Here is a 51,896-nt window from a genome sequence, read left to right on the forward strand (position 1 = left end):
GGGGGGGGGGGGGGGGGGGGCGGGGTGGGGGGGGGGCCCGCGCCGGCGCCCCCCACACCCCACCCCCGGTCGGGCCGCCGGGATTCCCTGGCGCGTGCGCTCGCGCGCCACTCGCCGAGGGGAACGCGGCGACCCGACCGTCGAAACGGTTGCCGTCCGGCCCCGTGGTCCGCGAGCCAAAACCAAATGCCCGGCCGTGCGCTGGGGCATGATGGGATGGCACGGAGACGATCGGAGCGAGACACAGGATCCGCGAGATGGCACAGCGCAGTTCCCTCTCGCAGCGACGCGCTGCACTGGAACAAGAGTGGTCCCGATGGATACCCGCCGGGACACCGCAGGGTGATTCCGCGCTGCGCAGCGAGGTGGCGCAATCATGGCTGCGGTCGCTGCGCACCGTCGATCCGTCCTGCGAGCACGCGCCACTCGCCGACGCCGACGTGACCGCGCGCTGGGCCGCATCTCCTTTGCGCACACCGGTATCCGAGTTGACCGATCAGTTGCGGGATATCACCGAGGGCGCGGGCTACGTCGCGGCGATCACCGACGAGACCGGAACCATCCTCTGGTCGCACGGTGGTCCGGTGATGCGCCGCCGCGCCGAACAGGTGAACTTCGCGCCGGGCGGTCGCTGGGACGAGGCGCACATGGGCACGAACGCGCTCTCGCTGGCGCTGCGCACCGAACAGCCGCACACGGTGTTCTCCGCCGAGCACTTGGTCGCCGCACTGCACGGCTGGGTCTGCTACTGCGCACCCATCCGTGGCGCGGACGGTCGCCAGCTCGGCGTACTCGACCTGTCCACCACCTGGGACCGCGCCCACCCGCTGGCCATGTCCACCGCCCGCACCCTGGTCACCGCCATCGAGACCAAGCTGCACCACCGGAGGGCCGCGCCCGGGGTCCGGCTGACCTGCCTCGGCGCGGCCCGCCTGATCCGGGACGGCGCACCCGTCCGGCTGCGCCCGAGACACCTGGAGCTACTGACGCTGTTGGCGCTCGAGCCCGAGGGCTTCACCCACGAACGCCTGCACTTCGCGGTGTACGGCGACCGGCCGGTCGGCTCGAGCACGCTCAAATCGGAGATGTCCTACCTGCGTCGCGCCACCGGCGGCGACATCACCAGCCGGGTCTATCGGCTGGTGAGCCCCCTGTCCTGTGACGCCGTGGACGTGCTCGCGGCGCTCGAAGCGGGCGACACCGCGACGGCGGTCGAGTTGTATCGCGGCCCCCTGCTGCCGGATTCGGACACGCCGGGCATCGTGCAGTGGCGCGAGTACCTGGAAGTCGGTGTGCGCACCGCGGTGCTGTCCAGCGGAAATGTCGAGCACGCGCTGCGCTACGGGGAGCGCGCACCGCACGACATCGAGATCCACGAACACGCGTTGCGCTTGCTTCCCGGGGGCGACGGACGCCGGGCGCTCGCGGTCGCCCGTTTGCACGGCGCGCTGCGCGACTGAGTTCGCGCGCCTCAACGTTTCGTCAACCCTCGCGGGGCATAGTGACCCGCATCACGGCCGATCCGCCGTGTGCATCACGTCCGCAACCAGCGAGGAGTCACCCGCCATGAGCTACGCGAAGCCGGGAACCGAGGGCAGCGTCGTCGAATTCGCCACGCGCTACGACAACTTCATCGGCGGTGAGTGGACCGCGCCGGTCGAAGGCCGCTACTTCGAGAACCCGTCCCCGGTGGATGGCCAGACGTTCTGCGAGGTCGCGCGGTCCTCGGCCGCCGACATCGACCTCGCCCTGGACGCCGCGCATCAGGCGGCCGACGCGTGGGGCGCGACGTCGACGACCGAACGGGCCAACATCCTCAACAAGATCGCCGACCGGATCGAGGACAACCTCGAGGCGCTGGCGGTGGCCGAGACGTGGGAGAACGGCAAACCGGTACGGGAGACGCTGGCCGCCGACCTGCCGCTGGCGGTCGACCACTTCCGCTACTTCGCCGGGGCGGTCCGCGCCCAGGAGGGCGGGATCAGCGAAATCGATGCCGACACCATCGCCTACCACTTCCACGAACCGCTCGGCGTCGTCGGCCAGATCATCCCCTGGAACTTCCCGATCCTCATGGCCACCTGGAAGCTCGCGCCCGCACTGGCCGCGGGCAACGCGGTGGTGCTCAAGCCCGCCGAGCAGACCCCGGCCTCGATCCTGAAGGTCGTCGAACTGATCGCCGATCTGCTGCCGCCGGGAGTCCTCAACGTGGTCAACGGCTTCGGCGTCGAAGCGGGCAAGCCGCTGGCGGCCAGCCCGCGCGTGGCCAAGGTCGCCTTCACCGGCGAGACCACCACCGGCAGGCTGATCATGCAGTACGCCAGCGAGAACATCATCCCGGTCACGCTCGAACTGGGCGGCAAGAGCCCCAACATCTTCCTGCCCGACATCATGGCCGACGACGACGCCTTCCTGGACAAGGCCGTGGAGGGCTTCGTGATGTTCGCGCTCAATCAGGGCGAGGTGTGCACTTGTCCGTCCCGCGCGCTGATCCACTCCTCGATCTACGACGAGTTCATCGCCCGGTGCATCGAACGGACCAAAGCCATCCGCAGCGGCAACCCGCTCGATGAGGCCACCATGATCGGCGCGCAGGCCAGCAACGACCAGTTCGAGAAGATCCTGTCCTACATCGACATCGGCCGCCAGGAAGGCGCCGAGGTGCTCACCGGCGGCGGCCCGCGCAAGGTCGACGAGTTCCCCGGCGGCTACTACGTCGAGCCCACGATCTTCTCCGGCCGCAACGACATGCGGATCTTCCAAGAAGAGATCTTCGGACCGGTCGTGTCGGTGACCACGTTCGACTCCGTGGACGAGGCGCTGAAGATCGCCAACGACACCCTTTACGGACTCGGCGCGGGCGTATGGACCCGCGACATCAACGCCGCCTACCGCCTGGGCCGCCAGATCAAGGCGGGCCGGGTGTGGACCAACTGCTACCACGCCTACCCCGCGCACGCGGCCTTCGGCGGCTACAAGAAGTCCGGCATCGGACGGGAGAACCACCGCATGATGCTCGACCACTACCAGCAGACGAAGAACCTGCTGGTCAGCTACTCGCCGGACAAGCTCGGATTCTTCTGATGCCGCAGCCGGTCCGCCGCGTCGAGTTCACCGGACCCGCGGAAGCGCTGCTGCGCCGACTGATCGAACAGCACGGTCCGGTGATGTTCCATCAGTCCGGCGGCTGCTGCGACGGCAGCGCACCGATGTGCTACCCGCGCGGCGAGTTCCGGGTCGGCGGGTCGGACCTGCTGCTCGGGTACCCGGCGGCGGACACCCCGTTCTGGATGAGCGCCGACCAGTACGACTACTGGCGGCACACCCATCTCACCGTGGATGTGGTGCCCGGCCGAGGTAGCGGGTTCTCCCTGGAAGCGCCCGAGGGCGTGCGCTTCCTGATCCGCTCGCGGCTGCTCACCGACGAGGAACTCGCCGTGCTCGAAGCCGAGCCGCCACCCACGGGGGCGGATCTGTCCCACTGAGATCGGAGCACGGGCTGCTCACCGATGCTCCGGTGAGCAGCTCTTTCCCGGTTCACAGGGCGGAAAAAAATTCCATGCGGGAATAGTCGGCAACCGGATACGGTCTTTCGAGGTGGTTAGACAGGCGAACGAGAGGGGCCGCGGGTGGCGACCGAGACCGCGACGGTGTCCGTGGGTTTCCGATCCGAGCGCGGTGCCATTCTCGGCTCGCTGATGCTGGCGACCGCGCTGGTCGCGCTCGACTCGACGGTCATCGCCACGGCGGTGCTCACCATCACCGACAGTCTCGGCGGCTTCGCGCAGTTCCCCTGGTTGTTCTCCATCTATCTGCTGGCGCAGGCGGTGACGGTGCCGATCTACGGCAAACTCGCCGACACCGTGGGCCGTAAACCGGTGATCCTGTTCGGTATCGCGATGTTCGCGCTGGGTTCGCTGCTGTGCGGCGTCGCGACCAGCATGCTCGGACTGATCGTCTTCCGCGCCGTCCAGGGTATCGGCGCGGGAGCGATCCAGCCGATGACGATGACGATCGCGGGCGACTTGTACACGCTGTCCGAGCGCGCCAAGGTCCAGGGCTATCTGGCCAGCGTGTGGGCTATCTCGAGTGTGGCGGGCCCGCTGCTGGGCGGCCTGTTCGCCGAGTACGTCAGCTGGCGCTGGATCTTCCTGATCAACCTTCCGCTCTCCGCGCTCGCCGGATGGATGCTGGTGCGTAATTTCGCCGAGAGCGCGCCCCGGCAGCGGCAGAGCGTCGACTATCCGGGCGCGGCACTGCTGACGTTCGGTGCGGGCGCGTTGATCCTCGGACTGCTCGAAGGCGGGCAAGCCTGGGCGTGGTCGTCTCCGTCGAGCATCGGGATCTTCGCGGGCGGCGCGGTCGTGCTCGTGCTGTTCGGGCTGGTGGAACGCGGAGCGCGGAATCCGATCCTGCCGCTGTGGGTGTTCACCCGGCGCGTCGTGATCGCGAGCAGCTTGGCGTCGGTGCTGGTCGGCGCCGTCGTGCTCGGCGCGACCTCCTATGTCCCCACCTTCACCCAGGGCGTGCTGGGCACCGGGGCGCTGGTCGCGGGTCTGACGGTGGGCGCACTCACGCTGGGGTGGCCGTTGGCGGCGTCCCAAGCGGGAAAGGTATACCTGCGCTTCGGCTTTCGCACCACTGCCTTGATCGGTAGCGGATTGGCCGCCCTCGGCGCCACCAGCACGTTGTTCATCACGCAGCATTCCACGCTGTGGCAGGTCGCGGCGTCCTGCTTCGTGATCGGCACCGGGATGGGACTGGTCGCCACCCCGACCTTGATCGCCGCGCAGACCAGCGCCGAATGGACCGAGCGGGGTGTGGTCACCTCGGCCAACATGTTCGCACGCTCGATCGGCAGTGCGGTGGGCGTCGCGGTGTTCGGCGCCATCGTGAACTCGCGCGTCGGCCACACCGATCATCCGGAGCCCGCCACACTGGCCTCGGCGGTGCATCTGGTCTTCGTCACGATCGCGGCGATGGCCGTCGTCATGCTCGTCGCCTCGGCCATGATGCCCCGGCGTTCGGCGAACGCCTGAGGCGAGGCAGCGGGTTTTCGGAAGCGTTCGCCACCGCACCCGGCGCAAGCTGGGCGTTCCAACCGAACGAGATTCTGGAGGTCGCAGTGGCGCAGGCCGTATGCGTGATAGTCGGCGTGTTCTTCCTGGGTATGGGTATCTACGCGCTCGCCGCGCCCGCCGCTCTGATCCAGCCGTTCGGCATCCGGCTCACCGAACCGAGCGCGCGCTACGAGGTGCGCGCCGTCTACGGCGGCTTCGGACTGGCGATGGCGGCCGTGCTCGCGGTGGCCGCCCTCGACCTCGCGGGGCTGCGCGGCGGGATCATGGTCGCGATCGGCGCGGCATTGGCGGGCATGGCCCTCGGCCGGGTGCTCTCGGCCGTCCTCGATGAGCGAACCGCGTTCTATCCCACCTGGTTCTACGGCGCGGTGGAGGCGATCGGCGCCGCGGCGCTCTTCCTCGCCGCCTAGCGGAAACCGTCCGTCAGCTGGTGTGCGTGACGTCGGTCGGCGTGCTGGAACTGCCGAGTTTGCGCAGCGCGAAGTATCCGGCCGACACCAGCACCGCCCACACCGCGCCGACGACGAGCGCCGTGCGCCCGCTGTCGGTGAACAACAGCAGCACGACCACCAAGCCGAGGAACGCCAGCGCGAGCACGGTGGTGTAGGGCGCGGCGGGCAGCCGGTAGTCGCTGGCGGGCAGTTCGCCGCGGGCGACCTTGACCCGGTAGAGCAGGTGGCAGACCAGGATGACGCCCCAGACGAAGATGATGCCGATGGTCGACACCGAGGTGATGTAGGCGAAGGCCTTGTCCGGGGAGATGGCATTGACGATGACGCCGATCACCATCGCCGCCGCCGACACGGAGATCCCCACATAAGGCACCGCGTTCGCGCTCAGTTTGTTCAGCCGGGCGGGCGCCTCGCCGTGCAGCGACAAGGTGCGCAGCATCCGGCCGGTGGAGTAGATCCCCGAGTTACACGACGACAGCGCCGCGGTGAGCAGCACGAAGTTGACGATGCCGGCCGCGCCCGGTATGCCGATCAGCTCGAAGACCTCCACGAACGGGCTCTTGCCCGCGTGGAAATTGCGCCAGCTGGACACCGACATGATCACAACGAGCGCACCGACATAGAACAGGCCGATCCGGAAGGGGAGCGTGTTGATCGCCTTGCGCAAAGTCTTACGCGGCTCGCGCGCCTCCCCGGCGGTGACCCCGACCAACTCCACGCCGACGTAGGCGAACAGCACGATCTGCAAAACGAGCAGCGACTGACCGATGCCGTTGGGGAACACGCCCCCGTCGGCCCACAGATTGGTGACGGTGGGGTTCGTCGCGTGCCCGAAGCCGAACAGCAGCACGCCGATGCCGAGCAGGATCATGCCGACGATCGCGGTGACCTTGATGGTGGAGAACCAGAACTCGCCCTCGCCGAACAGCCGCACCGAGATCAGATTCGCGCAGAACATCACCGCGAGCACGACCAGCGCGGTGACCCACGGCGCGATGTCGAACCAGTACTCCACGTACTTGCCCGCCACGGTGATCTCGGCCATGCAGGTGGCCACCCACACCGCCCAGTACGACCAGCCGGTGACGAAGCCGGCGAAGCGGCCGAGGAACTCGTGCGCGTACTCGGCGAAGCTCCCCGAGATCGGCCGGTAGGTCAGCAGTTCGCCGAGCGCCCGCATGATCACGAAGATGGCCAGGCCCGCCGCCAGGTAGGCCAGGATCAGGCCGGGCCCGGCCTGCTCGATCGCGCCGCCCGCGCCGTAGAACAGGCCCGTGCCGATCGCGCCGCCGATGGCGATCATCTGAATGGTGCGCGGGCTCAGGCCCCGGGCATAACCCTCCGAGTCGCCGGTGTCCGCCGGAACCGATGGTCCCGCGTCCTGGAGGTGACGGTCGGAGGCTGTCATACTGCGGTCCTTTCGCTGGGCAGCGATGCGACGATCCGGTCACCGGACCCGCGACGTCGGATCATCGCACGTCCGGTCCGGAGCACGTGGTCACGCTACCGCCCCGCCCGCGCGCGCGTCGTCTCCGGGCCGACCGCGGCGGTCGTGCGCGCTTACCGGACGGGCGTCCGGCATGCCATCATCGGATTCCCCGACGATGGGTTCCCGTCATGACCGAATCGCCGTCCCGGCGCCCGCGAACGCGCCGCTACGCGCTCCGCACCGCCGTCGTCCTGCTCGCTGTCGTCGCCGTCTTGGTCGGCGTGGCGTTCGCGACGACCGCGGTCCTGCACATCCCGGCCCCGCCGACGCTGCTGCGACTGCTGACCGACCCGCCCTCGACACAGGGCGAATTGTTCGACAGCCGCACGGTGGCCGCCTCCCCTACCCCGCGTCCGCTGCCGGTCGCACCGCGGCCGCTGCCCGACCGGGTGCCGTGGAAGGGCTCGCAGATCTCGGTCGCCGACTTCCTCGCCGCCACGCACACCAATTCGTTCCTCGTTCTGCGCGGCGGCGCTCTCACCCACGAGTGGTATCGCGACGGCGTCACGGCCACCACCCGCCAGTCCTCGTGGTCGGTGGCGAAGTCCGTCGTGTCACTGCTGACCGGCCGCGCCATCGCGGCGGGGCGGCTCCACGAGGACGACCGCCTGGTGCGAATCCTGCCCGAGCTGACCACCGGCGGCCCGTACGACACCGTCACCATCCGCGACTTGCTGGACATGGCCTCCGGCGTCGACGTCGACGAGAACTACAACAAGTACATGCCGCTGACCGGCACCGCCCGGATGTACCTCACCGAGGACCTCGCCGGGTTCGTCCGCGAGCACCAGGGCCTGCGGTTTCCGCCGGGCAGCGCGGGCGAGTACCGCAGCGTGGACACCCAGCTGCTGGGCATGGCACTGGCGCGGGCCGAGGGCCTGCCGCTGAGTGAACTGCTGGAACGCGACCTGTGGGCTCCGATCGGCGCGCAGGACGCCGCGCTGTGGAATCTCGATCGCGCGGGCGGCCAGGAGAAGGCGTTCTGCTGCCTGAACGCGACGGCCCGCGACTTCGCCAAGATAGGCCAGGTCGTCCTGGACGGCGGCCGCGTCGGCGACGCGCAGATCGTGCCGCCGGCCTGGATCGAGCGCATCCGCACCCCGGTCCACCGGGTGGGCGAGTGGCCCTACGGCGCACAGTGGTGGCACCCGACCGGTGGGGACGGCGCCGATCTCACCGCCGTCGGCGTCTACGGCCAGTACGTCTACGTCGACCCGCCCGGCGGCACCGTCATCGTCAAGCTCAGCGACTACGGCACCACCCAGGACGAGCAGGAGACCATCGAGGTGTTCCGCGCGATCGCGCGCGGCTGAGCCGGTCGGCGAAATACACCGGGGACCCGCGACGTTGGCAGTGGAGATCGCCACTGTGAGGAGACCCATGATCGACGTCCCGCTGTCCGTACTGGATCTCGCGCCGGTGCAGTCCGGCCGCACCGTAGGCGAGGGGCTCGACGCGACCACCGAATTGGCCCGGCGCACAGAGGCTTTGGGCTACCACCGCTTCTGGGTCGCCGAACATCACAACATGCCCGGCATCGCCAGTTCGGCGCCGAGCGTGCTGCTGGCCCACCTGGCCGCGGCCACCTCGACCATCCGCGTGGGCTCCGGCGGGGTGATGCTGCCCAACCACGCGCCGCTCGTGGTCGCCGAGCAGTTCGGCACCCTGCACGCGCTGCATCCCGGACGGATCGACCTGGGCATCGGACGCGCCCCGGGCACCGACCAGGCGACCGCACGGGCGCTGCGGCGGACCGCGGACGGACTGTCGGCGGAGTCGTTCCCCCAGGAACTGGCCGCCTTGCTGGGCTACTTCCGCGGGTCCGACCCCGGCGGCATCGCCGCCACGCCCGGGCGCGGTGAGGAACCGGAGGTCTGGCTGCTCGGCTCCAGCGGCTACAGCGCCCAGGTCGCGGCGCTGCTCGGGATCCCGTTCGCCTTCGCGCACCACATCGCCCCCGACAACACCGAGCCCGCGCTCGCGCTCTACCGCGAGCACTTCCGGCCTTCGGAGCGCCTGGAGCGCCCGCATGCGATGGTCGCGGTCGCGGCGATCTGCGCGGACACCGACGAGCGCGCCGAAATCCTGGCCGGCCCGCGCGACCTGGCGTTCCTGAACCTGGTGCGCGGCACGCCGCGGGCACTGGCCACGCCGGAGGAAGCGGCCGCGTTCCGTCCGTCGGAACAGGAGCGCGCGTTCATCGGGCAGCGCCGGGCCGGGCAGTTGCTCGGCTCCCCGGAGACGGTGCGCGGTCAGCTCGAGGATCTGCTGCGCCGCACCCAGGCCGACGAGCTGATGATCAACACGCTGGTCTACGACATCGACGACCGCGCCCGATCGTTCGAACTGCTCACCGAGACGGTCGCGGCCTGAGGCCGGTCAGTGCAAGCGGAAGCCGTGGTTGGCCAGCGATTCCCGCAGCCGATGCCTGCCGTTGAGGGCCGCCGCGGAGGCGAGCCGGGCCAGCACACGTTCGGTCCAGGAATGCGAGAGCCGTTGTTCGGCATAGAATTCCGCGATCCGGGTCTCGTACTCGGCCACGTGCACCCGCTGCGCGTCCAAGTCGTAGGTCTCCCGATGCAGGACGGCCTCCTGCGGCAGGCGCGGCTTCACCCGCGCGTCCTCGGCGGGATCCGGGTGACCGACCAGCAAGCCGAAGACGGCGAAGACCTGCGGCGGCAACCCCAGCTCGGCGGCGACTTCCTCCGGCTTGTTGCGCAGCGCGCCGATGTAGACGGTGCCGAGCCCGAGCGATTCCGCCGCCACCACCGCGTTCTGCGCCGCGAGCGCGGCGTCGATGAATCCGACGTAGCTCGATTCCAGGTAGTCCGCGCCTTCCAGTGGCGCGCTCCGGTCTTCGGCGAGCTGGCGCAGGCGCGCGAAATCGGCCGTCCAGACCAGCAGCACCGGCGCTTGCACGATGTGGGCCTGATCGCCCGCGAGCGCGGCCAGGCGCGCCTTGCGTTGCGGGTCACGCACCGCGATGACGCTCCAGACTTGCAGATTCGACGAGGTCGGCGCGGACTGCGCCGCGGAGATCAGCAGCCGCAGCGTGGCGTCCGGCACCGGATCGGACAGGTAGCGGCGCACCGAGCGATGCTCGTGCAGCACCTGCAGGACCTGGTTCCACTGCGCGGGTTCGACCGGCTGCGGGTCGCGGTAGCGCTGTTGCACGGCGTGGGTCCGGGGTCGGCACGGACTGCGTCATGGGCATCATCTTTTCGCCCGTACGGCGCGCCGTCAGCGGTTGGCCGCAGCCTGAGCGGAACACAGGTAGGGTAAGTAAGGCAATCCTAATTATTTATATATCGGAGGTTCTCTTGGCACGTCCCCGCACCACCCTCACGGTGCAGCGCACCGAATGGCTCACCCCGCACTTGATCCGGGTGTACCTCGGCGGTCCCGGCTTCGCCGCGTTCCGTCCCAGCGAGTTCACCGACTCGTACGTGAAGTTCATCTTCCCGCAGGACGGGAACGAGGTGCTGCGCACCTACACCGTCCGGTCCGTCGACCCCGTCGCCGGAGAGATCGCGGTGGACTTCGTCTACCACGGCGCGGAGGGCATCGCTGGACCGTGGGCTGCCGCGGTCCAGCCCGGCGAGACCATCGATTTCCATGGCCCCAACGGCGCCTACGCCCCGCGCCCGGACGCCGACTGGCATCTGCTGGCCGGTGACGAGGCGGCGCTGCCCGCCATCGCCGCCGCGTTGGAGGCGATGCCCGGCGAGGCGACGGGGCTGGCGTTCGTCGAAGTCGCCGGTCCGGACGACGAACTGCCGGTGAAGAAGCCGGACGGCATCGAGCTGACCTGGCTGCACCGCGGCGTGCGGCCCCCTGGCGAGGTGCTCGCCGAGACCGTTCGCTCCGCGCCGTGGACGCCGGGGCAGGTCCAGGTGTTCATCCACGGCGAAGCCGAAGCGGTCATGAAAGACCTGCGCCGCTACATCCGCAAGGATCGCGGCGTTTCCGCCGAGTGGGCGGCGTCGATCTCCGGATATTGGCGCCGCGGCCGCACCGAGGAGGGCTTCCGGGAATGGAAGGCCGAACTGCGGGCGGTCGAGGGAGCCAACGGCTGACCCCCGTCAACTCAGCAGTCCGACGATGGTGGCGGACAGGAAGCTGACCAAAGTGGCGCCGTAGAGCAGGCGAAGCCCGTTGCGGGCGATGACGGTGCCTTGTTTCTCGCTGAGGCTGCGGACCGCGCCGGTGACGATGGCGATGGTGGAGAAGTTCGCGAACGACACCAGATAGGTGGACACGATCGCGACGGTGTGGTCCGACAGTCCGGCGTGTTGCCGGTTCAGTTCCTGCATGGCGACCACCTCGTTGGACACCAGCTTGGTGCCCATGAACCGGCCCGCGGCCGCCGCCTCGTCCCACGGGATGCCGGTCAACCAGGCCAGCGGGGCGAAGACGTGGCCCATCACGTCCTGGAACGTGGTGCCGTGGAACAGCGCCGCGAAGATTCCGTTGACCATGGCGAGCAAGGCGATGAATCCGATCAGCATGGCCGCGACGGTGAACGCGACCTTGAAGCCGACCAGGATGTATTCGGTGAGCATCTCGAAGAACGATTGCCGCTTACGGCTGTCGGCGATCTCCTCGCCGATCAGCCGGGCATCGTCGGCGGCGCCGACTTTGTAGGGGTTGATCAGCGAGCACACCACGAAGGCGCCCAGCATGTTCAGCACGATGGCCGCGATCACGTACTTCGGGTCGATGAGCACCATATAGGCGCCGAGGATGCCCGCCGAGACCGTCGACATCGCCGAGGCCGCCAGGGTGTACATCCGCTGCGGCGGAATGTCGTCGAGCATGGCGCGCAGCGAGATGAACACCTCGGATTGGCCGAGGATGGCGGAGGCGACCGCGTTGAACGATTCGATCCTGCCGAAGCCGCTCACCCAGGCCAGCAGCAGGCCGAGGTATTTGATGATCAGCGGCAGCACCCGCAGGTGTTGCAGGATGCCGATCAGCGCGGAGACGAGCACGATCGGCATCAACACCGCGAACAGGAACGCGGGGCCGCCGCTGCCGACGGCGGGCAGGTCGCCGAACACGAACGCGGTGCCCTGGGCGGCGTAGCCGAGAATGTGGGCGAAGGCATCGCTGACCGCGCGGATCACCGTGCCCCCGATCCCGGTCTTCAGCAACAGGAAACCGAGCGCGAGTTGCACGATCAGCAAAACGGCTATCCGCGGCAGCCGTGTGGCGGCGACGCGGCGGTCGGTACTGGGCAACCAGGCCAGCAGCAGGAAGCACGCCAGCCCGGCGAATCCGATCAGATGCCGCACGCGCACCTCGGCTGCCGTGGCGTGCATCGGCTTATGGGAGCACCTCTCATGTCGGTTTATGGTGCGGTGTCTCCACAGTTGAGAAGCTCGGCGCGGCTGTCGGCACACCGGCCGCCGACCGGCCGCCCGGGACGATTCCGGGCGGCCGGGCATGGTCCACCGGCGCCGCTACTGTCGCGGCGCGCGCAACGCCTCCTCCACGAACTGCGTGGTGTAGGTCTCGGACAGGTCGATCCGATCGCGCACGGGACGCACGTTCTTCGAGTACTTCCCGAGGATCTCCAAGACGTTCTGCGCGCCTTCGGGTTTCATCAACCCGTCGCCGTTGAACATGCCGATGGAATCGCGGATCGACTGGACGTAGAGGTCCTTGCCCGCGCTCGCGTACTGCGGCGGCATCTTCTCGGCGATCTGCTCGGGCGTGTGCGTCCGGATCCACTGCAGCGTCTGCACGAACGCGGCGGCGAGCTTGCGCACGATGTCCGGGTGGGCCTCGACCGTCGCGCAGCTCATGTAGAGCGACGTCGCCGGATACAGCCCGCCGAGCGCGGCCCTGGTGCCCGCCTCGGTGCGCAGGTCGACGAGGACGCGCGCATCGCCGGAGTTCACCATCTGCGCCACCGTGGGATCGGTGGTGATGCCCGCGTCGATGCCGTCGTGGTTCATGCCCGCGATGAACGTCTGTCCCGCACCCACTTTCACCCGGGTGTAATCGGCGGTGCTCATCCCGGCCTGGCCGGTGAGCGCCTGGGTGAGGAAGTCGGTCGACGAGCCGAGCGAGGTCACGCCCAGCTTCCTGCCGCGCAGATCGGCGACCGAGGTGATGTCCGCGTCCGCCTTCGACACCAGTTCGACCTCACCGGGCACGTCGGACATCTGCACCACCGAGCGGATGCACTGGTCCTTGGCCTGCAGATCGATGGTGTGGTCGTAGAACCCGACCACGCCCTGCACGTCGCCGGTGAGCAACGCCGTCTCGGCCGTGGCTCCGGACTGCTCGCCGAGCAGTTTCACGTCGATGTCGTTGCGCTCGAAGAAGCCGAGTTGCCGGGTCAGCACGGCGGGCAGATAGATCACCTTCTCCAGCCCGCCCACCATGATGGTGATCTGCGGTCGGCCGTCGGCCATCGGAATGGTGCGGGAGTCCCGGCATCCGGTGGCCGTCAGCAGTGCCGCGATCACGACGGCGACGAGCGCGAGTTGCTTGCGATGCCTCATGGTCAGATCCCGTGGTTCGAGGTCGCCTGCGAGGGCCGCCATTTCAGCAACCGGTTCTCCGCCATGCCGATCCCCCACTCGGCGATCAGCGCGGCCACGGTGACGATGATCATGCCCGCGTAGATGCCCGCCGAGTCGAAGGTGCCCTGCGCGTTGCTGATCAGCAGGCCCAGGCCTTTGCTCGCGCCCGCGTACTCGCCCACCACCGCGCCGATCAGCGCGAAACCGAAGGCAGTGTGCAGGCTGGAGAGGATCCAAGTGGTCGCGCTCGGCAGCACGATCGACACCAGCACTTGCCTGCGGCTCGCGCCCAGGATACGGGCGTTGTCGATCACATTGCCGTCCACTTCCCGCGCACCGGTGAACGCGTTGAAGAACACCGCGAAGAACACCAGCACCACCACGGTCGCGACCTTCGAACTCAGCCCGAGACCGAACCAGATGATAAACAGCGACGCCAGCACGATGCGCGGAACCGCGTTGAGCGCCTTGATGAACGGCGCGAGCACCTCGGCCCAGTACCGGCTGCGGCCGAGCAGCACGCCCAGCACGACGCCCGCCACCGTGCCGATCACGAAACCGAGCACGGCCTCCTGCACGGTGGTGTAGATCTGCAGCCAGATCGAGCCGAATTGCGTTCCCTCGGTGAACCATTCGGCCAACCGCGCCCAGATCAGCGACGGCTTCGAGTAGAAGAACGGATCGATCCACACCGTGGCGGTGAGCTCCCACGCGCCCAGCCACAGCGCCACCAGCGCGACGCGCAGGCCCCAAGTCCGGATCCGGGCGCGCCGCGCGGCGGTGCGCACCCGGGCCAGGATCTGTGCCTCGGTCTCGTTCTCCACCGCGGGCTCGTCGACGGCGTCCTGCACCAGCACGTCATGCGACACGGGAGGCTCCCTTCGCCCGAGCGGCTTCGACCTGATCGCGGAGCGTCTCCCAGATCTCCTTGTAGATGTCGCGGAACTCGGCGGTCAGCCGCACGTCCTCGACACTGCGCGGCCGTGCCAGGCCCACGGTGAAGTCCCCGCAGACGGTGGCCGGACTCGCGGTCATCACGACCACCCGGTCGGCGAGCACGATCGCCTCCTCCAGGTCGTGCGTGACGAAGACGACCGCCGCGTTGGTGCCCGCCCAGACGCGCAGCAGCTCGTCCTGCATGAGCTGCCGGGTCTGCACGTCCAGCGCGCTGAACGGCTCGTCCATCAGCAGGATCTCCGGCTCGTTGACCAGTGTCTGAGCCAGCGCCACGCGCTTGCGCATGCCGCCGGACAACTGGTGCGGGTAGTAGCTCTCGAACCCGGCCAGACCGACCTTGCGCACCCACCCGGACGCCTTCGCCCGCGCCTCGGCCTTCGACGCGCCGCGCAGGCGCGGGCCGAGCGCGACGTTGTCCAGCACGCTCTTCCACGGCAGCACCGCGTCCTGCTGGAACATGTAGCCGATGCCGTCGGGGATGCCGTCGACGTCCTTGCCGCGCACCAGCGTCCGCCCGGCCGAGGCCGGTTCCAGCCCGGATACCAGCGACAACGTGGTGGACTTGCCGCATCCGGTGGGGCCGACGACGGCGACGAATTCGCCGGGGCGCACCGTGAGGTTCAGATTGCGCACGGCGGTGTGGATGCCACCGCCGGTGCCGGGGAAACGCTTCGTCGCGTTCCGCAGCTCGATGAGGGATTGCGTCATTGCTTCCTACTTCTGCGAGTTCGGGTAGGGCGAACGTACGTGGCCCCGGTCACACGCCGGAGCTTGTGCGCACAACCGCCACAAACGCGGGATATGCGGGTTTTGCGCATTCTGCTCATGCGCGGTGCGCGGTGGTCTGCGCCTATGCTGCGGCCATGGCCACTGAGGGCGCGCGGGCCGTGCGATTGCGGACCCAGGTTCTGCTGTCGCAGATCCTGGTGGTCGCGCTGACGCTCGGCGTCGCGTTCGCGGTGTTCGGTTACCTCAGTGATCAGCGGCTGCGCGACGCCTACGGTCAGCGCGCGCTTGCCGTCGCGCGCACCGTCGCCGCCGACCCGGTGGTGCGCGCGGAGGTGGCCAGGTACGCGCCGGGCGCGCTCGATCCGGGCGTGCGCCAGGAGCTGGCCACCGGCCCGCTGGAGCGGCTCGCGGTGGACGCGACCCAGCGCAACAACGCCCTGTTCGTGGTGATCACCGATGACGCTGGCATCCGCCTGGCGCATCCGGACGCCGCACGGCTCGCCGAGCACGTCAGCACCGATCCATCCGAGGCGCTCGCGGGCCGCGAGTCGATCACCGAGGAACGCGGCACGCTCGGCGACTCGGTGCGCGCGAAGGTCCCCGTCACGGCGCCCGGCTCCGATCGTGTGGTCGGCGCGGTCAGCGTCGGCATCGCCACCGACGCGGTGCACGAGCAACTGCTCGGCGACCTGCGCACCGCGGGCGGCCTGGTCGCGGTGGCGCTCGCGGTCGGCATCGCCGGATCGATCCTGCTCGCCCGCCGCTGGCGCGGGCTGACGCTCGGGCTGGAACCCGACGAGCTGGCCGAACTGGTGCGCGGGCAGGCCGCGGTGCTGCACGGCATCGGCGGCGGCGTGCTCGCCGTCGACGCGTCGTGGCGCACGACCTTCGTCAGCGACGAGGCGCGCAGGCTGCTCGGCATCGCGCCGGACATCGGGCGCCCGGTTGACGAGATCGGGCTCACCCCGCGAGTGCTGGAGGTGTTCCGCGACCTCGATCGGCAACCCACCTCGGCGACGGTCGGTGCGAACGTCGTCATCGTCTCGGCGCGGCGGGTCAGCCGGGACGGCCGTGATCTCGGCGCGGTGCTCACCGTGCGCGACCGCACCGACGTGGAATCGCTGACCAGGCAGCTGGACGCGGTGCAGTCGATGAGCACGGTGCTGCGCGCGCAGCGCCACGAGTTCTCCAACAAGATGCACCTGGTCAGCGGACTGCTGCACAGCGGACACGTCGAGGAGGCGGCGCGGTCGGTCGACGAGCTGATCGGGGCGGGTCCGCTCGGTCCGGCGACGCCGGGCATCGATGCCATCCACGACACGTATCTCCAGGCCTTCCTGGCCGCCAAGGCCGCGCACGCCAGGGAGAACGGGGTGGAACTCGTGCTCGGGCCCAACACCTGGGTCGAGGGCGATCTCGCCGACCCGGTGGACGTGACCACCGTGCTCGGCAATCTGCTGGACAACGCCATGGAGGCCGTGCGCGCTCGGCAGCGGCCGGTGCGGCAGGTGGAAGTGGAACTGGTGCAAGAGGATTCGACGCTGCACATCACCGTCGCCGACAGCGGCGACGGTGTCGCGCCCGACCTGGTGGACACGCTGTTCACCGAAGGGATCTCGACCCGCGACGACCTCGGCGTCCCCGGTGGGCGCGGGGTGGGCCTCGCCCTGATCCGCCAGATCGTCCGCGCCCACGGCGGCGACGTGCGCCTGTCGAGTCCCGGCGGCGGCGAGCCGCCACTGACCGGCGCGGAATTCATCGCACGCATCCCCGGGGTGCTCGTGCAGAGCGAGGTGTCATGGCCCCGCCGTCCCTGACCGTCCTGATCGTCGACGACGACTTCAGGGTGGCGAATCTGCACGCCGGGATCGTGCAGACCATCCCGGGTTTCACGGTGGCGGGCACCGCCAATACCCTCGCCGCCGCGCGGGACCTCGTCGCGGCGCGGCCGATCGACCTGGCGCTGGTGGACGTCTACCTGCCCGATGGATCCGGTATCGAATTCGTCCGCGAGCTGCACTGCGACGCCATGGTGCTCACCGCGTCGACCGAGAGCGAGTCGGTGCGCGCCGCCGTCGCGGCGGGTGCGGTGTCCTACCTGGTCAAGCCGTTCCCGCATACCGAACTCGCCGCGCGACTCGCCGCCTACGCCCGCTACCGGCGCATTCTCGCCGTGCCACAGGTCGACAACGCGCGGGTCGCCGCGGCGCTGCACGCGCTGCGTCCTTCGGTCACCGCGAGCCCGGCGGCGACCGTGGCCTCCCCCACCAAAGACGCTGTCCGGCAAGCCATTCTCGATGCGGGCACGCCTCTGTCCGCAGGAGAGGTAGCGAGCGCCATCGGCATCTCCAGGGCCACCGCCCAGCGTTATCTCGCCGCACTCGTCGCCGGCGGCGCGGTGCGCATGAGCCTGCGCTACGGCAGCACCGGGCGGCCCGAACAGGAGTACTCCGCCGCGCCGCCGCATTGAGCTGGGCGCGGGAAGAACCGGCCCGTGCGCGCGGCCGGTCGGCGGGGCGTCCCGGGCAGTCCGGAACCTCGCGCGGTATCCCCGGCCGCCATCGCCGCACATGCCCGGACGTCGCAGGTCGACAGCCGGACCATTGGCGGCCCGACATCCGCTCGACCGGCGCACGACGTGGCACCTACACGGCCAGGCCGATGCGTCTCCGTCTGCCGGACATACGAGCGGATCGTCACCGGACCACCGATTGCGGGAGCGCAAGAGCGAACGGCGCGGTCCACCTCGGTGGCGCGCCGCACGAGGTGGCGCTCCTCGGCCGACCAGCGCCTACGGGGTGAGGCCTGACGTGGTCTTCAGCGGCGGTAGCGTCGGGGCATGAGCATCATCGAGGTCGCCATTGTCGGCTACGGCCTGGCCGGATCGGTTTTTCACGCTCCGCTGATCGCCGCGCAACCGCGGATGCGGGTCGCCGCCGTGGTGACCTCCTCGGAGGAGCGTGCCGAGCGGGCGCGCGCCGAACACCCTGGTGTGCGTGTGGTGCCGCACGCAGAGGAGTTGTTCGCCACGCCGGACGGCATCGGTCTGGCTGTGATCGCGACACCGAACCAGACGCACGCGCCGCTGGCCAGGCAGGCGCTGGAGGCAGGGCTGCCCGTCGTGGTCGACAAGCCGCTCGCGGTCGCGGTGGACGACGCCGAAGATCTCGTCCGGCGCGCGGAGCGGGCCGGCCTCGCGCTGTCGGTCTTCCAGAACCGGCGCTGGGACGGCGATTTCCGGACGGTGCGGGAACTCGTCGAGACCGGAAGACTGGGCCAGGTGCGGCGTTTCGAGTCCCGGTTCGAACGGTGGCGTCCGGTCCCGAAGGGCGGCTGGCGGGAGGTCGGCACGGACGAGGAGGGCGCGGGCATTCTGCTCGACCTCGGCAGCCACTTGGTGGACCAAGCCGTGACCCTGTTCGGCCCGGTGGCTTCGGTGTACTGCGAGCTGGACCGGCGGCGAGAAGGGATCACCACCGACGACGACGCGTTCGTCGCGCTCACCCACAGCGGCGGTGTCCGCTCCCACCTCTGGATGAGCGCCGTCGCCCCGCACCTCGGCCCGCGTTTCCGGGTGCTCGGATCGGAAGCCGGGTATGTCACCTACGGGCTGGACCCGCAGGAGGAAGCGCTCCGATCCGGTCGCCGCCCGGGAAACGATCCCCTATGGGGCACAGTCGATGCCGAGCGCTGGGGCGTGCTCGGCGCGGAACCGGACTTCACCCCCGTGCCGACCGCACCCGGCGCATACCCCGCGTTCTACACCGCCATGGCCGCCGCGCTGCTCGACGGCGCTCCGGTGCCCGTCGACCCGCGCGACGCGGTCACCACCCTGCGCCTGCTGACGAAAGCACGCGAGTCGGCGGCCCTGGGTGTGACCGTCACCGCTTGACCGGGGCTGGCCACCTTCGCCGCGACTCGATAACGTCGGTCCCCGGGATCGGCCGGTCCGGGCCGCCCTGCGAGAGGAGACCCGAATGGGTACAACGGTTTTCGCCGTGTTGCTGCCGCTGGCGCTGGCCTTGGTGATGTTCGGGCTCGGATTGACCTTGACGACCGACGATTTCGCGCGCGTGCTGCGGTATCCGAAAGCGGCGGTGATCGCGCTGGCGTGCCAGATGATCCTGCTGCCCGCGGTGTGCCTCGGCCTGATCCGCCTGTTCGGACTGGAAGGCGCGCTCGCGGCGGGCATGCTGCTGCTCGCGGCGTCGCCGGGCGGAGCGTCGGCCAACCTGTTCAGTCACGTCGCCGGTGGCAACGTGGCGCTGAACATCACACTCACCGCGATCAATTCGGTGCTCGCGGTATTCACCCTGCCCGTGGTGGTGGCGCTGTCCTACGCCTTGTTCCTGGACGGCGAGGGTTCGGTCGGACTGCGGCCGGACAAATTCGCGCAGGTCTTCGCCATCGTGCTGGTGCCCGTCGCGATCGGCATGGTGGTGCACCGGCGGTTCCCGGAGTGGTCGCGGCGGATGCGCGGTGCGGTCAAGATCCTGTCCGTCGTGGTCCTCGCGCTGGTGATCGCGGCCGGAGTGGGCTCGAACCTGGACATCCTGACCGAGCACATCGGAGAGCTGTCCGCGATCTGCCTGACCTTCGCCGTGATCAGTCTGGCCGTGGGCTATTTCCTGCCCCGGCTGTTGCGGGTGGAAGCCGATCAGGCGATCGCCTCGGCCATGGAGATCGGCGTGCACAACGCGGCGCTCGCGATCGCCGTCGCCGCTTCGGTATTGGACAACGACACCATGGCCGTTCCTGGCGCGGTGTACGGGGTTCTGATGAACATTCCGGCGGCGATCGCGGCGTATCTGCTGGCCAGGCGGGCGCGGCGAGAGCAGCCCGCGCCCGCGCCGATCATGGCGGGTTAGCCCGGGCAGTTCGCCGCGCGGACATGGGCGGCCCCGGTGGGTAGCCTCTCGGAGGGTCGACGCCACGAAGGGAGCCAGCTGCGCGATGCAACCGCTCGGCACGAACGATCCGGCCCGGATCGGGGACTATCGCCTGCTCGGCGTCCTCGGTACGGGTGGCATGGGCCGGGTCTACCTCGGCCGGAACCCAGGAGGGCGCACCGTCGCGGTCAAAGTCATCCGCCCGGACATGATCGACGCCGAATTCCGGCAGCGCTTCCGGCGCGAGGTGGCCGCAGCGCGCCGGGTCGGCGGACAGTTCACCGCGCCGGTGCTCGACGCGGACGTCGACGCCGATCCCCCGTGGCTGGCCACCGGTTACGTGGCGGGATTCTCGCTGGCCGACGCGGTCGACCGGTACGGACCGTTCACCGAGAACGCGCTGCTCGTGCTGGCGCACGGGCTGATCGAGGCACTGACCGCCGTCCACCGGGCCGGTGTGGTGCACCGCGACCTCAAACCGTCCAACGTTCTGCTGGCCCTCGACGGTCCCAAGGTGATCGATTTCGGCATCGCCCGCGCCGTCGACGACAGCAAGCTCACCACGACCGGAAAAGTCATCGGCTCACCGGTATTCATGTGCCCGGAGCAGGTGACCGGCGATCCGGTCGGCCCACCCGCGGACGTCTTCGCGCTGGGCGGCGTCCTGGTGTTCGCGGCGACCGGCCACGGACCGTTCGGCGTCGGCGAGACGGTGCAGATGCTGTGGCGGGTGGTGTACGAGCAGCCGCAGCTGGATGACGTGCCGGAGCGGCTGCGCCCACTGGTGGCCGCCTGCCTGACCAAGGACGCCGCGGCTCGCCCGACTCCGGACGAGCTGTTGGCCCAGCTCACCGCACTGGGCATCCCCGACCGCGGCGGCTGGCTGCCCCCGCCGGTGCTCGAGGAGGTCGGCCGCCGCGCGGTCGAGCTACTGGACCTGGACTCCGGCGCATTCGACCGCAGCCACTTCTCCGCGCCCACGGATCGGGCGCGTACGGCCGACACCGTGGTCCGCCCCGCGCCACCTACCGATCCGCGGTACGCGCAGGGCGATCCCGGACGGTCGGCACACGGACCGACGCACTATCCCGGCTCGCCGCAGACAGCTGCCGCGTCCGTGGGGCAACGGATTCAACCAGCCGCGCAATACGATTCGCCCGGCGGTCCGGTCACCACCCCGGCACCTCGCGCACACAGTCCGAACCGCGCCCTGCTGGTCGCGGGAGCCCTCGTCGTCGGCATCGCGGTCGCCGTGGCGGCGTTCGTGGTCGGCGCGCAGCTACGGCGCGATACCGCGAACTCGATCGCGCAGACCGCGACGCCGACCGACAGTGATTCTCCGACGTCCACCACCCGAGCCGACGGCGGCGATGCTGCGACGGCTACCGCCACGCAAGCCGGGGACAGGACGCCGACCAGCGCAGGCCCGTCGGGCGCGAGCGTTCCGAACGCACTTGTCGGCGAATGGCAGGGCGTCGCGCGGGACATTCTGGGTAGCTACGACATCGTCGTGCGGATCAATCCTGGGAACGTCGGCGAGCAGGTCGGAGAATCCACCAATACCGGCAGATTCGCGCATCTGCAATGCGGGCGGTCCGAAACGCTCACCTCCGCCACGGCCAACGCTGTGGTGCTGACCGCCAGACTCACCAAGGATCCCGGCGGCTGCAACGATGACGGCGCGACGTCCCGGTTGGAGTTGCGACCTGACGGGACGCTCTCGTACCGAACCCAGGGTGTGGCAGGGGATATGACCGGCACCCTCGATCGCACCGGCTGAACGGCGGGGGCGACTGATTCAGGGGCGACGAGCGGCGCACCGCGGGCCTCCGCCCTCCACGACAGGACGCGGCGAGGCGAGCCGCACGCGTTCGGCTCCGACGTCCCAGCGTCGAACCCATGCCCCGAGCGCGGTCGTCCGCAGGCGGTTAAGGTGCGGCGGTGGACAGAGCGGAATTCTTCGAGCGCGGCGCTTCCATCGCCGATCGTCTGACGACGACGCAAGCGCAGCCGCCGTGGTGGCTGGTGGTGGCGGCGGCGGTAGCGGCGCTCGTGCTGGTGGGTTACACCCCGATCTGGCGGTTGACCCGCAATATCGTCACGATCGCGCACGAAGGCGGGCACGCCATGGTCGCTCTGCTGACCGGCCGCAAGCTCAACAGCATCCGACTGCATTCGGACACTTCGGGGCTCACCGTGTCGAGCGGGAAACCCTACGGCCTCGGGATGATCCTCACCACCATGGCCGGTTACCCCGCACCGCCGCTGCTCGGTCTCGGATTCGCCGCGCTGCTGGGCGCGAGCCGGATCACGCTGATGCTCTGGACCGCCATCGTTCTGCTCGCCGCGCTGCTGATCAAGATCAGGAATGTCTACGGCGCCATCACCGTGCTCGGCCTCGGCGCGGTGGTCTTCGTGGTCTCCTGGTTCGGCACCGACACGCTGCAAGCGGGATTCGCCTACCTGGGGGCCTGGTTCCTACTGTTCGCCGGGGCACGGCCGGTGCTGGAGCTGCAACGAAGCCGCTCCCGGCAGCAACGTGCCCGCTATCACGAGGTCGACTCCGACGCCGATCAACTCGCCCGGCTCACCCGGCTGCCCGGCCTGCTGTGGGTGTTCGTGTTCGGCGCGATCGCCGTGGGTTCGTTGTTGCTCGGCGCGTGGCTGCTCGTCTCCGCCATCGCCGAAGTCTGCCTGCCGGGCGCGCCCTCCGGGTCCTGCTTCGCTCACTGATCGCCGCGCTGCGCGGTCCGGTCGGTTCGGTTAGGCTTCGAACTCGCCCTGCGCCAGCGCCTTACCTACGGCATGGCGCATCGCCGATGCGCACCCGCTTCGGCCGTCCGACGCAAGTTCGCGATTCACGACCTCCGGAGCCAGCATGGCGAACATTCTCGCGCGCACACCGATCAGCACTGCGCGACAACGATTTTCGATACTGGCCATGGCCGTCACCGCGCTACTCGCCACGATTGCGCTCCACCCGGCCACAGCGCTCGCCGCGACGGCCGACACCGCCTGCGGCACACCCTTGACCCAGGACGAGACAGCCGCGATCGCTCGGCTGTCCGACACCGGGGCACCGGCTGGTTCCTCGTTGTGGCAACTGGAGCAGGCTATCGACCGGCACCGGCAGATCGCCGAAATCCTGGTCCGCCACCGTGACCTGCGCGGTGTGTTCGCCTTGGGGCTCGACGCCGTCGAGCAGGCCGCCGTCCTGCCGCTCCAGCGCGATCCCGCGTCGTTCGACGACCCGGAATGGGCGCACCGGATCAGTCTCGAGCTGCTGTCGCGTTTCCTGCGCGCGCTGCACGCGGAATTCACCGGCGCACCCGCCGAACCGCACTGGGCGCACTACTTCGAGCTGACCCGTCGCTGCGAGTTGCCCCCGGCCCGAGTGGCGATGGCCGGTTACGACGCGCATCTGACCGTCGACCTGTCCTATTCCGTCGCTGCGGTCGGCAGCACCGCCGCCAACGCGCGCGATTATTTCCGCATCGTCGACTCGATCGCCCGGCAGGGCGCGCTGATCGTCGACGAGACCAAGGCGTTCTACGGCGGTGACCTGGGACCGCTATGGCGCTTCTACTTCGTCGGGGAGGGCTTGGACGCGGTGCTCGGCCGAGGCGTGGCGACCGGTCCGTTGCTCCGGCTGGCCGACGCGGGCGCCAACGTCGTCATCTTCGCGAACGGGATCGCCTTGCAGGACCCGGCGGCGGCACCCGCCGTCAGCGCCGAGATCGACGCTTTGTGGCGCGGGCTCGATCTCGGCTTCGATCTCCTGTCCGGCCTCGGCGGCCTCTGACTACCTCTTCAGCGCCGCCACCGCGTCCCCGATCACGTCCTCGGGCGGTCGTGTCGCGTCGAGGGTGGCGCCGCGCTCGTCGGCCGCGAGCCTCTCCAGCGTGGTCAGCTGGGAATCCAGCAGGCTCGGTGGCATGAAGTGCCCACCGCGGCCCGCCATACGGCGCTCGAGTTCCTGCCGCGGCACGTCCAGATGCAGGAAGAACGCGTGGGGGGCCGAGACGCGAAGCCGGTCGCGATAGATCCGTTTCAGCGCGGAACACGTGACGACGGCTCCCTTCCCTGATCGCTCGGCCATCCAGGCGGCCAAGGCGTCGAGCCAGGGTGCGCGGTCGGCATCGTCCAGCGGCGTCCCCGCCGCCATTTTCGCGACGTTCGCGGGCGGGTGGAAATCGTCGCCGTCGGCGTACTCGACCCCCAATACGTCGGCCAAGCGGGTACCGACCGTCGTCTTTCCCGAACCCGACACCCCCATCACGACAATCATCGGCACATCGCGCACTCGAACCTTCTTCCCTGATGGTGACGGATCTTCGTGCCGCATTGTCATCCGCAACAACGTAGCGGCTGATTGCTTCGTCGGCCCGTGCAGTGACGATTCGCGCCGCCGCCGATACATTTCAAGGACCGAGACTGTGCGATGTCACGAACTTCTGTGAATTCGAATTCGGCTTCGTATCAAGCCATTTCGTGAAACGCGCGGACGACTGGATGGGAAGTACCGAATGTTTGCGACGACGCAAGGCACCGGCCTGGTCCGACATCCGAACCGCGACCGCGCGCTCGACCCACAGATGGTCGGCGGCGGAGGCGGTCGCTGAGGGACCGGCATGCCACCCACACGCAGCACCGCCGAGCCCGTCCCGGCCACCGAACACATCGTGCGGCACCTGCTCGGCATCATTCCCCGCCGGCACGTCGAACAAGGGAATCTGCTGCGGGAGGAGATCCGCGCCACCGTCGCCCACTGCCTCGACCTGGTCACTTCCCTCGACCCCGCACAACCGGCCCGCACGGTCGGCATCTTCGCGGCCGCCACCCGGTGGGCCGGCGTCGGGGTGCGCATGGACACCGTCCAGCATCTGGTCCACGAAGGTTTCCGACTGTATCTCGACGAGTACCTGCGTGATTCGAGCACACCGCGGCACAACGACATACGCAGGCTCTTCGACGCCGTCCACGCGGTCACCACGACCGTCTCGCTCGCCTACCTGTCCATCGCCCCCGCCGACTCCATCGCCCCCGCCGACGAGCAGACCGCTCCGCACGCCGTCGCCGTCGCACTGCTGCGCGGGCACCACCCTGCGAAGGTCTACCGGGAGTACGGCATTCCGGTCGCCGACCGCTACACCGTGCTCGCCGTGGCGGTCGACCGGCCCACCGAGGAGAATCCCGGCCGCCCCGCAGAAGGGCACAGCATCCGGCAACGCATGCAACTCTGCCTCGCGGTGCACTGCGGCAGGCACGTGCCCAGTCTGCTCAGCGCGATCGGCGGAACGATCCTGGTGCCGGCGGCGCCGGTCGCCGCGGACCGCCTCACCGACTTGGTCGCCGCGCTGGCCGCGGTGGTGCCCGCGCCGCTCACCGCCGCCGCCATCGCCGCCGAGGCCGAGCAGATTCCCGGCGCCGCCGACCAGGCGCACGAACTGCTCGACATGGTTCGTCGCCTGCAGAGCCCACCCGGCCTGTACCGCTTCGAGGATCTGGCCCTCGAATACCAGCTCACCCGGCCGGGTCCGGGACGAGACCGGCTGGCCGCCCTGCTCGATCCGCTGGAGGGGCATCCGGAGTTGGTCGAAACCCTGCGCGAACACATCCGCAACGACTTCAACCGCAGGCGCACCTCCCGGACGATGTATCTGCACCCGAACACCGTCGACCATCGACTCAAGCGCATCGGCCGCCTCACCGGCTTGGACACCGCCGTTCCGCACGCGCTCTACCGATTGCGCGCCGCCCTCATCGCACGGACCTACACGCAACCGCCGCCCGGGCCCGAACGGTCCGCGCGATGATCTCTCAGCGACCGCATCACCGGGCCGGCCGCGCTCGAGCAGCTCCGCAGCTCGAGCGGGCAGCCGCGAACGCCCCGATTCGCCTTCCGGCCGACCGACTAGGGTCATTGACATGGAACTACGCATCTTCACCGAGCCGCAGCAGGGTGCCAGCTACGACACCCTGCTCACCGTCGCCAAGGCCACCGAGGACCTGGGCTTCGACGCGTTCTTCCGCTCCGACCACTACCTGAGCATGGGCGGCGCCGACGGGCTGCCCGGCCCCACCGATGCCTGGATCACCCTCGCCGGTCTGGCCAGGGAGACCAAGCGGATCCGGCTGGGCACCCTGGTCACCGCCGCCACCTTCCGGCTGCCCGGCCCGCTGGCGATCCAAGTGGCGCAGGTGGACCAGATGTCCGGCGGCCGAGTCGAATTCGGTTTGGGCAGCGGCTGGTTCGCCGAGGAGCACGCCGCGTACGGCATCCCGTTCCCCGCCGACAAGTTCGCCCGGCTGGAAGAGCAGCTGGCCATCATCACCGGGCTCTGGGCGACCAAACCCGGCGACACCTTCAGCTACGACGGAAAGCACTTCCAGCTCACCGACTCCCCCGCCCTGCCCAAGCCGGTGCAGGACCCGATCCCGGTGGTGATCGGCGGGCAAGGCGCCACCCGCACCCCACGGCTGGCCGCGCGATACGCCTCCGAGTTCAACATGCCGTTCTCCTCCATCGAGGACAGCACGCGGCAGTTCGACCGGGTGCGCGCCGCCGCCGAGGCATACGGCCGCGCCGCCGACGACCTGGTCTACTCCAACGCGCTGGTGGCCTGCGTGGGCGCGAACGACGCCGAAGTGGCGCGCCGGGCCGAGGCGATCGGCCGCGAGGTGGACGAGCTGAAGACCAACGGCTTGGCCGGCTCACCCGCCGAGGTGGTGGACAAGATCGGCCGGTACGCCGAGATCGGCACCAGCCGCATCTACTTGCAGGTGCTGGATCTGAGCGATCTCGAGCACCTCGAGCTGATCTCCGCGCAGGTGCAGTCGCAGTTGTCGTAGCCGCTCAGTCCAGCGGACGGTTGGTCGGCACCACGACGAAGCTCGGCGCCGACGGGTCGAGCTTCAGGTGCTGCGGCTTCAGCTCGGTGTTGTTGAGCATCGGCCGGAACGCCAGCGCCTTCGGCGAGTTACCCGCGAAGACGTCGATCCGCAGCCGGTGGCCGGGTTGCAGCACCGCTTGGGTGGGAATCACCGCGATGTCCAGCGCCACCGGCTCACCGGGGACGACCGGCTGCACGCTGTCCAAGGTGATCGGATTGAACGGTTCGGTCAGGTCGCCGGTCGGTGTGCGGCTGCTCTTCTGCTCGTCGACCGCGCGCAGCGAGGCGGTCAGCTGCCCGGTGGACAGCACCTTCGAGCTCCCGTCGGGCGCGACGTCGTTCATGGTGACGCTCCAGTAGCCGTCGGTGGCGTCGTGCACCGCGTTCAGATGCACGTTCACCGGCCCCGAGATGACGGTGGGCGCGGTCGTCGGCGCGCTGGTGAAGGTCAGCGCGTTGCGCTCGGCGATGCGTGAGTCCTTCGCGCACACGTCCAGCACCGCCGCCATCCCGGCCGAGCCCTGCGCGGTGTCGCGGGAGCACGCCGAGGCGACGCCGGGCGCCACCGTCAGCGTCTGCCGTTCGCCGGGAGCGGTCATCGTCAACGATCCGTCGTACACGGCCTTTCCGGCGGTGCCGCTCGGCTCGGCCGACAGATACACGCGGCGGTGGTTGAGATCTTTCTGCGGGAACTGGCCGAGGGAGATCCAGCCGCCGCCTTGTTCCCACACGGTGATCGGCCCGAAGTCGCCCAAGCCGTGGTCGGTGTCCTTCAACCACTTGTCGAACCAGATGCGCTGCAACACGTCCAGCCGCGGCGGCGCGCCCGGAATACCGGTTCCCGCACCGGGATTCGCGTGGTAGGTGTCGCCGACGACCAATTGTTTCCGTCCCGCGGGCAGCGGAATCGCGTTGTACAGCTTCGTCGCGCTGTTGGCGAAGATGTCGTGCCAGCCGCCGTAGACGAAGGTGGGCACCGTGATGCGCTCGGGGTGACCCTCGATGCCGCGCCGGAAATAGCTGTTCTCGTCCAGCGCGTCGGCCAGCGCGGGCGGCACGTGGTCGAGCGACGGTGTGAGCAGCGCCTGGGCCAGCAGATCCACGTTGCTGGCCGGATCGGACATCCGTTCCTGCAGCCACCCCCAGTCGAAGGTGCCCCTCAACATCGACTGCACGTCGGGAATCAGCTTCAGCTGGTTGACCGTGCTGAGCCACATCGGAAGGAACGTCGTCCCCACGCCGCCGCCCGGCGCGACGACGTCGCGCATGAGGTCGCTGCCCGGCTCCACCGGGAAGATCGCCTGCAACGGCGCGGGGGCGTTCTCGGCGGCGCGCAGCTGGTTGATTCCCGAATAGGAGCCGCCGCTCATCCCGACCCGGCCGTTCGACCAAGGCTGCGCCGCCGCCCACTCGATCACCTCGCGGGTATCGAGCTGTTCCCGCTCGCCGAGGGTGTCCCATGCTCCCTGCGAGAAACCCGTACCCCGCACGTCCGCGACGACCTGGGTGTATCCGGCGCGGATCAGATCGCGATCCAGACCGAGCACCGTCTGCACGGTGCCGCCGTCGACCGCGTGCAGCAGATCGCCGAAACCACTGACCGGCGTGCGTGACAGATTCACTCGATTGACCAGCCGCACGGTCAACGGCTGCAAACCGGGCACCGCGAGCGCCGTGTCGATCAGGTTGGTCATGAGCTTGGTGTACGGCGTGAGGTTGACGATGGTCGGCAGCGGCTGCCGCTCCACCTCCCCGCCCTCCTTCACCGGCCGGTAGACGTTGGCCTTCAACACGACTCCGTCGCTCATCCGGATCGGCACATCCCAGTCGATGTGCACGTCGGCATACGGCTGGGGACCGTCGTGCAACGCCGTCCACCGCACACTGTGGGCATCGATCGACGGCTCCGCGGCCGCGGGCACCGACACGAATCCCACGGTCGCCGTTACCGCGACCATGGCCATCGTCCGGATCGCCCTGATCGTCGTTCGTCTCACGCCATGCCCCGCTGCCATCTCGCTCCCTCGACCGGTGTGCGGACCGACCATCGATCGCCTGATTGGGCGACAACGTAGCAATCTTCCGGCGAATTACGCGGGAGGTGCGGTCGGGCCGGTTTGTCGCGAGCGAACAGACGGTGAATGCCGCGTCGCCACCGACGACGCGGCTTAGGGTGGGACACATGACGCCGCTGCAGCGATACATCGCGGAGGAGATCGCGGCCGACCACGCCGACGGCTTGGTCACCCGGCGGGAGGCACTGCGCAGGCTGGGGCTGCTCGGGCTCGGCGCCACGGCCGCCGCCACCCTGCTGGCCGCCTGCGCGAACTCCGACACCGGGAACACCGATTACTCGCCCTCGCCCACGTCGCCTCCGACGCCACCCGGATCCGCCACCGCTCTTCCGACGAGCGCCGTCACCTTCGCCGGTCCTGGCGGGACGCTGCAAGCCGCGTGGGCGGCGGCGCCGCAACCACGGGGCGGGGTGCTGGTGATCCACGAGAACAAAGGTCTCACCGACCACATCCGTTCGGTGACAGGGCGTTTCGCGGGCGCTGGATATTCCGCGCTCGCGGTCGACCTGCTGTCCGCACGAGGCGGAACCGCGACGTTCGCCGATCCCGCCGAGGCGACCGCCGAGCTGAGCCGGATCCCGCAGGACCAGCTCGTCGCCGACTTGCGCGCCGGGCTGGACGAACTTCAGCGGCGGGTCGAGGGAAAGAAGCTCGGCGCCACCGGTTTCTGCTTCGGCGGCGGCCTGACCTGGTTGCTGCTGGCTTCGGGCCCGTCCCGATTAGCCGCGGCGACACCGTTCTACGGGCCGTTCCCGGACAACGGCGATCTGACCGCGTCGAAAGCCGCGGTGCTCGGCATCTACGCGGCGGCCGACGCCCGCGTGAACGCCTCCCGGGCCGCCGCGGAAGCGGCACTGGCCCGTTCGGGCAACCCGCATCAGATCTTCATCGCCCCCGATGCCGACCACGCATTCTTCAACGACACCGGTCAGCGGTACAACGCCACGGCCGCCACCGAGGCTTGGCGGCGCGTATTGAACTGGTACAGAACGTATCTCGGCTGATGCTGACGGGATCGGGCCGTTTCCTCCGCGTCCGGAGCCCCTCCGGTGGCTCGGATTGCGACCGGTGGTCCCGATGGTCCGCCCGGCACGCGCACGCTTGCGGCAGCAGGCTTGTGACACCGAGACGGTCCCATACCCGCACGACCATCGCCGCCCTCCTGCTCGGCGCGGTGCTGACGGCCTGCGGAAACGACAGCTCGACCGAACCGGGGAGCACGCCCCCGGCGACGCGCACCGTCGCGCCGAGCAATCCCGCCGGACGACCCGATCTCGACGCCGCCGAGGAAATCGCCGGGAACCTCGACGTGCCGTGGGGGCTGGCCTTCCTGCCCGACGGCGCGGCGCTGGTGGCCGAGCGGGACTCCGGACGGATCCTGCGCATCGGTGCAGGCAGTGCGCCCGAACAGGTGTATCAGGTGCCGGGCGTCACCGCCCGGGGCGAAGGCGGCCTGCTGGGGCTCGCCGTCGCGCCGGACTATGCCGAAAGTCGTTATGTCTATGCGTATTTCACCGCCGATACGGACAACCGGATCATCCGGTTCCGGCTCGACGGCCCACCGGAGGTGCTGGTGGCCGGGATCGCGAAGGCCGGTAATCACAACGGCGGCCGAATCGCGTTCGGGCCGGACGGCATGCTCTACGCCGGGACCGGCGACGCCGGGCAATCCGGACGATCGCAGGATCCGGCGAGTCTCAACGGGAAGATCCTCCGTGTGACTCCCGAAGGCAGCCCGGCTCCGGGGAATCCGTATGCCGGCTCGCCGGTCTACAGTCTCGGCCACCGCAACGTGCAGGGTCTGGCATGGGACCGCGACGGGCGATTGTTCGCGGCGGAATTCGGGCAAGACCGGTTCGACGAGATCAATCTGATCGAGCCAGGCCACAACTACGGCTGGCCCGAGGTCGAGGGGTCGGGTGGCGCCGACCGCGGCTTCACCGATCCGCTGTTGACCTGGACCACCGCGGAAGCCTCACCGTCGGGAATCGCCATCGCCGGGGACACCTTGTACGCCGCCGCGCTGCGTGGCCGTCGGCTGTGGACCGTGCCGGTCGCGGACGGCCGCGCCGGTGCACCCCGTGCCGAATTGCGCGACCGGTACGGCCGGTTGCGCACCGTGGCGCTCGCGCCGGACGGAGCGTTGTGGCTCACCACCTCCAACACCGACGGCCGGGGCGAACCGGTCCGCGGTGACGACCGCGTCTTCCGTTTCCCGGCCCGCTGAGCCTTGCCCGCGGCTCGGTAGTGACGAGCACCACGGGCACTTAGGTTGTGCACAACTGAATTGCCCACTACATTATTGCTCATGACCGACCACCTCACCCTCGACGAGCAGCTCTGCTTCCCGCTCTACGCGGCGTCCCGGGCGATGACCGCGGTCTACCGCCCGAAGCTGGAACGGCTCGGGCTCACCTACCCGCAGTACCTGGTGATGCTCGCGCTGTGGGAGCGCGACGAACGCAGCGTCGGCGACGTCTGCCATGCGCTCGACCTGGATTCCGGCACGCTCTCCCCGCTGCTCAAGCGGCTGGAGGCCGGGGGCCTCGTGGAGCGGCGGCGATCGGCGTCCGACGAACGCCGCGTCGACATCCGGCTCACCGACCGCGGACGCGCCCTGCGCGCCGAGGCGGGCGACATCCCGGCCCAGATGGGCAAAGCCAGCGGCTTGTCCATGGACGACGTCGCCGCATTGCGCGACATCCTGCGCCGACTGACCGATTCGCTGAAATCTCAGCTGAACGAAGGAGAATAGACATGCCGATCCTCTACACCGCCGAGGCCCTGGCCAGCGGCGACGGACGCAACGGCCGCGCACGCACCACCGACGGCAAGCTCGACCTGAGTCTCTCGGCTCCCAAGGAAATGGGCGGCGACGGCGAGGGCACCAATCCCGAGCAGCTGTTCGCGGCCGGGTACGCGGCCTGCTTCCATTCGGCGCTGCGCCTGGTCGGCAAGCAGGTGAAGGCGAACATCGACGACTCCGCGGTCGGCGCCAAGGTCGGGATCGGGCCGAACGACGCCGGCGGCTTCGGCCTTGCGGTTACCCTGGAGGTATCGCTCCCCCATCTGTCCAGGGAGGACGCGCAAGCGCTCGCCGACAAAGCACACCAGGTCTGCCCGTATTCCAACGCGACCCGCGGCAACATCGACGTCCAGGTCCTCGTAGCCGAGGACTGATCGAGAAGGAGCGGATATGCGTGCCGTAGTCATCGAACGGTTCGGTGAACCGAAGGATGTACTGACCACCGCCGAACGCCCGGTCCCCGAGCCCGGCCCGGGCGAGGTGCGACTCGCGCTGATCCTGTCACCGATCCACAACCACGATCTGGCGATCGTGCGTGGCGTGTACGGATACCGGCCAGAGCTGCCCGCCATCCCGGGTAGCGAGGCGGTCGCGCGGGTAGACGCGGTGGGTCCCGGCGTCACCGACATGTCGGTCGGACGGCGCGTGGCGGTGTCCGGTGCGATCAATGTGTGGGCCGACTACTTCGTGGTCCCGGCCCGCCAGGTCATCCCGTTGCCCGACACCGTCTCCGACGAGACCGCGGCCCAACTGCTGGCCATGCCGTTGAGCGCGCTGATGCTCATCGAGGACCTCGGGCTGCGGTCCGGCGAGTGGCTGGCGGTCAACGCCGCCAACGGCGCGGTCGGCAGGCTCGTCAACGTCTTCGCCCGGCAGCGAGGTCTGCGCGTGCTGAATCTCGTGCGCGGCCCCCGCTCCGTCGCGGCGCTGCGGGAACTCGGCTACGAGCCGGTGCTCGACACCGAGAGTGAAGGCTGGCGCGACCAGGTCGACGCCGCCACCTCCGGTGCGCCGATCGTCCGGGCCGTCGATCAAGTGGGCGGTCGCGCCGCGGCCGACGAACTGGCGTTGCTCGCGCCCGGCGGTCAGCTGATCTCCTTCGGCGCGCTCTCGGGCAAGCCGCTGTCGCTCGATCCGGGCAGACTCATCTTCGGCCAGACCGTGGTCAAGGGCTTCTGGGGCGCCAAGCGGATCGAGGAGATCGGCGCGGACCAGCGCGGACGGCTGATCAGCGAACTGATCGATCTGGCCGCTCGCGGTGAGCTGCGGCTGGACATCGAAGCCGCCTACCCGCTGGAGGCCGCGGCGGACGCCGCCGTCGCCACCGAGACGCCGGGCCGCGCCGCCAAGGTCGCGCTGCGGGGTCAGCCGGCCTGACCGGCGTCGAGCACGGCCATCGCGGCATTGTGCCCGGGAATACCGCTGACGCCGCCGCCCCGGATGGCGCCCGCACCGCACAGGAACACGTTGCGGTGGCCGGTCGCCACGCCCCACCGGGCGCCGGGGTCGGCCGGGTCGGCGTCCTCTGGGAGGTAGGGGAAGGCCAGGTCCCGGTGGAAGATGTGTCCACCGGGCAGGCCGACCTCGCGCTCGAGTTCGATCGGCGTCTTCGCTTCCACGCAGGGCGCGCCGTTCTCGTCTCTCGCCAAGCAGTCCGCGAGCGGTTCGGCGAGCACCGAATCGAGTTGCGCCAAGGTCGCTTTCACAAACTCGTCTTTCGCCGACGCGTGGTCGGCGGCGAAGAGTTTCGCGCGAGCGTGCAGTCCGAACAGGGTGAGCGTGTGCGCACCCTGCGCAGCCAGGTCCGGTGACAGGATCGTCGGATCGGTCAATGTGTGGCAATAGATTTCGGCGGGCGGCACGGACGGAATGCGGCCGATCGCGGCCTCGCCGTAGGCGCGGTCGAGTTGGGCGTACGACTCGCCGATGTGGAAAGTACCGGCGAATGCTTCCCGTGGCTCGACTTCGGCGTCGCGCAATCGCGGGAGGCGGCGCAGCAGCATATTGATCTTCAACTGCGCACCCTCGGGCTTCGGTGGCAGCGGCTCGCCGAGGAGCCCGGCGAGCGTATACGGCGCGACGTTCGCCAGGACGTGGCGCGCTCCGATCTTCCCTTCTTCGTAACCGACTTCCGCTGTGTCGCCGTCGGTTTCGATGCTCGTCACGGCGCATTCGGTGACGATCTCCGCGCCCGCCTCGCGCGCGGCCGTGGCCAGTGCGTCGGTGAGCGCGCCCATGCCGCCGATCGGCACGTCCCAGTCGCCGGTGCCGCCGCCGATCACGTGGTACAGGAAGCAGCGATTCTGCCGTAGCGACGGATCATGCGCATGGGTGAACGTGCCGATCAGCGCATCGGTGAGCACCACGCCGCGCACCGTGTCGTCGGCGAAGGTCGACTCGATCGTCTCACCGAGCGGCCGCTCGAACAGCGCATCCCAGGTGGCCGCGTCGTCCACGATGTGCCGTAATGCTTCCTTCGACACCAGTGGCATGGTCAGTGTCGGAAAGACCCGCCGGGCCAACTCCCCCGTGGTCGCGTAGAACCGCTGCCATGCCCGGAACTCTCTGTCCGAGCCGGTCAACCGCACGAAACTCGCCTCGGTCCGGTCCTGCGCCGACGAGACCAGCAGACCACCCTCCCGTACCGGCGTGTAGGACGAGGCCGCCCGCCGCCGCGTCTCGAACCGCAAGCCCAAGTCCGTCACGATCGACCACGGCAACAGGCTCACCAGATACGAGTACCGCGACAACCGCGCGTCGACGCCCGCGAACACCCGCTCGGATACCGCCGCCCCGCCGGTATGCGGCTGCCGCTCGAGCACCAGCACCGACCGCCCGGCCCGAGCCAGATACGCGGCGGCCACCAACCCGTTGTGGCCGCCACCGACGATCACGACATCGTAGAAGGAGCGCGTCGGCGTCATCTCTTCTCGATAGCACGAATCTACGCTGGACGACAGCGACCCGGCCGACAGCGGCCATGTCATCGGGTCCGCCCCGCGATGTGAGGAGTCCGCTCAGGTAGCCGCGGTGAGCAGGGCTGCCGCCGCGGCGCGAGCATGCCCGCCGACACCGGCCGGGCCGTGCATCGCCGCGACGACGGTCGCGCCCTCCACCAGCATCAGCACCTGACGGCCCAGCGAGACCGGGTCCTCGGCTCCGGCGCGGACGGCGATGCCGGTGAAGAGGTCGAGATAGCGCTGCAGGTGCCGCGCGGTGATGGCCCGCACCTCGTCGTCGTAGTGCTGGGCCGACGCGTTCACCATGGCGCAGCCGCGAAAGGCCGGTTGGGCGTACCACTCGCCGAGCGCGTCGAAGACCGCGCCCAACTGCTCGGCCGGGTCGTCGCCGGCCGACTCCACCGCACTCGCCAGCCACCCACACACCTTTTCACTGCGCGACTCCAGCATCGCTTGCACGAGCCCATCTTTGGTGCCGAAGTGGCGATACAAGGTCTCCTTGGACACCCCGAGCCGCGCGCACAGTTCGGCTACACCGATTCCGTCGAGGCCGCGCTCGTACAGCAGCGGTTCCGCCGCTTCGAGGATGGCGGCGCGGGTGCGCGCGGGGTCTATCGTCGAGCCTTTGGCCACTGGCATACCTAGATGGTAACGACTGGTTCGATCATCTGCTAGCATTCGAGGTCGTACCGATCGGTTCGACCTCGGAAGGCCCGCGTGAATGACCCCGATATGGCAAGCCGCACGCCTCGCCCTCGGCACCGCGTCGGCATTGGGATTCGCACGGTTCGCATACGGCTTGCTGTTACCCGCCATGCGAAACGACCTCGGCTGGAACCTGGCCGATGCCGGAATGCTCAGCACCGCAAACGGACTGGGCTATTTCGTCGGCGCCGTGGCGACACCCGCAGTGGTTCGCCGCATGGGCACGGCAGCCGCGTTCCGCACCGGGATGACGCTGACCGCAACGGCGTTGACCTCCACCGCCGTCGGCAATGACCATCTCTTCCTGCTCGCGACCAGAGCCGTGGCCGGGGCGGCGGGTGCGGTCGTCTTCATCACCGGCGGCGTCATCGCCTCGCATATCGCCACGCACGCGTCATCCGGCACGCCCATCGCCGTCTACTTCGCGGGCACCGGGGTCGGCATAGTCCTCAGCGGCACAACCGTGCCGCTGGCGGGGGATCACTGGCGGATGGCGTGGGTCGGCCTGGGTATCGCCGCAACCCTTGCGGCCCTGGCGAGTTGGACCGCCACCCACGTCGACTCACCGGCTCCACAAGTCGCCGGACACGCGCACCTGCGGTCACTGTGGCCGACAGCGCTCGCGTATCTGCTGTTCGCGGGTGGATACATCACCTACATCACCTTCCTGTCGGCGTACCTGGTCGATCGGCACGCCTCGACGCTCGAGGTGATGTCGGCCTGGACCGCGATGGGACTGGCCGTCGTCGCGGCACCTGTTCTGTGGAGCCGCCCCATCAGCCGCTGGCCCGGAAGCAGAGCGCTGTGCGTCCTGCTCGCCGTCTTGGGCGCGGGCGCGGCACTGGCGCTGGTTACTCCCGCACCGCCGGTCCTGCTCGCCTCCACCGTCGTCTACGGGGCGACCTTCATGAGTGTCCCCGCGGCGGTCACGGCCTCGGTCAAGAACAACACCGCACCGGTCGATTGGACCGCGACGCTGGCGGCCTTCACGACGGTGTTCGCCGTCGGGCAAACCGCAGGGCCGTGGATCGCCGGGACTCTCGCGGATCACACGTCCACCAACTCCGCACTCGCGTTCACAGCGATCGCATGCGTCGCCGCGTCGGCGAGCGCCGCCATCCCACCCCCTCGCTCCCCCGACCAGAAGGAGAACGACAATGACGACTTTCGTCCTGATCCCCGGCATGTGCCACGGCGGCTGGTGCTTCGAGCAGCTCACCGAGCAACTGCGTACGCGCGGCCATCGCGTGCTGCCGCTGACCCTCACCGGAGTCGGTGAGCGCGTTCATCTGCGCCACGGCGTGAATCTGGACACTCACATCCAGGACGTCACCGCCGCGCTGGCGGCCGAGAACGTCACCGACGCCGTCCTGGTGGGACACAGCTACGGCGGCATGGTGATCACCGGCGCCGCCGATCGCGCCGCGGCCCGGGTGAGTGCGCTGGTGTACCTCGACGCCGTGGTTCCCGGGCACGGGGACTCTTGCTTCACACTGGTTTCCGAGGAAGAGCGGCGGTGGTACCTCGACGTGGTCGACACCGGCGACGCGGTCCGCCCGCTGCCCTTCTTCGATCCGCGAGCCACAGCCCACCCACTCGCGTCGGTTCTCCAACCACTCACGCTCACCGGGGATCTCGGCCATATCCGGCGCAGGGATTACGTCTACGCGGCCGGATGGGAAACACCCTCGCCCTTCACCGCCACCTACCAGCGATTGCGGGACGACGCCGGGTGGACGACCCACGCACTCGACGGCGGGCACAACCTGATGCGGGACGCCCCGGAAGACCTGCTGCGCATACTGCTCGACGTCGGCGAATCGCACTGATATTCGGCCGATTCAATGGGTCGGCCTCGTGGGACAACCCTCGGCCAGATCGGTCCTCGACCTCACTCGAGGCGCTGTCCGACACGCAGGACGCTCAGATAACGGCGTGATGCCCGGTCGCCCATCCGTGTACGGATGCGCTCGGCGATGGCGTCGAGCAGGGGCTCACGGACGTCGCGGGCGAGCCTGCGATACAGCGACGTCGAGCGAAGGAGATCAGCGAAGCCGTCTCCGTCGAACCACTGAACTGTTGGGTACCAACGCACGATCGTCGGGCCGAACAATGCTCCGGGATCCTCGACCAGGCCCCAGCCCTCATCGGTGGCGCGCACGTCGTCTTCCGGTGGTGGATGACCCCAGCCAGGGTTGCCGGGGCAGAACCGCTCGTGCAGATCGGCAGTTTCGGCGTAGACCTCCGGCTCGCCCGGTCTCCGGACGACGACGTTGCCGAGCAGCGCCATCCAGCCTCCGGGACAGAGCAGATCGTGGGCTCGCCGCCAGCCGATCGACGGGTCCACCCAATGCCACGACGACGCGGCCACCAGGGCGTCGAAGCGTCGGCCGCGGTCGTCCCACTCCTCGAACGTCGACGTCTCGACTTCGATGTTGCGGAAACCGGCGACCCGCCTGCGGGCGAGTGCGGCCATGTCCGGCCCCGGCTCTATGGCGGTCACCGAGCAGCCGAGCGCTGCCAGCGAGCGCGTCGCCTGACCGGTACCGCAGCCCACCTCCAGCACCGCCGACCTTTCGGTCACGCCGGTGATGTCGCAGAGGTCCGCGAACAGCTCGCCAGGGTATCCCGGCCGGACTCGGTCATAGAGCTGCGGCACCTCGTTGAACACTCGGCCGAGGTCGTGTCGATTCGGGTCCGTCTTCCGATCGTCGGTCACGAACGGACAAGCTACGAGACGCGCCCACCCGGTCGCCACCGGTTTACCGGCAGCCGATGACGTATTACCGCCGAAGGTTCGAGCAGTCCCGCCGACCACGGGCGACGCCCGCCGCCCGCAGATCCAGCACGACCTTGCCCGGACCGTGCGCGGCCAAGGCCTCACGGCGCCATCGCCTTCGAAAAGTCCTTGACCAGGCCGACACACTAAGCGGTACGCAACAGCGGCACTGCCCGGCGTGCGACACGACCCTGATCGTCACCGTCCACCCCAACGCCGGATACGCCGGATACACTGTCCCACCAGAACAGCGCTCGCCACTCACGGCAAACAAAATTATCGCAAGTCGGCGACGGGATTTCCTTCGGTAGTTACGGCACGGACGGATTACTTTGCGATACATGTCATGTGTCGCACGAATTCCGATCCGAACCGACGTATGAGAATATCGAGGACGGTGAACCATGAACGAAGAAAATATCGTTCAGAGTGAGATCGGCCGAATTCTCGGCCCGGGTGAGAATGTGCTGTGGACCGGACGGCCACGGCGGGGGTTGGCACTGCAGACAAGGGATGCGTACATATTGCCGTTCAGTCTTTTCTTCTGTGGTTTCGCGGTGTTCTTCGCGATCAGTGACGTGGCCGAGGGCGCATCTCCCTTATCCCTGCTGTGGGTAGGGATCTTCGTCCTGGTCGGTCTCTATTTCCTGCTGGGACGTCTAGTTGTCGACGCCCAGCGTAGGGCGCACACCTTCTACGGTGTGTCGAACAAGCGAATAATAATCATCTCGCGCTTTTTCGGATACAAGGTGCAGACGTTCAATCCACGTACCCTCGAATATTTGTCCCTCACGGAACGCTCCGGAGGAAGCGGCACCATTTTGTTCGCCGCGATCAGCTTCCTTGATCGTCGGTGGTCCACCATCTTGTTGATGGGCGCAGGCCCGCTTCCGGCGTTCGAAATGATAGAACACGCGAGAAGTGTGTACGAGCTCATCGAGAGAACTCGGACTCCGCAAGACCAGTAGTGAAGGTAGTCCGACCGTAGGCTGAGCCGTATCCATCTCTGATCCATTCAATCCACGACTCTGGTCGCTCAGCGAACGCCCGGTATTCCTTCGTAGCCCACGCAGCCGACAACCCACGCGATGACGCCGCCCGCCGCTACTCATCGGGCGTCGACGCACGCATCAGGAACCGCACACGGGCCACGGTCACTGCCACGCCGCCGCCGGCAATGATGAGCGCCCCCAGCACCCAGTCGGGGACCACTTCGAAAACCTTCAAAACCACCACACAAGCCACGAGGGGGACATAGACGAACAACGTCAGGCGGAATACTTGTCGCCTCCAGCTTCGCCGCTGTGACTGTGGCAATCTCCCTAGCGTCGCATCGAAGATGTTGACGCGGCCCAACCGGGACCGCCCTCCCGACCGGACACGAGCGATCGAGACCGCGACCCAGAGCATCAGCCAGAAGACCACGGTGATGGCTATCCCCAGAAGCGGTCCCCTGGCGTAATCCCAGAACGTGTTCAAGCCTGCGCTCCTCGCCGTCGAACACCGAGCCCAGCCGGGCGGCCGCGGCCCGCAAAACCGCCTCCCCTTCCTGACTCGATACTAAAAGCTCCCTGGCGCCCCCAGCCGCTGACGCGCCGACTCGCCGCGGTGGGCGCGCTGGTGTACCTCGACGCCGTGGTTCCCGGGCACGGGGACTCTTGCTTCACACTGGTTTCCGAGGAAGAGCGGCGGTGGTACCTCGACGTGGTCGACACCGGCGACGCGGTCCGCCCGCTGCCCTTCTTCGATCCGCGAGCCACAGCCCACCCACGGCCACCCGGGTGGCCCTTCCGGCGTTCACGGTCAACGACGTCTGGCGGGTCGATTCGCTACCAAGCCGGTACCGGGACGACGACACGTTGAAACCGGACGTCGAACTCGACCCGCCGGCGCAGGGATTGTGTTTATCTCGCCCCGGCACGGGTAGGCCGTCCGTTCGAAGCGTGTACCAACCGAAGGAGGGATCATGGTACGAGTGGGTCTGCTGGTCCGGGTACATGCAAAGCCGGGCAAGGAGTCGGAAGTAGCGAAGTTCTTGACAGACGCGCAGGCGATCGTCGAGCAGGAGCCCGACACTCGGGCCTGGTTCGCCGTCCAGTTCGATGCGTCCACGTTCGGCATCTTCGACGTGTTCCCCGACGACGCCGGTCGGCAAGCCCACCTGGCCGGCGGCGTGGGCACCGCACTCGGGCAGCGCGCCGAGGAACTGTTCACCGTGTCGCCCGCGATCGAGAACGTCGACGTCCTCGCATCGAAGCTTCCGACATGATCCCGGACGCATAGGCAGGACACGAAGGCGACGGCGAGGGTTCTCTCGCCGTCGCCCCGATGCGGTCCGGGTCCGCCGGGAAAGTCCGAGTCCGGGCTGCGCCTGGTGACAAGAACATCCAGTTCGCTTACTGAGAAGAAGTCGCTCGTCACCGCCTGCAGCTGGCCACCTTCCCGCCCGACAGCGAGATCGATCCCGCGGTCTATGCGGAATAGATCGGGAACCTGCACGGCGAGGAAGCCGTCCGTGTGTCCCGCACGCACTCGAATGAGGCTTAAGCGAATTACCTTTGCTTACGAACGACTTTGGGATCGGAATTTTGAAACGCCACACGTGGTTCGCTCGATGAGACGATTATGTTGCGGGGCGGCTGCGGAGGAAACTGACATGATCGACGGAATGGCCGTTGCCACTTACCTGGCTGCGGCACTGGGGGCAACAGGCGGACGGACCGTGGACCGATCGGTGGATCAAGGACTGACCGCGCTCACCGGCGTGGTCACACGCAGGCTCGGACGACGCGCACTCGACGATCTCGACCGGAACCCCCGCAGCATGGCGGCACGCCGCCAGCTCGCCGACCAGATCGAACGCGCGGCATCCGCCGACGCGGAATTCACCCGCGAACTCGCCGCCCTGCAAGCCACCCTCGGCAGGATGAACGGCGCAACCGTGATCAACACCGCGACCCACGGCAGCCGGATCGTCACCGGCGGCAAAGGCCTCACCGCCGGGGGCAGCATTCACAACACCACATACGACATCGCATCGGATGAGGATCTGTCCCGTGCTCCGATCTGGAGCAAGGCACTGTTGTGGATCGGCTTGGTGTTCGTCGGTATCGGCTTCGTCGGTGGTCTGATCGGCATGTCTGGAGGCGCGTCGGTGTCGGGGCAGTTCAACTTGCTGCCGTTCTTCCTCATCGGCGGTGTCCTCATGACCTTCGCCGAGCTCGGTGCGAGAACGTCGACACCACGACGCCGCCGGTAGGCCGGAACCAGTTCGGACGCTCAGCCAGATGCGCGGCGGTTTACTGGAAAACAGCTGGTTCGTGGCTTTTTCGGGGGTTGCATCAAAACATGCTGGGAATATGGGTTTTGGAAATCCACGGTACGCGATCGCGTTCAACTCATGGCATGCAGCCCGCTACGGCGAAGTCGTACCAGAAATCGGTGACCCGGATTTTCCGGACGGAATGCGTGAAACAACGCCGGTGGATCGTTCGATGAGATGATTATCCTGCCGGGGCGGCTGTGGAGGAGACTGACATGATCGACGGAATGGTCGTTGCCGCATATTTGGCCGCGGCACTGGGGGCGGCGGGCGGACGGGCCGTGGACCGATCACTGGATCAAGGACTGACCGCGCTCACCGGCGCCGTCGCACGCAGGCTCGGACGACGCGCACTCGACGACCTCGATCGGAACCCGACCAGCATGGCCGCACGACGCCAACTCGCCGATGAGGTCGAACGCGCGGCGTCCGCCGACGCGGAATTCGCCCGCGAACTCGCCGAACTCCGAGACCAACTGGACAGGATGAACGGCCGGACCATCATCAACACCGCGACCCACGGCAGCCGGATCGTCACCGGCGGGGACGGCATGACCGCTGGAGACGACATCCACAACACCACCTACGATTCCCCGGCCCCAGGGGATCTGTCGGGCGCACCTCTGTGGAGCAGAGTCCTGATCTGGATCGGCACGACTGTCGGAGTGATCGGCTGGGCGATCGCCGGGATCGCGATTGCTCAGCACACACCGGGGCACATGAACGATGCCACAAACGGATTCGTGGTCTTCATGATCGGAGTCGGTATCGCGCTGGTGGGTCAATACGGCGCAAGCACGTCGACACCTCGACGGCGGCGGTGACGCCGGCCACATCGCCCCACCCCCGGATGATGGGCGCGACTGCCCGTCACCGCAGGCATCGTCCGGTTGAGCGGATAGGTGCCGAGGTTACGACCCTCGCTGGTGCGGCGCTGCGCTCGGCTGTGCTATGTTGGCCTCGCGGCCGTCGAAATCAGAGTTCCGACAACGCATTCAAGGTGGGGGTAATGAAAACAGTATTTCGCATGGGGATCGTCGCCGTCGCGGCAGGCATCAGCTGTGTCGTGGTCGCCGGACCGGCGCAGGCCGATGTCTGGCGTGACGCGGTGTGCGGCCACGGATATCACTATGGCCAGAGAGTGAACGTCGGCGGCCAGGAGTGGAAGATCGAGGGCGAACGGGGCAACGGCGCGGGATATATCCTGCGCGATAAGTACGATCGGACGTACCAGGTCGACTGCTCGTAAGCACTCGCGGGCCACGGTCGTCAGTTGAGACGGCACTTTCGGGGATTTCCCCGAAAGTGCCGCTTCCAACGCAATGCGACCAAAGTATCCCCGGTGGTTCAATTCAGCGCGTCGAGGCGAATGAATCGATATCGCCTCTCAGTCCGACTCCCTTGCCATCGCGGTGCACAGGAGCCGGACCCTGTCTTGACAACCCGAGCATGCTTCCACTGCTCACCCTGGCCAACCCGTTCAGCTGCGACCTCGGCAGCCCGCACCATGCACGAGCCCAACGCTGCGTGTTCGCTGAACGAACGCATCGGTGCAGCCTATTCGCGACACCGAAAGTCTCGAGCACACTGACGTGCGTAGGCGTTCAGGCTGTGCCATCGCTGGAACCGGCGATCTCGTCCATCAGCATCCGCAAGGTCAGGGAGTGTTTCTCGGGCGGAAGGGCGTCCATCGCGCTGCGTGCGGTCCGAACACCTTCGGCTCGATCGCCCGCTCTGACCAGCATCAGACCGCGATGCATCTCCAGATGCGTTGCGAATCGGGGCAACTCGGCCGGAAGCTCTCTTCGCGCCTGCTCTTGCGAGGCGACCGCCAATTTCTCATCGCCGAGCCGCGCGGCGAGCAGCGAGAGGAACACGTTCATGCGCCACCACGGAACGGCGTAGTCGGAGGTCTGCTCGTAGGACCCCGATTTGTCGAACACCCGGCGTCCCTCTTCGACAAGAGCGCGCCCCGTCTCGCCATCACCTCGCAACACTGCCGCATGCGCCTTGCCCATGATCGCATTGAGCCGACCCAAACTCGGCTTGTCCGACAACGCCAGCGCCTGGTCGGCGAAAAGATCGGCGACTCCCAACGCCGCACCCTCGTAGCCGAGGGCTATGGCCGCACGCCCCCGCACCCACACGCGGGTCTGCTCATCCTCGGAGCGGTCTGCGGCTTCGGCGGCCATCCGGTACCAGGTGACCGCCTTGGTGCCGTCCGACCCCGGAAAAGTCTTCGCGTACAGCGTCATGAGCCGGGCAGCAGCTCCCCACAACTGCGGACTGTTCAACTGCTGTTGCAGGATCGCCAGGTCAACGGCCAAGCGCCGCTGGATATCCGCCGCACCGAGTGACATGTAGTCGGTGCCGTAGGCGCTGAGCTTCTCCTGCCACGCCTCGATACTCGGCCCGGCATGATCCAGTCGCGCCGAGAAACCAGCAGCCAGCAGATCGGACGCCACTATCGGCGCGACGCTGGTCGCGGCCACCTGAGCCAGGAGATGCCGTCTGTTCATGCCTTCGTCCTCGAACACAGCTAAAGGCACGTCCAGGACCGCCGACAGATGGCGCAGCCAGAACCGGCTGGGTACCGCGTCAGCGGTCTCCCAACGCCTCGAGATGTACTGCCGAGAAATACTCGACCCCGAGTGAGCCGCCAATTCGTCGGACAGCCGTCCCTGCGACCATCCCCGTGCCTTCCGAAGTTCACGGATCAACTCGCCTACACCCATAGGCCGATCATCTCGTGGTTCGACATAGTGCGGAAGGAGTAGCACCACGCGCGAAGGCGCGAGTTACGGCTGACGGTCCGTCGTTCAGGACTCCCCGCTGCGCGTGCTTCCTCCGTACTCAGTCGGTAGTCGACTGGCGAGCAGCGAGAGCCGATATTGCTGCGATCTTCTCCGACGTCAACGAATCCCAGCCAATCCCTGCCGGTCGACGACGCTCATCGCACCAGATCACATCCTCCGGCGTGACTATCACGTCAACGCGAAAGTCGTGCCTCCCCTCCGGTAGCGGCTCGTCGACCACCTGGAGTCGGTGGACGGTCGTCGCGATCACCGTGTCCGGACCGATTCTTCCGCCCTCTTGCAGCAGCGCGAGCTCAATGTCCGATCGGCCTCCTGATCGCCGCTCACCGGGAGAGCCGCGGTGGTCGATCCGATACGAGAACGAGCGCTTGTATCTGCACCCCTGACCGCGCCGGTACGACGACTTGATAAAAACATACGGTCGACCGTATATTCTCCCGCATGGAGCACAACGTCTTCACCGAGGAGACCGACCCGTTCTGCCTGGACCAGGCGGATGCCGTGGCATTGCTGGCCGAGGCCCCGTGGGGCAGGTATGCCGTTGTCGGCGACAGTCTTTCGGCGGGAACCGGCGATCCCACCCCGGGCTACCGAGATCGGGGCTGGTCGGATCGGGTTGCCGATGTCCTGCGATCCGTCCGGCCGGATCTGGATTACCTCAACGTCTCCGAGAACGGGGCGACCACCGCCCGGACGCTCGAGAAGCAGGCGGCCCGCATGCTCGAGTTCTCCCCCGACCTGCTCCACCTGCCCTGCGGGGCCAACGACATCGTGCGGCGCAGGCCGGATTTCGGCGGGATAGAGCGAACGCTTCGGCAGATGTACGACCTGGCGAAGGGGACCGGCGCCCTGCTGACCACTTTCACGCTCGGCAGAGCGTATGTCGTCCCGGTCTTCCCCGACTGGACGGAGCGGGTCGCCGCGGTGAACGAGATCGTGCGCGGGCTGGCTTCGGAATACGGCGCCCTCGTGGTCGACATGTGGGACCACCCGGTCAACGACCGCGACAACCTGCTCAGTGCGGACCGTATCCACTTCTCGACCTCGGGTCAGGCCGTCATGGCGGCCGAGGTGGTCAAGAAGCTGGCCGATTCCCTGGGCACCGACAGATGAAGAGGTCTCTTATCGTGGCGAGTAGTCAGCAAGCGGCCAATCGGCCGGTAGTGGCCGCGGAAGCGAATGCGATTCCGTGGGTGACGATATCAATTCTTCTGACCGCCCTGTTCATGGCGGTCCTCGACTCGTTCATCGTCGTGGTGGCCGACCCCTCGATCGCGGCGGACCTGCACGCGTCCGACGGCGATGTCCAGTGGGTGCTGGCGGGCTATCAACTGAGTTACGCGGTCTTCATCATCACCGCTACTCGCCTGGCCGACATGTACGGCCGCAAGCGGATCTTCCTTCTCGGGGTGGCCCTGTTCACTCTGTCATCGGTCGCTTGCGCGCTGGCACCGAACGCGGGCAGCCTGATCGCAGCACGTGTCGCCCAGGGCCTGGGAGCCGCCCTCATGGTTCCCCAGGTGTTCGCGTACGTCACGGTGCTGGTGCCCGCGGCGAAGCGGCACAGCGTATATGGCGTGCTCGGCATCGTCATGGGCATGGCCACCATCGGCGGGCAGGTCATCGGCGGGCTGCTGATCGGCGCCAACCTGTTCGACTCCGGCTGGCGCCTGGTGTTCTGGGTGAACGCGCCGATCGGAATCGTCATGCTCCTGCTCGCCGTGCGATTCGTGCCGGGGACAGGCTCGGCCGCCACCCGCAAGCTGGACATGCCCGGCGTCCTGGTGCTCAGCGCGGCGCTCTTCCTCCTGGTACTCCCGCTCATCCAGGGGCAGGAGGCAGGCTGGCCGGGGTGGGTCTGGGCGTGCTTCGCGGGCAGCGCGGTCGCGTTCGGCTCGTTCGTCGCGATCGAGCGACGCCTGGAACGGCGAGGCGGGGATCCGCTGGTCCCGCTCACGCTGTTCGGACAGCGCTCGTTCTCGCTCGGGATCGTTCTCGTCCTCGCGCTGTACGCGTTGATCTACTCGTATTACCTGGCCTTGTCGGTGACGATGCAGCAAGGTCTGGACATGTCGGCGCTCGGCGCGGGGCTGGTCTACACGCCCGCAGCCATCGCATTCTTCGTGTTCAGCATGGTGGCGAGCCGGATCATCCCGAAATACGGCCGACGTGTCCTCGAGATCGGGGCGCTCGTATTGGCGAGCGGCTACCTGGCGACCGGCCTTCTGCTGGTGTCCGGCCCGCGAATCACCCCGCTGCTCGTGATCCCAACCCTCGTACTGCAAAGCGTCGGTGGCGGACTGGTCATCACCCCGGCGCTGAACACGGTGCTGAGCCGCGTGAAGCCGGAGTCCGCCGGTGTCGCGTCGGGGGCTTTGTCGACGGCCCAGCAGTGCGGCGGAGCTCTGGGCGTGGCCGTTATCGGAGCGGTCTACTTCAGCTCGTTCCATCCCACGGAAGTCGGCAGGGTTGCCGCCGCAGGCCACGCCTTCGCCGTCGCATCCTTCGCGACGTTCGTCATCGCAGTCATAGCGGGCATCGTCGTCTTCCTGCTTCCGAAGCAGCCCGCAGTCCAAGCCTGAGTGCGAGGATCACCGGTCGTGGTCAGGGCTGCGGAGTAAGCGGGTTCGACCGTAGCGACGTCCGGGCAGATCGGCTGCCCGGACGGCCAAGATGTGCGGCAGTGCCCGGCTCCACCGTTCGATTCAGAACCGGAACCGCACGATGCGGGTGGACCGGTTTCACGCCCGGTATCGGGTTCAAGAGTCGGAACATGCGGCGTGCGTTGGCGGGCACCGAGCGCACGGCCTCGATCAACGCCTGCGATCCGCGACATTAAGTGATGCAAGATTCATATCTATGGAGCAGCCGACGCCAACAGTTGCGATGACGCCTGATGAATCGACCCCGCACCACACCAAAGAGCTTCGGAGATGTCCGAAGACCAGGTAATGACGCTTGCCTCAGCGGCGAATTTGCCAAAGCCCAGGCGGAGCGAGGGCCGAGGCGCGGACATTCCCTCCGCGATCTGGCGCACAGCCGGACGAACTCTCGCTACTATGTGAATGACAATTCTCCAACATAGGAGCGCGATGATGCGTACCCCCCTTCGTCTCGCCGCCGCCTCTGTCGCGGTGGCGACCCTCGTCGTCACCGCGGCCGGTGCGACGGCCGAACCGATCAGCTCCGCCCCGGTGACCGCTGTCGCGGCCGGAACCGGCTCGTCGGCGGTGGATTCCGGGGCGGCGGCGGCACAATCGGCCGTGTACTTCCTCCAGCGTGGTGACGTCATCGGGATTCTCGTGCTCTTGGTCACCGCGCCCTTGCAGATATTCACCAGTGGCGTCTGCGATCTGGCCACCGGGTCGGCGCTTCCGAGTCCGTGCGCCACACCGAGGTGAGCGCTCGTCGGCGTATCCGTGTCAGTGCGCCGCGGCGGACTCGGGACGCACCCCGACCGGACCGCCACCGAACGGAAAGACCCCGCCCGGCGGTGGGTCACGGGGCCGGGTGTCCCCTAGCCGAAATACTGGTGGAACCACGCCGTCAGGTCGGCTTCGTTCTTCGGCCCCGGTTCCGGGTGATCGGCGCGCAGCGTGCAGAAATTCCCGATGACCGCGTACTTCTGATGAATCACCAGCAGACAGCTCGGGCCGAGCGCCGCGTCGGTGTTCGGATAGCAGAAATAACGGCCGAGGACGTTGCCGTCCTGTCGCCAGACATCGTCACCCTGGTCGCCGCGACCGCAGACATGGCCGGAGAACTGCGCGCGGTCGGCCTCGTACAGTGACGTCGCGGACTCCGGGTTCGAGAGGCCGAAGAACTCGGCGGCCGGAAACCCCGCCTTCGTCCCGCAGGCCAGCACCGCGGCCACCGGACCGGGCGGCGGGTCGGCGTGGCGGCAGTTGGCCGCACCGAAATCACCGGCCAGATGGTTCAGTACCGCATGATCGGCCTGCGTGAAATAGTCGGGATCGCGGGCGACGTCGGAGCTGCGGAACCCGAGGCGGTTGCGCACAGCGGCGTAGTCGCGGTACGGCTGCTCGTCGGGGTTCCAGATGTACACCGCCGCCGCCAAAACCCGCTCGTCCGTGAGCAGCAGCGCGGGCCGCGGCGCGGCGGGATCGTCCATCTTGCTCTCGAAACACGACTTGCGGCCGACTTCCACGCCGTCGCGCAGCATCGGCCCGTCCTGCCCCGGCGGATCTCCCTGGCAGCTGTGTCCGTGCAGCGCGCTCAGCAACGACGACGTGTAGCCGCGCAGTTGGTCGACGGTGCGAAACCGCAGGAATCGCGCCACGGGATCGCTCGCCGCCGGATTCGCGGCGCAGAACACGACGGCGACCGTGGGGGCGTCGGGACTCTCGTGCACACAATTCGCGCGTTTGTAGCCGGACGGGCCGACCAGCGAGAGCAGCTCGACGTCCGCGCCGTTCGGCGCGCTCGCGTCGGGCACGGCGGTGCCGGGGGTCGGCCGGACCAGCTCCCAGCCCAGGAAGCCGAGCGCGGCGGCGAGCAGCACGACGCCCAGCAGGGCGAGCACACGCAACAACCGATGGCGGTGTGGACCGGGGCCTGCCGCCTCCGACCGGTCCTCCGGACTACCCGCACCGGCAGGCGCGTCCGCCGTCTCGGACGACTCCGACGGGCCCGTAGCCGGGCCCGCCACGACCGCCGCCTGCGCCGCCGCCCCCAGATCACCCGCGGTGCCGTACCGCGCCCGCGGATCTTTGGCCATACCGCGCGCGACGACGTCGTCCAGCCGGAGGGGCAGGCCGGGACGATGCGAATGCGGTTGCGGCGGCGGCTCGAACAGGTGAGCGGAGATGATCTGCGCTTCGGTGTCGCGGGGGTACGGCCGCGAACCGGTCAGGCACTCGTACAGCACGCAGGTCAGGGCATAGATGTCGGCGGCGGGGGTGACCGTGCGGGAGTGGAACCGCTCGGGCGCCATGTAGTGGAACGACCCGATCGCCGAGCCGGTGCCGGTGAGACTTTCCCCGGTCGCCGACTGCGCGATCCCGAAGTCCACGAGATAGGCGAAGCCGTCCGGGGTGAGCAGGATGTTGTCCGGTTTGATGTCGCGATGCACCAGGCCGTCGGCGTGCGCGGCGTCCAGCGCGGCGGCGACCTGCCGGATGATCGCGACCGCCCGCTCCGGCTCCAGCGGCCCCTGTGCCTTCAGCAGCGTGCGTAAGCTGTCGCCGCCGACCAAGCGCATGTCGATGTAGAGCCGGCCGTCGATCTCGCCGTAGTCGTGGATCGGGATGATGTGCGGTTCCTGCAGCCGCGCCGCGACGTGTGATTCGCGCCGGAATCGTTCCCGGAACACCGGGTCGTCGTGCAACCGCTCCGGCAACACCTTCAGCGCGATGACGCGATCCTTGACGGTGTCATAGGCCTCGAACACTTCCCCCATGCCGCCACGACCGATCAGGCGATCCAGGCGATACGGCCCGAATCGCGACCCCACCTCGAGCGTCTGACGTCGCGTCGTCATCTCGTCCTCCGTGACGGGGACCCGGACTTCCGGGGGCCATGCCCCGGCTTCCCGCGCTCAACTGTAGAGCCCGGCGAACCCGTTCGGCAGACGTATCGCACAGCGGGCCGGTCAGCGGCCGGAAGCCATCAGCGCAGGTCCCAGCGCGGTGCGGCCTCGCAACGCCGCGAACCGATACCGGTTGCCGCCACGGTCGTGGTGATCATCGCGACGACGGGAACCCGTTGCGGTGGTCGCCACCGGCAGCCGTCGTCAACCGGGTGCCTCGGGCTTACGCGGGCGGCGGTGCAGGGCGAGCTGGATCTCCAGCAGCAGTCGGTCGGCGGGGTCGTCGAGGTTCATGCCGAGGATGTCCTCGACCCGGCGCAGCCGGTAGCGCAGTGTGTTCGGATGCACGCACAGTGCCGCGGCGGCGGCGCGCACGTCGCCGTGTTCGCGCAGATAGGTCTCGACGCTGTCGCGCAGGTTCGCGGAATGCTTGCGGTCGTAGTCGAACAGTGCGCCGAGCCGCGGATCGCGCAGTTCCGCCCGCGCAGCCACCAGATCGAGCACCTCGCCGAGCAGCACCGCGGTGCGCGCCTCCGCGAGCGTGGTCACCCGGCTCGCGGGCGACGCGGCGGTGCGGTCGAGCACCCGATCGACCTCGGCGCGCGCGTCGGCCACCCGGCCGAGATCGGGCACCGGGCAGGCGATCGCGGCCCGCAGCGACAGCGACCCCTTCGCGTCGAAGTGCTCGATCAACTGACGTGTCCAGGCCGTCACCGCCTGCGCGGATCGGTAGCCCGGCAGCAGCACGTAGACGCGGTCACCGATCGCGGTGGTCACCGAGTCACCGCGAAAGGAACTGGCACGCAACCGGAGTACGCCACCCAGCGCGGCCCGGTCGGCGCCGGACGCGTGCTCGCCCGCCATGAGCGCGAAGCCGATCACCGCGGCCGGACCGGTCGACGGAAGACGCAGCGCGTTCGCCACCGCCGCGGCGTCGACCGCCGCACCCGCGCCGAACAGCCGGCGGATCAGCAGCGCCTCGGTGGTGGGCGCGTCCAGGCTCCGGGAGATCAGGCGTCCCGCGATGGCCGCCGCGCCGCGCAAAATCTCCGCCGCGTCCGGGTGGAACGGCCGATCCCCCTGCTGCAGCCAGATCGCGCCGAGCACGCGCGGGGCGCGTGCTCGCGCGTCGGTGGGTCGGCGTATCCCGATCGCCAGCCTGCGCTTGATGTTCAACTCCTCGTGGGCGGGCACGTCGACGATCTCGTCTGTGTCGCGCAGCCGATCGAGCACGCCCCACTGCCGCAGCAGGGTCAGGTACTCCGGCGGTCCTTCCCGGCCCAGGATCGATCGCACACGCAACTCGTCGGCGGTCTCGTCGGACGCCGAGTACGCGAGCACATGCGACTGCGGGTCCTCGATCGACACCATCCCGCCCGCGTGGTCCGCGATCATCTGCGCCAGCGCGAACAGGTCGATGTCCGCGGCGACTTCCTCACCATCCCCGCCCACGTTCCCGTCCTTCGGCCAACTCGACAACGCATTCGCCTCATCTTTGTCCAATCGGCTCATTGTCCGGACAGTTTTCCGGTGTTGACTTCCCAGTACCGAAATTTCATCTGACAACTGGAGGTTCCATGGACGCCGTCGTGTCCCCGCCCCCGCCGGTCAACGAGCCGGTGGGCAGCTTCGCGCCGGGCACGGCGGAACGCGAGCGCCTGCGGACGAAGCTGGCCGATCTGGCCGCGAACCCGACGGAGGTCACCCACGTCATCGGCGGTGTGCATCGGCACGGCTCGGGCGAACGCGTCACGGTGACGCAGCCGCACCGGCACGCCGCCGTGCTCGGCACGCTCACCACGGCCGGGCCCGGCGAGGTTCGCGACGCCATCGCGGCGGCCGCCGCCGCGGCCCCGGGGTGG

General features: G+C 68.5%; 49 protein-coding genes and 3 pseudogenes. 35 read left to right on the top strand and 17 right to left on the bottom strand.

All coding sequences use genetic code 11. The features are described from left to right. Window positions 1-257: 257 nt before the first annotated feature. The 5 genes from ACWEH3_RS12690 (at window position 258) to ACWEH3_RS12710 (ending at window position 5,491) form a co-directional block, all read left to right on the top strand. A complete protein-coding gene (locus ACWEH3_RS12690) occupies window positions 258-1,460 on the top strand; it encodes a transcriptional regulator (RefSeq protein ID WP_450022887.1) in 1,203 nt (400 codons plus the stop codon). A gap of 106 nt (window positions 1,461-1,566) precedes the next feature. Then, window positions 1,567-3,084: an acetaldehyde dehydrogenase ExaC gene (gene exaC, locus ACWEH3_RS12695; RefSeq protein ID WP_450022889.1), complete on the top strand. Its 1,518-nt coding sequence runs from the start codon at window positions 1,567-1,569 to the stop codon at window positions 3,082-3,084. Next, window positions 3,084-3,485: a DUF779 domain-containing protein gene (locus ACWEH3_RS12700; protein ID WP_355076349.1), complete on the top strand. Its 402-nt coding sequence runs from the start codon at window positions 3,084-3,086 to the stop codon at window positions 3,483-3,485. The genes exaC and ACWEH3_RS12700 overlap by 1 nt, the downstream gene beginning before the upstream one ends. A gap of 144 nt (window positions 3,486-3,629) precedes the next feature. Then, the gene (locus tag ACWEH3_RS12705; RefSeq protein ID WP_450022891.1) at window positions 3,630-5,039 is read left to right on the top strand and encodes an MDR family MFS transporter; all 1,410 of its coding nucleotides are present in this window, start codon (window positions 3,630-3,632) and stop codon (window positions 5,037-5,039) included. 86 nt (window positions 5,040-5,125) lie between these two features. Continuing rightward, window positions 5,126-5,491, top strand: a complete 366-nt coding sequence (locus ACWEH3_RS12710) for a DUF4345 family protein (RefSeq protein ID WP_450022893.1) — start codon at window positions 5,126-5,128, stop codon at window positions 5,489-5,491. A gap of 13 nt (window positions 5,492-5,504) precedes the next feature. On the opposite strand, the gene ACWEH3_RS12715 is transcribed toward ACWEH3_RS12710, so the two are convergent. Further along, window positions 5,505-6,941 (bottom strand): amino acid permease, encoded by a 1,437-nt coding sequence (locus tag ACWEH3_RS12715; protein WP_450022895.1) that lies wholly within the window; start codon window positions 6,939-6,941, stop codon window positions 5,505-5,507. Between the two features lie 209 nt (window positions 6,942-7,150). Between ACWEH3_RS12715 and ACWEH3_RS12720 the strand changes: the two genes are divergently transcribed. Beyond that, entirely contained in the window at window positions 7,151-8,335 is a 1,185-nt protein-coding gene (locus ACWEH3_RS12720) for a serine hydrolase domain-containing protein (protein ID WP_450022897.1), read from the top strand. Between the two features lie 67 nt (window positions 8,336-8,402). Then, window positions 8,403-9,395, top strand: coding sequence for an LLM class flavin-dependent oxidoreductase (locus tag ACWEH3_RS12725; protein WP_450022899.1), 993 nt, complete (start codon window positions 8,403-8,405; stop codon window positions 9,393-9,395). A gap of 6 nt (window positions 9,396-9,401) precedes the next feature. Here ACWEH3_RS12725 and ACWEH3_RS12730 read toward each other — a convergent pair whose 3' ends face one another. Further along, window positions 9,402-10,196, bottom strand: a complete 795-nt coding sequence (locus tag ACWEH3_RS12730; RefSeq protein WP_450022901.1) for an NADPH-dependent oxidoreductase — start codon at window positions 10,194-10,196, stop codon at window positions 9,402-9,404. A gap of 146 nt (window positions 10,197-10,342) precedes the next feature. On the opposite strand from ACWEH3_RS12730, the gene ACWEH3_RS12735 reads away from it, so the two are divergent. Then, window positions 10,343-11,098: a siderophore-interacting protein gene (locus ACWEH3_RS12735; protein WP_450022903.1), complete on the top strand. Its 756-nt coding sequence runs from the start codon at window positions 10,343-10,345 to the stop codon at window positions 11,096-11,098. Between the two features lie 6 nt (window positions 11,099-11,104). Here the strand turns inward: ACWEH3_RS12735 and ACWEH3_RS12740 are convergent, their stop codons facing one another. The 4 genes from ACWEH3_RS12740 to ACWEH3_RS12755 form a co-directional block, all read right to left on the bottom strand. Continuing rightward, window positions 11,105-12,343, bottom strand: coding sequence for a NupC/NupG family nucleoside CNT transporter (locus tag ACWEH3_RS12740; RefSeq protein ID WP_450022905.1), 1,239 nt, complete (start codon window positions 12,341-12,343; stop codon window positions 11,105-11,107). Between the two features lie 141 nt (window positions 12,344-12,484). After that, window positions 12,485-13,534, bottom strand: coding sequence for an ABC transporter substrate-binding protein (locus tag ACWEH3_RS12745; RefSeq protein ID WP_450022907.1), 1,050 nt, complete (start codon window positions 13,532-13,534; stop codon window positions 12,485-12,487). A gap of 2 nt (window positions 13,535-13,536) precedes the next feature. After that, on the bottom strand, window positions 13,537-14,424 hold the full coding sequence (locus ACWEH3_RS12750) for an ABC transporter permease (RefSeq protein WP_450022909.1): 888 nt from the start codon (window positions 14,422-14,424) through the stop codon (window positions 13,537-13,539). Continuing rightward, entirely contained in the window at window positions 14,414-15,220 is an 807-nt protein-coding gene (locus ACWEH3_RS12755; protein WP_450022911.1) for an ABC transporter ATP-binding protein, read from the bottom strand. Before ACWEH3_RS12755 ends, ACWEH3_RS12750 begins: the two co-directional genes overlap by 11 nt. Window positions 15,221-15,375: 155 nt before the next feature. Between ACWEH3_RS12755 and ACWEH3_RS12760 the strand changes: the two genes are divergently transcribed. From ACWEH3_RS12760 to ACWEH3_RS12785, 6 genes are all read left to right on the top strand, one after another. Continuing rightward, entirely contained in the window at window positions 15,376-17,058 is a 1,683-nt protein-coding gene (locus tag ACWEH3_RS12760; protein ID WP_450022913.1) for an ATP-binding protein, read from the top strand. Further along, window positions 17,040-17,711, top strand: coding sequence for a response regulator transcription factor (locus ACWEH3_RS12765; RefSeq protein ID WP_450022915.1), 672 nt, complete (start codon window positions 17,040-17,042; stop codon window positions 17,709-17,711). Before ACWEH3_RS12760 ends, ACWEH3_RS12765 begins: the two co-directional genes overlap by 19 nt. A 369-nt stretch (window positions 17,712-18,080) precedes the next feature. Further along, complete coding sequence (locus ACWEH3_RS12770; RefSeq protein ID WP_450022917.1) at window positions 18,081-19,133, top strand: Gfo/Idh/MocA family protein; 1,053 nt, start codon at window positions 18,081-18,083, stop codon at window positions 19,131-19,133. An 85-nt stretch (window positions 19,134-19,218) separates the two neighbouring features. Continuing rightward, window positions 19,219-20,109 (top strand): bile acid:sodium symporter family protein, encoded by an 891-nt coding sequence (locus ACWEH3_RS12775; RefSeq protein ID WP_450022919.1) that lies wholly within the window; start codon window positions 19,219-19,221, stop codon window positions 20,107-20,109. An 85-nt stretch (window positions 20,110-20,194) separates the two neighbouring features. After that, entirely contained in the window at window positions 20,195-21,910 is a 1,716-nt protein-coding gene (locus ACWEH3_RS12780; RefSeq protein WP_450022921.1) for a serine/threonine-protein kinase, read from the top strand. A 161-nt stretch (window positions 21,911-22,071) separates the two neighbouring features. Next, window positions 22,072-22,863 carry a M50 family metallopeptidase gene (locus ACWEH3_RS12785; protein ID WP_450022923.1) on the top strand — a complete coding sequence of 264 codons (792 nt, stop codon included), beginning with the start codon at window positions 22,072-22,074 and terminating at the stop codon, window positions 22,861-22,863. A gap of 30 nt (window positions 22,864-22,893) precedes the next feature. Here the strand turns inward: ACWEH3_RS12785 and ACWEH3_RS12790 are convergent, their stop codons facing one another. After that, window positions 22,894-23,073, bottom strand: a complete 180-nt coding sequence (locus ACWEH3_RS12790) for a hypothetical protein (RefSeq protein WP_450022925.1) — start codon at window positions 23,071-23,073, stop codon at window positions 22,894-22,896. Here ACWEH3_RS12790 and ACWEH3_RS12795 point away from each other — a divergent pair. After that, entirely contained in the window at window positions 23,072-23,932 is an 861-nt protein-coding gene (locus tag ACWEH3_RS12795) for a DUF5995 family protein (RefSeq protein WP_450022927.1), read from the top strand. The genes ACWEH3_RS12790 and ACWEH3_RS12795 overlap by 2 nt on opposite strands. Here the strand turns inward: ACWEH3_RS12795 and ACWEH3_RS12800 are convergent, their stop codons facing one another. Then, the gene (locus ACWEH3_RS12800; protein ID WP_450022964.1) at window positions 23,933-24,418 is read right to left on the bottom strand and encodes a gluconokinase; all 486 of its coding nucleotides are present in this window, start codon (window positions 24,416-24,418) and stop codon (window positions 23,933-23,935) included. A gap of 343 nt (window positions 24,419-24,761) precedes the next feature. Here ACWEH3_RS12800 and ACWEH3_RS12805 point away from each other — a divergent pair, with 343 nt between their 5' ends. Both ACWEH3_RS12805 and ACWEH3_RS12810 read left to right on the top strand, forming a co-directional pair. After that, window positions 24,762-25,946 carry a PucR family transcriptional regulator gene (locus ACWEH3_RS12805; protein WP_450022929.1) on the top strand — a complete coding sequence of 395 codons (1,185 nt, stop codon included), beginning with the start codon at window positions 24,762-24,764 and terminating at the stop codon, window positions 25,944-25,946. A gap of 112 nt (window positions 25,947-26,058) precedes the next feature. After that, window positions 26,059-26,982, top strand: a complete 924-nt coding sequence (locus tag ACWEH3_RS12810; RefSeq protein ID WP_450022931.1) for an LLM class F420-dependent oxidoreductase — start codon at window positions 26,059-26,061, stop codon at window positions 26,980-26,982. A gap of 4 nt (window positions 26,983-26,986) precedes the next feature. Here the strand turns inward: ACWEH3_RS12810 and ACWEH3_RS12815 are convergent, their stop codons facing one another. Next, on the bottom strand, window positions 26,987-28,987 hold the full coding sequence (locus ACWEH3_RS12815; protein WP_450022966.1) for a CocE/NonD family hydrolase: 2,001 nt from the start codon (window positions 28,985-28,987) through the stop codon (window positions 26,987-26,989). 218 nt (window positions 28,988-29,205) lie between these two features. Here ACWEH3_RS12815 and ACWEH3_RS12820 point away from each other — a divergent pair, with 218 nt between their 5' ends. From ACWEH3_RS12820 to ACWEH3_RS12840, 5 genes are all read left to right on the top strand, one after another. Beyond that, window positions 29,206-30,102, top strand: a complete 897-nt coding sequence (locus ACWEH3_RS12820; RefSeq protein WP_450022933.1) for a dienelactone hydrolase family protein — start codon at window positions 29,206-29,208, stop codon at window positions 30,100-30,102. Window positions 30,103-30,215: 113 nt separating this feature from the next. Continuing rightward, the gene (locus ACWEH3_RS12825) at window positions 30,216-31,325 is read left to right on the top strand and encodes a PQQ-dependent sugar dehydrogenase (protein WP_450022935.1); all 1,110 of its coding nucleotides are present in this window, start codon (window positions 30,216-30,218) and stop codon (window positions 31,323-31,325) included. Window positions 31,326-31,406: 81 nt separating this feature from the next. Continuing rightward, entirely contained in the window at window positions 31,407-31,853 is a 447-nt protein-coding gene (locus tag ACWEH3_RS12830) for a MarR family winged helix-turn-helix transcriptional regulator (RefSeq protein WP_450022937.1), read from the top strand. A 2-nt stretch (window positions 31,854-31,855) separates the two neighbouring features. Continuing rightward, complete coding sequence (locus tag ACWEH3_RS12835; RefSeq protein ID WP_450022939.1) at window positions 31,856-32,278, top strand: organic hydroperoxide resistance protein; 423 nt, start codon at window positions 31,856-31,858, stop codon at window positions 32,276-32,278. A 16-nt stretch (window positions 32,279-32,294) separates the two neighbouring features. Beyond that, window positions 32,295-33,281 (top strand): zinc-binding dehydrogenase, encoded by a 987-nt coding sequence (locus ACWEH3_RS12840; protein ID WP_450022941.1) that lies wholly within the window; start codon window positions 32,295-32,297, stop codon window positions 33,279-33,281. Here ACWEH3_RS12840 and ACWEH3_RS12845 read toward each other — a convergent pair. Both ACWEH3_RS12845 and ACWEH3_RS12850 read right to left on the bottom strand, forming a co-directional pair. Further along, a complete protein-coding gene (locus tag ACWEH3_RS12845; RefSeq protein WP_450022943.1) occupies window positions 33,269-34,828 on the bottom strand; it encodes a phytoene desaturase family protein in 1,560 nt (519 codons plus the stop codon). The two genes, ACWEH3_RS12840 and ACWEH3_RS12845, sit on opposite strands and share 13 nt — an antisense overlap. A gap of 93 nt (window positions 34,829-34,921) precedes the next feature. Then, window positions 34,922-35,503 carry a TetR/AcrR family transcriptional regulator gene (locus ACWEH3_RS12850; RefSeq protein ID WP_450022945.1) on the bottom strand — a complete coding sequence of 194 codons (582 nt, stop codon included), beginning with the start codon at window positions 35,501-35,503 and terminating at the stop codon, window positions 34,922-34,924. An 82-nt stretch (window positions 35,504-35,585) separates the two neighbouring features. On the opposite strand from ACWEH3_RS12850, the gene ACWEH3_RS12855 reads away from it, so the two are divergent. Both ACWEH3_RS12855 and ACWEH3_RS12860 read left to right on the top strand, forming a co-directional pair. Continuing rightward, the gene (locus tag ACWEH3_RS12855; protein WP_450022947.1) at window positions 35,586-36,848 is read left to right on the top strand and encodes a YbfB/YjiJ family MFS transporter; all 1,263 of its coding nucleotides are present in this window, start codon (window positions 35,586-35,588) and stop codon (window positions 36,846-36,848) included. Continuing rightward, window positions 36,754-37,398, top strand: a complete 645-nt coding sequence (locus ACWEH3_RS12860) for an alpha/beta fold hydrolase (protein WP_450022968.1) — start codon at window positions 36,754-36,756, stop codon at window positions 37,396-37,398. The genes ACWEH3_RS12855 and ACWEH3_RS12860 overlap by 95 nt, the downstream gene beginning before the upstream one ends. 62 nt (window positions 37,399-37,460) lie before the next feature. Here the strand turns inward: ACWEH3_RS12860 and ACWEH3_RS12865 are convergent, their stop codons facing one another. Next, the gene (locus tag ACWEH3_RS12865) at window positions 37,461-38,288 is read right to left on the bottom strand and encodes a class I SAM-dependent methyltransferase (protein WP_450022949.1); all 828 of its coding nucleotides are present in this window, start codon (window positions 38,286-38,288) and stop codon (window positions 37,461-37,463) included. Between the two features lie 464 nt (window positions 38,289-38,752). On the opposite strand from ACWEH3_RS12865, the gene ACWEH3_RS12870 reads away from it, so the two are divergent. Further along, window positions 38,753-39,316: a hypothetical protein gene (locus tag ACWEH3_RS12870; RefSeq protein ID WP_450022951.1), complete on the top strand. Its 564-nt coding sequence runs from the start codon at window positions 38,753-38,755 to the stop codon at window positions 39,314-39,316. A gap of 136 nt (window positions 39,317-39,452) precedes the next feature. Here the strand turns inward: ACWEH3_RS12870 and ACWEH3_RS12875 are convergent, their stop codons facing one another. After that, window positions 39,453-39,827 (bottom strand): hypothetical protein, encoded by a 375-nt coding sequence (locus tag ACWEH3_RS12875; RefSeq protein ID WP_450022953.1) that lies wholly within the window; start codon window positions 39,825-39,827, stop codon window positions 39,453-39,455. 129 nt (window positions 39,828-39,956) lie between these two features. On the opposite strand from ACWEH3_RS12875, the pseudogene ACWEH3_RS12880 reads away from it, so the two are divergent. From ACWEH3_RS12880 to ACWEH3_RS12905, 6 genes and pseudogenes are all read left to right on the top strand, one after another. Beyond that, window positions 39,957-40,121 (top strand): annotated as a pseudogene (locus ACWEH3_RS12880) (alpha/beta hydrolase); the annotation flags it as partial. A gap of 193 nt (window positions 40,122-40,314) precedes the next feature. Then, window positions 40,315-40,617, top strand: coding sequence for a putative quinol monooxygenase (locus tag ACWEH3_RS12885; protein WP_450022955.1), 303 nt, complete (start codon window positions 40,315-40,317; stop codon window positions 40,615-40,617). Between the two features lie 387 nt (window positions 40,618-41,004). Beyond that, window positions 41,005-41,607, top strand: a complete 603-nt coding sequence (locus ACWEH3_RS12890) for a hypothetical protein (protein WP_450022957.1) — start codon at window positions 41,005-41,007, stop codon at window positions 41,605-41,607. A 28-nt stretch (window positions 41,608-41,635) separates the two neighbouring features. Further along, complete coding sequence (locus ACWEH3_RS12895) at window positions 41,636-41,851, top strand: hypothetical protein (protein WP_450022959.1); 216 nt, start codon at window positions 41,636-41,638, stop codon at window positions 41,849-41,851. 34 nt (window positions 41,852-41,885) lie between these two features. Continuing rightward, window positions 41,886-42,494 (top strand): hypothetical protein, encoded by a 609-nt coding sequence (locus ACWEH3_RS12900; protein WP_450022961.1) that lies wholly within the window; start codon window positions 41,886-41,888, stop codon window positions 42,492-42,494. 185 nt (window positions 42,495-42,679) lie between these two features. Further along, window positions 42,680-42,919, top strand: coding sequence for a hypothetical protein (locus tag ACWEH3_RS12905; RefSeq protein ID WP_450022963.1), 240 nt, complete (start codon window positions 42,680-42,682; stop codon window positions 42,917-42,919). 355 nt (window positions 42,920-43,274) lie between these two features. Here the strand turns inward: ACWEH3_RS12905 and ACWEH3_RS12910 are convergent, their stop codons facing one another. Both ACWEH3_RS12910 and ACWEH3_RS12915 read right to left on the bottom strand, forming a co-directional pair. Continuing rightward, on the bottom strand, window positions 43,275-44,189 hold the full coding sequence (locus tag ACWEH3_RS12910) for a DNA-binding protein (RefSeq protein WP_450020295.1): 915 nt from the start codon (window positions 44,187-44,189) through the stop codon (window positions 43,275-43,277). Window positions 44,190-44,219: 30 nt separating this feature from the next. After that, window positions 44,220-44,405: pseudogene (locus tag ACWEH3_RS12915) on the bottom strand (helix-turn-helix domain-containing protein); the annotation flags it as partial. Window positions 44,406-44,927: 522 nt separating this feature from the next. On the opposite strand from ACWEH3_RS12915, the gene ACWEH3_RS12920 reads away from it, so the two are divergent. The 3 genes from ACWEH3_RS12920 to ACWEH3_RS12930 all read left to right on the top strand — a co-directional run bounded on the left by ACWEH3_RS12920 (window position 44,928) and on the right by ACWEH3_RS12930 (window position 47,887). Then, window positions 44,928-45,599, top strand: a complete 672-nt coding sequence (locus tag ACWEH3_RS12920) for an SGNH/GDSL hydrolase family protein (protein ID WP_450020171.1) — start codon at window positions 44,928-44,930, stop codon at window positions 45,597-45,599. An 80-nt stretch (window positions 45,600-45,679) separates the two neighbouring features. Continuing rightward, a complete protein-coding gene (locus tag ACWEH3_RS12925) occupies window positions 45,680-47,068 on the top strand; it encodes an MFS transporter (protein WP_450020173.1) in 1,389 nt (462 codons plus the stop codon). Between the two features lie 513 nt (window positions 47,069-47,581). Beyond that, entirely contained in the window at window positions 47,582-47,887 is a 306-nt protein-coding gene (locus ACWEH3_RS12930; RefSeq protein WP_450020175.1) for a hypothetical protein, read from the top strand. Window positions 47,888-48,003: 116 nt separating this feature from the next. Here the strand turns inward: ACWEH3_RS12930 and ACWEH3_RS12935 are convergent, their stop codons facing one another. Both ACWEH3_RS12935 and ACWEH3_RS12940 read right to left on the bottom strand, forming a co-directional pair. Continuing rightward, on the bottom strand, window positions 48,004-49,986 hold the full coding sequence (locus ACWEH3_RS12935) for a serine/threonine-protein kinase (protein ID WP_450020177.1): 1,983 nt from the start codon (window positions 49,984-49,986) through the stop codon (window positions 48,004-48,006). Between the two features lie 252 nt (window positions 49,987-50,238). Continuing rightward, complete coding sequence (locus tag ACWEH3_RS12940; protein WP_450020179.1) at window positions 50,239-51,486, bottom strand: PucR family transcriptional regulator; 1,248 nt, start codon at window positions 51,484-51,486, stop codon at window positions 50,239-50,241. Window positions 51,487-51,611: 125 nt separating this feature from the next. On the opposite strand from ACWEH3_RS12940, the pseudogene ACWEH3_RS12945 reads away from it, so the two are divergent. Further along, window positions 51,612-51,896: pseudogene (locus ACWEH3_RS12945) on the top strand (L-glutamate gamma-semialdehyde dehydrogenase); the annotation flags it as partial.

Source organism: Nocardia sp. NPDC004718 (assembly GCF_053601535.1).

Bases quoted from the DNA above. Each gene is read 5' to 3' on its own strand.
- ACWEH3_RS12920 (WP_450020171.1), top strand. From the start codon at position 44,928: ATGGAGCACAACGTCTTCACCGAGGAGACCGACCCGTTCTGCCTGGAC.
- exaC (WP_450022889.1), top strand. From the start codon at position 1,567: ATGAGCTACGCGAAGCCGGGAACCGAGGGCAGCGTCGTCGAATTCGCC.
- ACWEH3_RS12850 (WP_450022945.1), bottom strand. From the start codon at position 35,503: ATGCCAGTGGCCAAAGGCTCGACGATAGACCCCGCGCGCACCCGCGCC.
- ACWEH3_RS12765 (WP_450022915.1), top strand. From the start codon at position 17,040: ATGGCCCCGCCGTCCCTGACCGTCCTGATCGTCGACGACGACTTCAGG.
- ACWEH3_RS12700 (WP_355076349.1), top strand. From the start codon at position 3,084: ATGCCGCAGCCGGTCCGCCGCGTCGAGTTCACCGGACCCGCGGAAGCG.
- ACWEH3_RS12780 (WP_450022921.1), top strand. From the start codon at position 20,195: ATGCAACCGCTCGGCACGAACGATCCGGCCCGGATCGGGGACTATCGC.
- ACWEH3_RS12855 (WP_450022947.1), top strand. From the start codon at position 35,586: ATGACCCCGATATGGCAAGCCGCACGCCTCGCCCTCGGCACCGCGTCG.
- ACWEH3_RS12720 (WP_450022897.1), top strand. From the start codon at position 7,151: ATGACCGAATCGCCGTCCCGGCGCCCGCGAACGCGCCGCTACGCGCTC.
- ACWEH3_RS12775 (WP_450022919.1), top strand. From the start codon at position 19,219: ATGGGTACAACGGTTTTCGCCGTGTTGCTGCCGCTGGCGCTGGCCTTG.
- ACWEH3_RS12760 (WP_450022913.1), top strand. From the start codon at position 15,376: ATGGCCACTGAGGGCGCGCGGGCCGTGCGATTGCGGACCCAGGTTCTG.
- ACWEH3_RS12815 (WP_450022966.1), bottom strand. From the start codon at position 28,987: ATGGCCATGGTCGCGGTAACGGCGACCGTGGGATTCGTGTCGGTGCCC.
- ACWEH3_RS12830 (WP_450022937.1), top strand. From the start codon at position 31,407: ATGACCGACCACCTCACCCTCGACGAGCAGCTCTGCTTCCCGCTCTAC.
- ACWEH3_RS12805 (WP_450022929.1), top strand. From the start codon at position 24,762: ATGCCACCCACACGCAGCACCGCCGAGCCCGTCCCGGCCACCGAACAC.
- ACWEH3_RS12860 (WP_450022968.1), top strand. From the start codon at position 36,754: ATGTGCCACGGCGGCTGGTGCTTCGAGCAGCTCACCGAGCAACTGCGT.
- ACWEH3_RS12820 (WP_450022933.1), top strand. From the start codon at position 29,206: ATGACGCCGCTGCAGCGATACATCGCGGAGGAGATCGCGGCCGACCAC.
- ACWEH3_RS12690 (WP_450022887.1), top strand. From the start codon at position 258: ATGGCACAGCGCAGTTCCCTCTCGCAGCGACGCGCTGCACTGGAACAA.
- ACWEH3_RS12935 (WP_450020177.1), bottom strand. From the start codon at position 49,986: ATGACGACGCGACGTCAGACGCTCGAGGTGGGGTCGCGATTCGGGCCG.
- ACWEH3_RS12745 (WP_450022907.1), bottom strand. From the start codon at position 13,534: ATGAGGCATCGCAAGCAACTCGCGCTCGTCGCCGTCGTGATCGCGGCA.
- ACWEH3_RS12840 (WP_450022941.1), top strand. From the start codon at position 32,295: ATGCGTGCCGTAGTCATCGAACGGTTCGGTGAACCGAAGGATGTACTG.
- ACWEH3_RS12755 (WP_450022911.1), bottom strand. From the start codon at position 15,220: ATGACGCAATCCCTCATCGAGCTGCGGAACGCGACGAAGCGTTTCCCC.
- ACWEH3_RS12870 (WP_450022951.1), top strand. From the start codon at position 38,753: ATGAACGAAGAAAATATCGTTCAGAGTGAGATCGGCCGAATTCTCGGC.
- ACWEH3_RS12835 (WP_450022939.1), top strand. From the start codon at position 31,856: ATGCCGATCCTCTACACCGCCGAGGCCCTGGCCAGCGGCGACGGACGC.
- ACWEH3_RS12900 (WP_450022961.1), top strand. From the start codon at position 41,886: ATGATCGACGGAATGGTCGTTGCCGCATATTTGGCCGCGGCACTGGGG.
- ACWEH3_RS12810 (WP_450022931.1), top strand. From the start codon at position 26,059: ATGGAACTACGCATCTTCACCGAGCCGCAGCAGGGTGCCAGCTACGAC.
- ACWEH3_RS12740 (WP_450022905.1), bottom strand. From the start codon at position 12,343: ATGCACGCCACGGCAGCCGAGGTGCGCGTGCGGCATCTGATCGGATTC.
- ACWEH3_RS12725 (WP_450022899.1), top strand. From the start codon at position 8,403: ATGATCGACGTCCCGCTGTCCGTACTGGATCTCGCGCCGGTGCAGTCC.
- ACWEH3_RS12790 (WP_450022925.1), bottom strand. From the start codon at position 23,073: ATGGCCAGTATCGAAAATCGTTGTCGCGCAGTGCTGATCGGTGTGCGC.
- ACWEH3_RS12795 (WP_450022927.1), top strand. From the start codon at position 23,072: ATGGCCGTCACCGCGCTACTCGCCACGATTGCGCTCCACCCGGCCACA.
- ACWEH3_RS12890 (WP_450022957.1), top strand. From the start codon at position 41,005: ATGATCGACGGAATGGCCGTTGCCACTTACCTGGCTGCGGCACTGGGG.
- ACWEH3_RS12715 (WP_450022895.1), bottom strand. From the start codon at position 6,941: ATGACAGCCTCCGACCGTCACCTCCAGGACGCGGGACCATCGGTTCCG.
- ACWEH3_RS12895 (WP_450022959.1), top strand. From the start codon at position 41,636: ATGCGCGGCGGTTTACTGGAAAACAGCTGGTTCGTGGCTTTTTCGGGG.
- ACWEH3_RS12800 (WP_450022964.1), bottom strand. From the start codon at position 24,418: ATGATTGTCGTGATGGGGGTGTCGGGTTCGGGAAAGACGACGGTCGGT.
- ACWEH3_RS12930 (WP_450020175.1), top strand. From the start codon at position 47,582: ATGCGTACCCCCCTTCGTCTCGCCGCCGCCTCTGTCGCGGTGGCGACC.
- ACWEH3_RS12905 (WP_450022963.1), top strand. From the start codon at position 42,680: ATGAAAACAGTATTTCGCATGGGGATCGTCGCCGTCGCGGCAGGCATC.
- ACWEH3_RS12885 (WP_450022955.1), top strand. From the start codon at position 40,315: ATGGTACGAGTGGGTCTGCTGGTCCGGGTACATGCAAAGCCGGGCAAG.
- ACWEH3_RS12910 (WP_450020295.1), bottom strand. From the start codon at position 44,189: ATGAACAGACGGCATCTCCTGGCTCAGGTGGCCGCGACCAGCGTCGCG.
- ACWEH3_RS12770 (WP_450022917.1), top strand. From the start codon at position 18,081: ATGAGCATCATCGAGGTCGCCATTGTCGGCTACGGCCTGGCCGGATCG.
- ACWEH3_RS12845 (WP_450022943.1), bottom strand. From the start codon at position 34,828: ATGACGCCGACGCGCTCCTTCTACGATGTCGTGATCGTCGGTGGCGGC.